This is a genomic window from Pseudomonas sp. AM8 (assembly GCF_036346475.1).
In the GTDB taxonomy this organism is placed as follows: domain Bacteria; phylum Pseudomonadota; class Gammaproteobacteria; order Pseudomonadales; family Pseudomonadaceae; genus Aquipseudomonas; species Aquipseudomonas marginalis.
Genome location: NZ_JAOTNX010000008.1, coordinates 115,343 through 173,013, shown reverse-complemented (window position 1 = coordinate 173,013; position 57,671 = coordinate 115,343). Strand labels below are relative to the sequence as shown.

Below are 57,671 nucleotides of genomic sequence, written 5' to 3'. Positions count from 1 at the left end.
AGTCTGGACCGTTATCGTGGTCTGATGAACGTACGGCGGGGCGTAGCGTTAGCTCAATATGCGATTTTTAGATACGCCGCGAATGCCAATGCGGAAAACCGACAAGGCGCGTTGACTCAGTTGGGTAACGCAATCGCGAGTGCCAAAACGCTGGAGCCATTACTAGGGGACGCCCAGGCCACATTGTTGAAAAGGCTGGAAGCAATCATGCTGGAGTACGAGCTACAGCTCGACGCATTCATTGCTGCCAACAAAAGTATCGAGTCGATTACTCAAGATCTACGTGAGCTTGGAGTTACGTTTTTTGCTGTGAATGAGGAAATGTACAAACTCCAAACTTCTGTACGAGATCGTGAAAGCACTCATTCGAGGATCGTTCAGATATCGGTCGCATTGCTTGCATTGATCCTGGGTGCCTTGGCGGCAATTCTGATCACCCGCCAGATCACTCGCCCCCTTAAGGAAACCGTCGCGGTGATCAACCGAATTTCGTCGGGCGACCTGACCTATTTCGATCCTTCAGTGCGAGGTGACGAGTTGGGCCAATTGCAGGATGGGATCCAACAGATGGGGACGACCCTGCGCGACCTGATACGAGGAATATCCCAGGGCGTAACCCATATTGCTGGCGCTGCAGACGCGCTTTCGGCCGTCACCCAACAGAGCAGGGCAGTGGTAAGTGGTCAGAAGATTGAGACTGATCAAGTTGCAACCGCAATGCATGAGATGTCGGCCACCGTTCAAGAAGTCGCCCGCAACGCTGAGCATGCATCCACGTCAGCCCTTAGGGCCGATGGTCAAGCCCGGGAGGGGGATCGTTTAGTCGCAGAGGTCATTCTTCAGATCGAGCGCTTGGCCATAGGTGTTGTTAGCTCAAGCGAAGCCATGATTGGTCTTGAGCTGGAGAGCGACAAAATTGGCAAGGTAACGGATGTGATCAAGACAGTCGCTGAGCAAACGAACCTGCTGGCACTCAATGCCGCTATTGAAGCTGCGCGCGCTGGCGAAGCAGGCAGGGGATTTGCGGTGGTGGCTGATGAGGTTCGAGGGCTTGCCCAGCGCACTCAACAATCAACCGAGGAGATTGAAGCTCTGGTTTCCGGATTGCGAGATAAAACGCAACGGGTATCCAGTTTGATGCTTGCAAGCAGAAACCTGACCGACAGTAGCGTAGCGCTGACACGTAGAGCAGGGGAGTCATTGGGGAGTATTACGCGAAGCGTTTCGGGTATCCAGGCAATGAACCAGCAAATAGCAGCCGCAGCGGAAGAGCAGAGCGTGGTAGCTGATGAAATCAGTCGAAGCATTGTGAAGGTGCGTGATGCATCAGAACAAACAGCGGCCGCCAGTGATGAGACAGCGATTTCCAGTATGCAACTTGCTCAGTTGGGGAATCAGTTGCAGATTTTGGTCAGCCGATTCCAAATCTAGAATATGACCGACAATCGAACTGCACCACCTGTTTAACAGGCTAAAGCCGCCCAACTATCACAGCAACAGATATCTAAGCGCTCCAGGATAGATACTCATAGCAATGGCTCCCAGCCGCCGCTCTGATAATATACGTACCTGAGCGCGTTCACATCGGCTGCGCGCGATTTTGGATCAGATGCATTCAGGTGCGATATACATGCGTATGCAACTACTAGACTGGTGTTTGATGATAGTAATAGCATGCTGATATCGTTTCTTAGGCTCCTAATGACTATGTGACCTCTTCACCACGACGGAGGCTGCTGGAATCCTACGACCGGATATTGGAGAGCGGACCCATAGCTGACGCCGTTCGTACCACAGACAGCAAGGGGGCCCAAACGTCTTTCCCCATTTACTATTCCTTCCCTTAGGCAACTTGACGCCGGCTACGTGTCGATCCAGCACGGCCTGCGATGCAATATCGTAGCACCCGTTACGGCGTGCGCTGCAAGTGTTCAGGCGGTTGGTGACGCCGCTCGGCTAATCCGTGATGGCGAGGCAGAAATCGCGATGTGTGGTGGTGCAGAGGTTGTAATCGATCGGGTCAGCATTGGTGGGTTTGCCGCTGGGCGGGCGATGTCGGGAGGATCAACGATACCCCCAAACTAGCATGGCTTCCCTTTGACCGGGAGCGTGATGGGCTTGTGATGGGTGAGAGGGGGCTGCAATGTTGGTTATCGAGTCCCTGGATCACGCTGTGGCGCGGGGTGCCGACATCCTAGGAGGTCTAGTGGAATACGGCACCAGCGCTGACGCTTACCACCTCATTGCTAGCCCAGAAGATGGAAAGACGGTCGGCGTGCGATACAAAAAGCGATTGCGCATGCAGGCATCAAACCCTGAGCAGACACAACATCTCAATGCTCACGCTGCTTCACACCGATGGGTGACAAAAGGGGATCTGGCGGCGGTCAAGGCTGTGTTCGGAGAAAATTCGACGATCGCTGTGGCCTCGACAAAATCTGCAACTGGTCATTTGCTAGGGGGCTGCTGGTAGGTTGGAGGCAATATTTATCATTCTTGCGCTACGCGAGCAGATCGTGCCAGCCACGTTGAACTTTGCTAATCCGAACGAAGCAGTAGGAGACTTGCGCATCGTCACGTGGAACCGCAGGCGATGAACATTGAATACGCGCTCTCAAATGGCTTTGGTTTTGATGGAGTACATGCCGGCGTCTTGTTCAAGCGTTGGGGAAATTAAGCATGGGGATTGCGACGATACGGCCCATGACGTAGCGAGCGGTTCGTTGCTGAGGGTGTCGAACGGGTAGCACCATTCCCCGATAAGGCCCAAGTGGCAGGATGCCGGATCTTCCCGTTCTCAGCCCTTCGCAATCAGCGTATCTTCTTAAATCAGCCGTTATTCACGCTCCCTCTTTGCACCTTTAACCTGCTATCTGCACGTCAAATACCTCTCCGCCCGGCCAAGCGCCGGACAGCGCGCAGCACCGAGTGTTGCGGATCATTGCCCTCAGCAGCGTCCCAATCAGACTCTAAGGCAAATTTCCATACTCCGATGCGAAACTGCATGCGGACAGGCAATGCGCATTCAATCCACTGCTCTCACACTCAATTCCAAAGCACAGCGCCAATCAACCGGACGCGCCGCATAAAACAAGAGTCGTGGAAATGAACAGTCAAAGTCCTTCTGCCGACGGAATCCACGTCGGCGCACGCCAGTCGCGTATTGAAGACGCTGCACTTCTCAGAGGCCTTGGGCGTTATGCAGATGACAGCGCCATCCCTCCCGGAACATTGCATGCCGCGATCATTCGCTCTCCCCACGCCCATGCTCGCATAACAGGAATAGACTTCACCAAAGCGTTGTCGATGAAAGGTGTTCACGGCGTTCTCGTAGGTGATGACGTCAAGCGCTGGGCTCAGCCTTTTGCCGTTGGTGTGAGACAGCCAATGGAGCACTGGTGCCTCGCCGTCGATAAAGTGCGTTATGTGGGAGAGCCGGTTGCAGTGGTCGTCGCAGACAACCGGTATTTGGCTGAGGATGCGATAGAAGGTGTCATTGTCAAGTACGAGCAGCTCGCTGCGGTTGTCGATCCTGAAGCTGCGATCGAAGAGGGCGCGCCGATTCTTCACGAGGCGGTCGGAAGTAACTTAGTCAATGAGCGTCACTTTCGCTACGGCGAGCCAGAGCAGGCATTTGAAAATGCGGCTCACAAGATCTCTTTGAAAATTCAGTTCCCTCGTAGCTCATGTACGCCAATCGAATGTTATGTGGTTCTGGCGCAGTTCGAACGCACGTCCGGCGTTTACGATGTGATGGCCAACTTCCAAGGCCCGTATGCATTGCACACGGTAATGGCTCGGGCGTTAAACGTTTCAAGCAACCAACTGAGACTGCGTACACCCAAAGATTCAGGTGGCAGCTTTGGGATCAAGCAAGGCGTATTCCCTTACGTCGTCATGATGGGGTTGGCAGCTCGAAAAGTCGGCGCACCTGTGAAGTGGGTCGAAGATCGACTGGAGCATCTGCAAGGAGCTTCATCAGCCACCAACCGCGTTAGCGAAATTGAAGCCGCTGTCGATGGCAACGGTGTAGTTACAGCGCTTCGCTACGATCAGATAGACGATTGCGGAGGCTATCTACGCGCGCCGGAACCTGCAACCTTCTACCGTATGCACGGCAATCTTACCGGTGCCTATGCTATTCGTAACCTGCAGGTACGTAACCGTGTAGTGCTGACGAACAAGACGCCCAGCGGCCTGAACCGCGGATTTGGCGGCCCTCAAGTCTATTTCGCCCTTGAGCGGCTGATGCAGCATATCGCTGCACAGTTGAACCTCGATCCTCTGGACGTTATCCGTCGCAACCTGGTTCCAGTAGACGCATTCCCCTACCGCGCAGCCGCTGGTGCGTTGCTGGACTCCGGTAATTATCAAGGTGGAGTGCAGCTGGCGATCACAGATGGTGGCCTTTCGGAGCTCCTTGATCGGCGAGCGAAAGCCCGGTCTGAGGGCAGGCTGTATGGTATCGGCTACGCGGCCGTGGTCGAGCCATCTATTTCCAACATGGGCTACATCACTGCTGCGATGACTCCGGAAGAGCGTCGCAAAGCCGGCCCAAAAAACGGGGCCGTAAGCACCGCCACCGTCTCTGTCGGGCCGTTGGGTGATGTCACCGTACACATCTCTTCCACTCCCGCTGGTCAAGGGCATCAAACCGCAGCAGCTCAGGTAGTGGCTGACGTACTGGGTGTGCCTTTTGATTCCATCATCGTTAATGTCGAGCTGGATACACAGAAGGATTCTTGGTCGATCGCTTCGGGTAACTATTCAAGCCGCTTTGCCGGTGCGGTCGCAGGGGTTGTACATCAAGCTGCCGTGAAAATACGTGACCGGTTAGCTCGCATTGCCGCCAAGCAACTGAGCGCAGAGGTGAAAGATATCCGCTTCGCTGACAGCAAGGTCTTTGTAGTAGACGGGTCGGCAGCGCCTTTCCACCGTATTGCGGGCACGGCTCACTGGTCGCCTGCGCTGCTACCTGAGGGTGAACCTGGAGGAATGCGTGAAACTGCATTCTGGACACCGCCCCAGCTGACCGCTCCGGATGATTCAGATCTGGTAAACACCTCACTGTGTTACGGCTTTGTTTTTGACATCTGTGCGGTTGAAATCGACAGAGTCACTGGACAGATCCATATCGATCGTTACGTCACCAGCCATGACGCAGGCCGCATGCTCAATCCAGCCCTTGTAGACGGGCAGATACGGGGTGGTTTCACCCAAGGGCTCGGTGCAGCACTCATGGAGGAATTCGCTTACGGAAATGATGGGAGTTTCCTGTCGGGTACGTTTGCCGATTATCTCGTTCCCACTGCTCCGGAAGTGATCGAACCACTCATTTTGCATATGGAAACTCCTTCCCCCTTTACGCCACTGGGCGCTAAAGGGGTCGGGGAGGGCAATAACATGAGCACGCCGGTATGCATCGCCAATGCGGTAGCGGACGCGTTGGGCCGGTCTGATATCCGGCTGCCATTGACGCCCTCCAAGGTACGTACCCTCATTGGCATTCAAGAGCCAGCGCGTCCTGTGGGGATGGAAGAAGACGAGGAGCCTGCTGGAAAAGCAGGAGGATCTGCGCTAAGAGCCAACGACTCTGTGGAAATTCCTGCATCGCCGCAGGTGGTGTTTGACACGCTTCTGGATCCAGAGACGTTAAAAGTCATCATCCCAGGTTGTCATGATTTGGAGCTGGAAGGGGAGAATCGATATGTCGCTGATGTCACGGTTGGCGTCGGGATGATTCGTGCGCGATTTGCCGCTAAGGTCGCTCTGAGCGACCTCAAAGCACCTCATTCTCTCAAACTGTCCGGTTCTGGAAGCAGCTCCATGGGCTCGGCGTCCGGTCACGCCAACATCACCTTCGTCGCATTGGAAAATGGTCACACCCGGATGGAATATCGCTATCAGGTATCCATCAGCGGCAAAGTCGCGGCGGTCGGAGGGCGCATGCTTCAAAGCGCCTCCAAGGTCATCATCGGCCAGATTTTCACGAGGCTATCTCAACGCGTGAGCGGCCAGAAAGTCAGCGTCGGCGCGTGGTCACGGTTGAAATCGATAATTGCCAAAGCGTTTGGCAAAGGGGGCGAGCAATGAAACCGCCGGTCTTTGATTATGTTCGCGCCACCACCCGCAAGGAAGTTCTGGCACTCCTCGCTGAATACGGCAACGACGCCCGGATTCTGGCAGGCGGTCAATCGCTGATGTCGGTATTGAACATGCGCCTGGCCCAGCCCAAGTTGCTGATCGATATCAATGAAGTCGCGGATCTCAATTACATCGATGTTCGTAAAGGTAGCCTAACTGTAGGAGCAGCAGTGCGCCAGGCGCAGTTGTTGTCAAGGCCGACCCTTTCTGAAGAAGTTCCTCTTCTGGCGCTGGCGATGCCTTGGATCGGTCATTTTCAGACACGCAACCGTGGCACGGTTTGCGGGTCTGTTGCCCATGCAGATCCAAGTGCAGAGTTGCCGCTGTGCCTTGTCACGTTGGGTGGAGAAGTCGTTCTTGAGTCCAAAAAGGGCTCAAGGATAGTTAAAGCTTCGGATTTTTTCCAAGGCATCCTCAGTACCGCCAAACAGCCCGCTGAATTGGTTGCCGAAGTCCGATTTCCATTGAAACGCGATGGTGTCACTTACCGCTTCCAGGAGATCGCGATGCGTCATGGCGATTTCGCCATCGTGGCGCTTGCTGCTGCGATTCACCGCGAGCATGCGGATCTGGGAATCGGTGGTGTCAGTGATCGACCTCAGCGCCGTCGACTCACCCTGGGCCAAACGTTGAACGACGAATTGAACGTGGTCGCCTGGTCTCTTGGCGCCCAGGACGATACACATGCGAGTGCCGCCTATCGACGTCAGTTGGTACGCGAGCTTGGGCAGCGTCTGGTGGAAGGAGTATGACCATGCGGGTCAATGCGGATCAGCGTCAAATCGTCACCTTGCAGCTCAACGGCCGGACGCGTGAGGCCTCGACAGAAGCCCGTACCCAGCTCAGCGATTTTCTGCGACATGATTTGGGCATGACAGGTGTACATGTCGGATGCGAACACGGTGTCTGCGGCGCGTGCACTATCTTGGTAGACGGTGTGGCGACACGCTCTTGTCTCATGCTAGCGGTTCAAAGTCATGAGCATCGTATCGATACCGTAGAGTCGCTGGCTCAGGACGATGTGCTCAATGATCTTCAGCAGGCATTTAAGCGCCACCATGCGCTCCAGTGCGGTTTTTGCACACCGGGCATTTTGATGTCGAGCGTCCATTTTCTAGAACAAGTTCCAAACCCTGATGAAGCACAGGTTCGCGACATGCTTTCCGGGCACTTGTGCCGGTGCACAGGTTACACCGGTATTGTCCAGGCGGTACTTGAAGTCGCTTTACAACGCCAAACGAACATGGAGGCAAAACAATAATGTTCGATCTAGGACGCACCTTCCTCGCAGCTGTAGAGCGCCGTCCACATGCGGTTGCAATCAGCGAAGGCTCTCTCAGCAAAACCTACGAAAGCTGGTACGACGATATTCAGCGTGTGGCCCACGGACTTGAAAATCTGGGCATCAAACGGGGCGATCGAGTATTGGTCCCCATGCAGAACCGCTGGCAAATGGCAACAATCCATTGGGCTTGCCAGTTCTCAGGAATCGTAACAGTTCCGTTGAACTGGCGTTCTACCTGCCAGGAGCTGAGCCACTTCATCACGGACGCTGATGTCAAAGCAATCGCCTACGATGACTCTATGGCTCTGGCGGTTGCCGGTTGCCCAGAAGCGAAAGATATCCCTCGAATCGGGTGCGACCTGTTGGCGACGCCATTCGATATAACTTTCGACTCCCTGATGGCGCAGTCTCCACGCGCTCCTATTTTGCGAGCGACAGCGGAAGATTTTTCCCTCCTGCTCTACACGTCCGGAACCACGAGCAAGCCTAAGGGGGTGCCCCGCAGGCACCGTGCCGAGCGCGCTGCTGCGATAGCGCACGTTGCACAAAATCTGTACCAGCATGATGAGTGTACGTTGGGCGTAATGCCTCTATACCACACTATGGGCGTACGCTCGCTGTTGGCAATGGCTCTGGTCGACGGTCATTTCGCCTGCGTGCCGCGTTTCGATGTTGAAGCCACACTGCAGGCTATTGAACAGCAGAAGGTAACCAATCTCTATCTGGTTCCAACGCTATACCACATGCTCATTGAGCACCCGGCGTTCATCAAAGAAAGAGTGCGCAGCGTCAAGAAGATAGGCTTCGCAGGTGCGCCGATGAGTGATGGACTGATGAAGCGCGTGGAGGCTTCATTTGAGCCGGAGCTATTCGTTAATCACTACGGTTGCTCTGAGATTTACACCTTGGCTATCCATCAGCATGCGTATCACAAACCAGGCTCTTCTGGCCGGGGGGCGCTGAACCAACGCATTCGTATTGTCCCTATTGATGCCCCTGATGCCAGCGTCCAAGTGCGGCAGGGTGAGGAGGGGCAGATCGTTGCCGATTTGCAAGGCGAAGAGGCGTTTGAGGGATACCTAAATCGTCCCGATGCGGATGCGAAAGCCTTGCGTGACGGCTGGTATTTCACTGGCGACACTGGATACCTGGACGCTGATGGCGACCTGTTTGTCACCGGAAGAGTTGACGATCTGATCATTACCGGTGGTGAGAACGTAAGTCCGGTTGAAATTGAGAGTTTGCTCTCGTTGCACCCGGCTGTAGAGGAGGTGGTCGTCGTAGGCCTGCCCGATGAGCAATGGGGCAATACCATTGCAGCGTTTATCAAATTACGCGCTCAGATTTCCGAGGCCGAGCTCGATGCTCACTGTGTGGCATCAGGCCTTGCCAAATTCAAGCGTCCACGCCAGTACCAATTCATTGATCTGATCCCCAAGTCGCCAGTTGGCAAGGTGTTGCGCCGCACGCTCATTGAAGAGCATCTGGCTAAAGCCTTGAAAACCGCGTGTTAATAACAAGAGGACATCCCATGCAACTGCAATCGATTGAACAATTTCTGAATACAAAATTCGACGGCTTTCAGGTTGTCGTGGATACCGCTCGCGAGCGTGCAGACATCATTCTCAATCGCCCTCCTTTTAATGTCATCGCCATGAGTCAACGCGATGTAATGCGCGAAGTGTTTGAGGCACTTGATGCACATCCGGGCGTCAGGGTAATTGTGCTGCGCTCGGAGGGTGAGCATTTCTCAAGCGGCGGCGATATCAAGGGATTTCTTGAAGCCTCTCCAGAGCATGTGTCCAAGCTTGCGTGGAACGTTGCTGCGCCAACTCGTTGTGAAAAACCGGTCATCGCTGCCAATCGCGGCTACACATTCGGCGTCGGTTTCGAGTTCTCGCTGGCTTGTGACTTTCGTATTGCGTCGGAAACCACACGTTACGCGCTGCCTGAACAGAATTTGGGGCAAATCCCAGGATCTGGCGGTTCAGCCCGCCTGCAGAAAATGATCGGTATCACGCGTACCAAACACATCGTTATGCGAGCCAAACGTGTCAGTGGGGAGCAGGCCTACGATTGGGGAATCGCGACTGAAATGGTTCCGGATGCAGAGCTTGAAGCAGCAGTGGATGCGTTGGTAGACGAACTACGTTGCTTCTCTCCAATCGCGCAGCGCACAGCGAAGCGATTGATCAATGACAATGAAAACTCACCATTATCAGTCGCTATCGAGATGGAAGGCCACTGCTACAGCCGCCTGCGCAGTTCTCACGACTTTAAAGAAGGTGTGGAAGCTTTCCACGGTAAACGCAAGGCGGTTTTCAAAGGAGAGTGATCTCCTAAGGCAACTTACCCCTGCATGTGATGTTAAGAGCTGCAGGGGACACCCTAGAAGTACTGGCCAATGATTCATTCTACATCTGTAGAACTGGCCGAAGAGATGAATGCAGACCTCACCGGCGTGTTAGATAGCGCTGGTGATGGGTCACGCCTCCGTTATAACTATAAAAATCTGAGGTCACTTTCATGGCGACTACACACACTGGCACTACAACTGCTTCAGATGCTCCGATAATTCAAGCCACCCCAGCAGAATACCTACCGGCCCGAAAAGCTCTTCTGGCGGCTTTTGCATCAACCTTTGGGTGGGCACTGGATCTGTTTGATCTGTTTATCCTTCTGTACGTTGCCCCAATTATCGGACGGCTATTTTTTCCTTCCAGTACGCCTACGCTTTCTTTGGCTGCGGTGTATGCGTCATTTGCAGTGGCATTGCTGGTCAGGCCGTTGGGTTCTGCCATCTTCGGTGCTTATGCCGACAAGCACGGTCGCAAAAAAGCATTGATGTTGTCGATGGTGGGTGTTGGCATCTCGACCGCCCTATTCGGTGTGCTCCCTACGCTGGCGCAGGCAGGGATACTCGCACCCATCTTGTTCCTCACTCTGCGAGTAATCCAGGGTATCTTCGTCGGCGGTATTGTTGCGTCCACTCATACCATCGGAACCGAGTCAATTTCTCCGAAATACCGCGGCTTGATGTCCGGGCTGGTCGGCGGCGCTGGTGCCGGTATGGGGTCACTTCTGGCGTCCTTTGCATATCTGATTCTTGTGAAGGTATTTCCAAATGAAGCCTTCGATGTCTGGGGATGGCGCTGCATGTTTTTCTGCGGGCTGATCAGCACGGCTTTCGGTTTGCTGATGTTCCGCTACCTCGAAGAAACCCCTGCCTGGAAACAGCTTCAGAAAACCCGCAAAAACCCTGATGCCGCAGTTGTGGAAAAGCCACTGAAGCGCCTGTTCGGTGCGGAATATCGTAAGGTGATGTTGGTCAACTTGCTCCTGACCTTTGGCGGTGGTGCAACCTATTATCTCGCCTGTGGCTATCTACCTACCTTGCTCAATACTGTCGCCAAGGTGCCATATGGTGAAACATCCCAGCTATTGATGTATGGAGCGCTGGCCACGATTGTTGGCGCACTTCTTTTTGGGTACTTGAGCGACCTTCTGGGGAGAAAAAAGACATTTATCGTGCTCGGAGTACTGAATCTCGTAGCGCTGCCTTATCTATTCATGCACATAGCTGACTCTACCTCGTTGCTGCGTACCGCCCTTTACAGTTCAGGTATTTCATTTATGGGCGGAGCAATAATCGCGCCACTGCTGATTTTCCTGAACGAGCGCTTCACAACCGAGTTGCGCGCAAGTGGCACTGGACTGTCGTGGAACATCGGTTTTGCATTGGGCGGTACGATGCCAACCTTTGTGTCACTGCTCAGCGGAAGCGCAGAGCACATCCCTCAGGTACTGGCGGTCTTTGCTCTTGTGTTGTCAGTGATTTATTTACTCGGAAGCTTCCTGGCCCCAGAAACCAAGGGCACTTTCAAGTGAATGAGCGTCGGCCAAGCGCGGTGCGTCAAGCGCTCATGTCCGTGATGAAATTGCTGATCAGATGCAGCGTCTGCTCGGTGGCCTCCCTATGCGGGAAGTGCTGACAATGATCCAGTGCTACGCATTGACAGGACGCCACTACCAATTGCTGGATAACATTCAGTTGCTCAAGGGGCGCGTATTGATCCTCGCGGCCCTGAAGGACAAGCAACGGGGTCTTGATGTTTGCAAGGCAGCAGGTGATCTTGGCAAGCGTGAATTGCGGGTGGAGCCAGGAGTTGCTCCATCCATAAAAAGCGCCGTCCACATTCGCTCCATGATGCTGTATCAGGCGATCGCGGAACGTGCCGCGCTGCCAATGCAGTGTCGAGGCGCGGATACCCTCAAGCGTTCGTTTCTCAACCAGCACATGTGGGGCGAGAGCAATTGTTCCCAATACCCTGGGATCATTGATAGCGGCGTACGCCAGGGCGATAGATCCTCCATCGCTGTGACCCAGAAGTACAACACTGCTGAGGCTCAAAGTGTCGATAACGCGCCCAAGCTCTTGAACGCCATGCTGACTCAGGAAGTCAAGTGGCCGAGGCAGTTCGACGGAGCTCGACTTTCCATATCCCTGGCGGCTGTAAACGACGACCGAACAGCCCGTTCGGTCGCGGAGCTGTTCTGGAAAGTCGCGCCACTGGCTGGCGCTGCCCAAGCCTTCATGGAGCAGCACAAAGGTTGGAAACCCATCACGTGCACCTCGCAGATAGCAATATTCGATATGAACATCATCGAGCGCCAGGAACTGCGTAATTTCAGGTGTTTCAGATCTCATGGTTATCTCACTTGGGATTGTCCGTTGAGGTTAAACCATCGATTACCTGGAATGCAGCCTCAAAGCACGCCAAGTCTTAACCACCACCGCAGCGCGAGGTAAATATATGCGCTATCTGGACACGCAAGTCATTGAGCAGGCGTTGCAATGGGCACGCACAGGTGAGCGCATCTGGTTGTGCACTGTTATGTCTACTTATGGTTCGGCACCTCGAGCGCCTGGATCGATGTTGGTGGCGAACTCAAAAGGGGGCTTTGTCGGATCTCTATCTGGGGGCTGCATCGAAGAGGAATTTATCGAGAGTATCAAACAAGGCGAACTCCACCAGCCTACTCACGTGGTGCGCTACGGGGATAGCCCTGAGCAAACTCGACGCCTCCAGCTCCCTTGTGGTGGGGTGCTCATTGTTCTGGTGGAATGCAGGGAGCCGACTGAGCCTTGGATCGAACATTTGATGTCGCTCCATGCAGCACTGATGGGGCAGAAGCAGGTGTTGCGCCATGTTGATTTGAACACCGCGAAGACCTGGCAAGAACCTGTTGGCGTGCAAGGCGCTGAAGCCATTAAGATTACCAATGAAAACGTCCAAATCCGCGTTGGGCCAGCATTGAGGTTGATTCTCGCGGGATTATCGCCAGTCGCTGAGTTCTGTGCATCATTCGCTTTGGCGATAGGCTGCGAAGTCATTGCCTGCGATCCGCGGGATGAAATGCGAGATGTCCGGCTTGAAGGGGTTAACATGCAGCGCGTACTGCCGTCCGTCTTCATTGCCCAGGGGGGGGGGGCACGCCGCTACCGCAGTGGTAGCACTGACTCACGATCCCAAGATCGATGATTTGGCGTTGATGGAGGCAATCCACACCGAGGCTTTTTACATCGGAGCAATGGGATCGCGCGCAACGTCAATCAAACGCGCCGAGCGACTGAGACGAATAGGGCAGTTCAGCGACGAACAGATCGCTCGTCTACACATGCCCATAGGTCTCGATCTAGGGAGTAAATCTCCTCCTGAGATCGCGCTTGCGGTGATGGCTGACGTCCTAAGGGTATATCGCGGCAGGGAAAGGGATGCGCTGTAGAGGTCATTGATCACCAGGAGGAGAATTCCTCAAAGGTCTGACTGGACGCAGCTACAATCGTGGTAGATATTGGGGCCATCATGAAAAAACAAGCGCCTGTAAAAGGCGATGAGCGGGGTAGGCGCTTTCACCCTGCGCAAGGTTTCTCGGGGCAGACCAAAAACAAAAGCCGTGTGAAGGAAACGAGGGGAGTTAGATGTCAATCGCACAGCGGGTGTTTCACGGTAAGTTTGGAAGGGTGGCCCTGTTAAACATGGACAGGCCACTGGTGACGCACACGCATTCCGAGTGCCACGTTTTGGTCAAGGTTTCAGGGGAGGATACCTTTTTCAATGTTAACGGCAGCAGAGTGCCATTGACCGATCGAACGGCTGTCTTGGTCAATGCTTGGGAACCGCACTGTTACGACCCCAATCCCGCTGCTGGTGATACCTTGATTCTAGCCCTTTATATTGAGCCATCATGGCTGGCCAGCACACAAGGATCGCTTGCACTGAGTGCTCGCCCTGACTTTTTCACCTGTCCCAGTATCCAGCTATCCAGTCAGAATAGGGGCCATGCAGACTTCTTGATTGCGGAGGCGCTAGGGCATTCTCTGGTACCCAAAGAAAAAATTGAGTTTTTACTGTTCGATTTCCTCATACAACTAATCGAGGACTTCTCCCAGTGGCGGCAACTTTGGCGCTTGGGTGCGCCTGTGACGGGAGCGTTCCGGGATGCGCGAATAAGGGTAGGCACCGACTATTTGCTTAAGCACCTGGATGAGCCCGATCTCCTCGACAACGCTGCGAAGTTTGCAGGTCTGTCCCGGGCGCATTTCTTTACGCTCTTTAAACGGGATACTGGGATGACCCCCACGCTCCTGGTGAATGATGCGCGGATGCGTCAAGCTTTCTCATGGCTTGAAAGTGAGCGTAGCGGTACGCTTGGGCTACTGTCAGAGAAGCTTGGCTTCTCAGAGCAGGGGCATTTCACTCGGTTTTTCAGACAGCATATCGGAGCGTCACCCAATCAGTACCGACGCGTCGTGGATTGCTACGGCACGAAATGAGAATTCCCTGACTGCGCAGAGGCTAATGTGCATCGCACCTTAGCTAACCATCGCAGGCGCGAAACATTGTTGACATCCCTCAAGCAAAAGTAGATATCTGTAGTGATTAACTAATCCCGTATACGACGTTAAGTTTTTCCTCGGCCCGCGCTGGCGCCAGCCCACCGTTGAATTGGTGAGCCAAACCAGTTGTAGCGATGCATCAAAAAATGACTGAGGTCACGCTGTGCTTCCTATTCAGTTCGATAGCCCACGGTCGGTATCCACTCAGTTTTCAGGCTCCGAAAAACACGTTCCATCGGCGAGTTGTCGTAGCAATTACCTCCGCGACTCATGCTCTGATTGATGCGGTATCGCCAGAGTCGCTGGCAAAAGTGGCGACTGCCGTATTGCGAGCCCTGGTCGGAGTGAAACAGCAGGCCTTGAGGCTTGCCCCGTTGCTCATAGACCATGTCGAGCGCCTTGATCACCAAGTCCGAATCCGGTTTGTTCGACAACGCCCAGCCCACCACCCGGCACGCGAAGAGATTCATGACCACGGCCAGGTAATGCCATTTCCCTTGTGCCCAGATGAAGTGATGTTGCCACACCAGACTTGATTGGGCGCGGGCACATCGAACGTTTGATTCAGAATATTCTGAATATAAGGTCGCTCCACCGTTGCCTTTTTTGATTATGAGGTGGACGAGTTCATCGACGGCGACATGTTCCAGTGCGACTCGTTTGTGGTTGACGGTCAAATCCGTTACTGCGGTGTGCTGGAACTGGGCTGCACCAACTTCGACTTCGTCTAGGGCAAGCCCTTGAGCGTGATTCCCGTGGCTGACCCCACGCTCAAGGCAACCCTGGAAGCCTTCAACCGGGACGTGATTTCGCAACGGTTCGACGCACACGAGGTCTTCGTGGACCGCAAGCGCGGTTATTCAACGGACAACCCGCCGCGTATCCCTCGGCCCACCCAAGTTCCGCTACATCGACATACTGTGGCGCTGAACAGCCGCGTGCTCTCTGAGTAGCATTTCTGCACGCATTACTTCTCTGCGGCTGATCGCTTCGAAAATCGAGTGATGTTGTCGATGAGCGTAGGCCATGTCGTCGCGGATGATCTTCACTTGGGTTTCCTTGAACGTCATCAGCTGCGGTGACACGAAGGGCACTGCCGAGCAGCGGGCAATCAATTCTTCTAGGATCCGCTGGCCAGATGCTTCGATCAGCAAGTCATGAAAGCGCTGGTTCATCTCTCCATAGGCCTGTTCAAGCTCGTCTTCAGGATAGCCGCTGGCCAACAACGCATCGCCCTCATCTAGGCAAGCTTGGAAAGCAGTTGTGTGCTCTGCGCTCAACCCTTTCTCAGCGCATGTGGCCGCGGCGAGGCCTTCAAGCGCTGCGCGAGCAGTAAGGGCGTAAGCGCTTTCTTCAATGGTGAATGTCTTCACCGCATAGCCGCGGCTGCCGACGCTGATGAGGTAACCCTCCTGGGCAAGAGTGGGCAACGCCTGCCGCACGGGGGTCCGTGACACGCCTAAGAGTTCCGCCAGCCCCGCCTCAGTAACCCGCTGCCCCGGAGCCAACTGGCCTCTGAGAATGAGTTCGCGAATTTCCAGTGCGGCCAGCAGATGCTGTTTTTGCGGTGATGTCAAGGTACGTGCTCCAGGTCTTCCCAACAGGTCTTGCAGAGTCTACCCGCGGTCATTGGGATCCCGTAAGGAAATATTGATGGCAGCGGTGTTGACCAAATGCAGGTTTCCCACCTACCATTGGATCCCAATAGGTAGATATACGTCGTCAGGTGAGTATTTTTAATGCTCCTTGGGATCCCAATAAGAATAAATAGGATCGTACCCGTGCCTAGCCCGCTCCTTGATGTGCGTGTCACTGCCGTCCGTGCGATGACGCCCCGAATCAACGAATACCTCCTGACCTCACGCTCGGGCGATCCATTGCCTCGTTACGAACCTGGGGCGCACATAGAGCTACATCTGCAGTCCCCTGCGTTAGGGCAGTTTGTCCGTCACTATTCCCTTGTGGGTGGCGTTGACGACCAGAATGATCCCTCGGCCTACTTCCGCATAGCGGTCCAGCGTGAGAGTGATCGCAGGGGCTCTGCACACATTCACCAGACGCTTCGGGTTGGATCTGAGTTGCAGGTTTCGTGGCCCAAAAACAACTTTGTGCTTGGCCGCAACGACGCTCACGTATTGCTCATCGCCGGTGGCATTGGAATCACGCCTATTTTCTCGATGTTGCGTAGCGTCGCTTATCGTCAACAACCATTCCATTTTGTCTACAGCGGTCGGACCGTCGAGAGCATGGCCTATCTGGATACGGCCATGGCGCTTGCTGGTGAGCGCGGCACTTTGCACCTAAGCGGAGAGCCTCCGATTGATCACTTGGATCTGGTGCAATTGCTGGCTGCCCAGCCGAAGGGCGGGTCGGTGTATGTCTGCGGCCCGCCCGGCTTAGTCAATGCCACCTATGCGGCTGCGCAAAAGGTAGGGCTCGGCTCCGATCAGGTAAGCAGTGAGCATTTCGGCGCACTGCGCGGTGACGGCGATTGCGCCTTCGAGGTGATGTTTGCGCGCAGCGGCAAGGTGGTAACAGTCGCGCCTGATGCCAGCCTGCTGGACGCCGCGCAGGCCGCAGGTATTTCTCTACTTTCAGACTGCCGGCGCGGCGAGTGTGGGCTTTGCCCGTTGCCCGTACTCAGCGCCGACGGTCCGATCGAACATCGTGATCGCTACTTGAGCGAAGAAGAAAAAGCGGCGAGCAAAACGCTGTGTCTCTGCGTGTCTCGCCTAAAGGGCGGGAAACTGGTTCTAGATGCATGAGGACGACAAAAATGAATACAACAACAAATGTCGCGATGAGCGGCTACGAGCTGGCCGGGGATCAGTTGATCGCCAGCGACGGCTACGCAGATCAGAATACTCCGCTGGTCACCAGTTGTTGGTACGTTGCGGCAAGAGCGCAAGAGGTGAGTCGCGAGCTGCTCAGCCGACGCATTCTCGGAACTGAGGTCGCGATCTACCGCACCCTTGCAGGACACCCAGTCGCGGTGCGTAACCGCTGTCCTCACCGGTCTTTTCCATTGGCCAAGGGCAAGCTGAACGGCGATGTATTGGTGTGTGGCTACCACGGTATGCAGTTCGATACCTCGGGGCGGTGTGTAAATATGCCGTCGATGCCACTTGTGCCCAGTAATGCCAACGTTCGTTCATACCCCGTGGCCGAGCGTGGCCCGCTGATCTGGATTTGGATGGGGGAGCCAGATCTGGCTGACGAAGCCGCAATCCCCGATACCTCGTGGCTGGTCGACCCGAACTTCAAAAGCGTCACTGGTGGTTTCAGCATGAAATCCGACTACGTGGCCATGCATGAGAATCTGCTCGACCAGACCCATTTCCCGTTCCTGCACCCAGGCACAGTCGGTACGCCAGAGTATGCCCGCTCCAAGCTCGACGCGCGGGAGGAAGGCACTCAAGTCGTGATCGATCGAGTGCTCAAGAACTCGCCACCTCCGGGGATCTACGGCGTACCCGCTGAGCTCATGGGTAAAAGCGTCGACCGTCACTCGGAGGCTCGTTTCATAAGCCCAGCGATGCACGTGGCTTTCGCTCGAATTGTTGATCCGGCTCCGGATGAGGGTCGCCCCGGCCAGTACCGTTTCAACATTACGCATCTGATCACCCCGGAAACGAATCACAGCATTCACTACTGGTGGTTCAACTCGCGCGACTTCAAGCAAACGGACGTGGACGCGGACGCGTTTCTCTACAGCGCTTCTGAGCAGGCTTATGTGGAAGACGTGGATGCCCTGGAGTGGATATCGCAAGTGGTACAGACCGATCCGGTGCCGCAGTTCGATCTGAATTTCGCGCCAGACAAGCCTGGGCTTTTCATGCGCAGGATTATCCACCGACTGGCTTCGTCAGAGGCCAGTAACCGTTATTCAAACCTTTTAAGAGTCAAGTGACATGGCCAAGATCATAGGTGCGATCGGCACCTCTCACGTCCCGACCATCGGCCTCGCATACGACCGCAAGAGGCAGGACGACCCAGCGTGGGCACCACTGTTCAAGGGCTACGAGCCCATCGCAGAGTGGCTGAAAGAAAAGCAGGTCGACGCCTTGGTATTCTTTTACAACGACCATTGCACGACCTTCTTCTTCGACATGTACCCGACCTTTGCACTCGGCGTGGGCGACAATTTTCCCATTGCTGATGAGGGCGGGGGACCCAGACCACTGCCGAACATCCGCGGGAATGTGGCGCTACAGTCGTACATCCTTGAAGCACTGGTCAACGACGAGTTCGACATCACCGTTTTTCAAGACAAGCCCATTGACCATGGCTGCGCTTCACCCCTTCCTCTGCTCTGGCCTCACGAGCCTGACTGGCCGGGCGTCGTGGTGCCGATCGCGATCAATGTCTTGCAATACCCACTGCCGACTGCGCGTCGCTGCTACAAGCTCGGGCAAGCAGTGAAACGGGCCATCGAGGCATATCCCGAAGACTTGAAAGTGGTGGTGGTGGGTACGGGCGGCTTGTCCCACCAGATTCATGGAGAACGTACCGGGTTCAACAACACCGAATGGGATATGAAGTTCCTTGAACTGCTGGAGCACGATCCGCAGACGCTCGTCCAGATGCGGCATGCCGACTACGTTCGACTGGGCGGTGCGGAGAGCGTTGAGCAGATCATGTGGTTGGCCATGCGTGGCGCGGTTGAAGGCGAGCTGAAGAAAGTCCATCTGAACTACTACCTCGCCACCACCACAGCGATGACTGCAGTGCTGTACGAGGTTGTCGACGACGGCAGCTCTCAGGCGGAGGGGCAATGAGAATGAATGTGCAAATCATTGGCATTGAAGAGTTGGGCGGCACCTATGTATTCGATGTGCGCGTAAGTAATCGTACGCTCAAAATCAACCGTTTTTTCTGGAACATGATCGGTGTTGCTTGGCGTGAAGCCTATCTGCAAGACCCAGAAAAGGTCATGGAAAGTGCTGAGCTGACCGATTTTGAAAAGGATCTGGTGCGGCGTCAGCACTGGCTAGGGTTAGTGCAGCATGGGGCCAACTTTTTCGTTGTTGAGAAATTCGCCCGGGTTGCCAAGCTGAGCAACATGGAAGTTTACGCAATCATGCGCGGTGAATCCTACGAGGATTTTCTAAAGACGCGCCGAGTGCCATCGCTTCGCTGATGAGGATGTAGTCATGAATAACAAGAATGAGCAGACTTTTCCAATTAACGCTTGGTACGTTGCTGCTTGGGACGCTGAGGTTTCGCGAACCCTACTCGCACGCACCATCTGCGACCACGATGTTGTGCTTTACCGCAAGCTCGACGGGACTGCCACAGCGCTCGCCGACGCTTGTTGGCATCGGCTGGTTCCTCTTTCAGTCGGCCGATTGGACGGCGACGAACTGGTGTGCGGTTATCACGGGTTGCGTTTCAACGCGAGCGGCCGCTGCACGCACATGCCATCTCAGGAAACCATCAACCCGTCGGCCTGCGTAAAATCGTATCCCGTCGTGGAGCGGCATCGCTTCATCTGGCTCTGGCCGGGAGACCCTGCGCTGGCTGATCCTGCGCTGATACCGGATCTGGGTTGGTTCGAAGACCCGCAGTGGGTTGGCGATGGACGCATGACCGAGGTTCAGGCGGACTACCGGCTCGTCATCGATAACCTTATGGACCTGACTCACGAAACCTACGTGCATGCCTCGACCATCGGCAATGAGGCATTGGCTGAAGCACCCTTCAAGCCAAGCTACGGTGCGAAGACAGCGACCATTACCCGCTGGGTGCTGGACGAAGAAGCCCCTCCGTTCTGGGCAGCGCAATTAGGCAAATCTGGCACGGTCGATCGCTGGCAGTACATCCATTTTCTAGCACCATCGATCGTCGTGCTCGATGTGGGCGTGGCGCCCGCTGGCACCGGTGCTCCGGAAGGTGATCGCAGCCAAGGGGTCAGCATGTGGGTTATTCATGTACCGACCCCGTCGCGCCAAGGCACGTGTTACTACTTCTGGTGCCACCTGCGTAATTATCGCTTGCACGATCAGGGGCTGACCCGCCGCATCATGGATGTTGCGGGGGGCATTCTGCGAGAGGATGAGGATGTGATTGAAGCCCAGCAGCGAGCGATGGCGCGCAATCCGGGGCGGGACTTCAACAACCTCAATATCGATGCTGGCTCGCTCTGGGCACGCAACCGCATTCAATCGATGATTGATGCAGAGCATGTTTCGCTCGTAAAAGTCGTCGGACTCTGAGGCCTATTTCATGCGCAATTTGGATCAATGGTATGAAGCCACTCTGACCGGCTTTCAACAGGTAACGCCGACGGTGCGAGAGTTCACTATCGACTGTCCGAACATTTCCGCATCGCCTCCCGGCGCGCACATAAACGTGCGGGTGTACATCGACGGCCGACCCGATCATCGCTCTTATTCGGTGGTTGGTCATCCTGCCGGCGGTGGGGTGGTTATCGCGGTCAAGTACTTGCCGGACAGCCGGGGAGGCTCAGCCTATATGTGGACTCTTCAAGCGGGAGCGCGCATCTGGGTGACCCCGCCCGCCAATGATTTCGGCCTGTCGTTCAACAGTGGCGAGTACTTGTTGCTCGCAGGCGGAATCGGCATCACGCCAATCGTGCGCATGGCCGAAACGCTCATGGAGCAGGGTCGGCCGATGCGCTTGCTTTACGCTGCCCGCACCCGGGACGAGCTGGCCTATTTCACGCGTCTGGAAGAGCAGCTCAAACATCGTCTCGAAATATTCGTTGCAGAAGAACAAAGATTCGTTGACCTGTCGGCGACCATCGGCGAACTGTCGGCGGCCTGCGAATTGTACATGTGCGGCCCTTTGGGCCTGATGGAAGCAGTGCGCAGCACGTGGCTCGAAGCTGGCCGCGATCCGACGAAGCTTCACTATGAAACTTTTGGTTCCAGTGGTCGCCATCCCGCCAAGGCCTTCAGCGTCCTGATCGCCAACCTGGGCATCGAGGTGCAGGTTCCCAAAGACAAATCGCTACTCGACGCCCTCACCGACGCAGGGGTAGAAGTGCTTTCTGATTGTCGACGCGGAGAATGTGGCCTGTGCGCGCTGAAGGTGGTGTCTATCGAAGGCGAAGCGGACCATCGCGATGTGTTCTTCAGTCCGAAACAGCATCGGGAAGGCGAGTTCATGTGTGCCTGCGTATCGCGAATCGCTGAAGGTCGCGTCGTGCTAGAGACGGCCTTGGAAGGAGATCCGGTCCTGCGTAAATCGGCCTAGCCATACAGGTTTGAGTTTCAATCAACTCCATAATTTTTTCAGGCAGAACAATAATGAACAATACTGCTGACGTAACGCTGCGCTCGATCAAAGAAGGGGAAATGAGCCGCTACCAGATATGGGTTGTGGTGCTGTGTACCTTGATTGCCGCGCTTGATGGATTCGATGTGCTAGTAGTCGCTTATACCGGACCTGCGATCAGCGCCGACTGGTCACTGGCTCCCACCAACCTCGGCGTTCTATTCGGTGCCGGGTTGGCTGGCATGGGTGTAGGGGCCGTCACCGTGGCACCCATTGGCGATCTGCTAGGCAGACGTCCGACCATCCTCGTCAGCCTTTGGATCCTGCTGATCGGAATGTTCGCCTCGGCGTTTGCCGGAGGACTTACGAGTCTTGCCTGGTTGCGGTTTTTCACCGGACTTGGCATTGGCGCGGTCTTGGCCAACGTCAATATCATGGTGTCCGAGTACGCCTCCGTCCGGCGCAAGGCGATGTGCGTGTCGATGATGTCTGTGGGCTACCCCATCGGAGCCACCCTCGGAGGGTTGGTCGCGGTGTATCTGATCGGAGCTTACGGCTGGCGCTCGGTCTATCTGTTAGGCGCGGCGGCAGCTGCCGTGCTACTCCCATTAGTGTGGCGGATAATGCCAGAATCGCTGGACTACCTGCTGACTAAGCAACCTGCCAACGCCATGCAAGAGTGCAATCATATCCTCCTTCGGATGGGCCGAGAGCCGCTGACTGCGCTGCCTGCCAAACCTTTGGCGCGGGTTGCTCGTGAGCTTGGTCTTGGCGGTCTGCCTTCACGGAACATGTTGCGGGCATGTGGTGCTTACTTCGCAGTAATGATGACCTGCTACTTCCTGTTGAGCTGGACGCCGCAGATTCTGACCCGAAGTGGCATGACCCAGAACATCGGAATCTCCGGATCACTGTTGATGAACCTCGGCGGTATCGCAGGTTGCCTATTGTACGGCCTGCTGTCGCCGAAGCTGGGCGCTCGAACTCTCGCAGCGATCATCATGGTCGGGCTGTTCGTCGGCGCCGTCGTGTTCGCTGCCATGCCACAGTCTCTGCTGCCGCTGTTATTGGCTGCCGTTTGGGTGGGGGTATGCTTGTTCTCCTCAATCAACACGCTGTATGTGCTGGTGCCGCAATCGTTCCCAGCTCGCGTTCGAAGCACCGGCACGGGCATTGCGATGGGCGCTGGCCGGCTTGGAGCTGTGGTCGGGCCTGTCTCGGCTGGCTACCTGATCACGATGGGATTGGATAAGACGACCTATATCGCAATTCTGGCTCTGCCTATGCTCGTTGCGGCAGTGCTCGTACTCGGTTTGCGCCCTTACGAGGAACCAACGGTATCGACTGCGGAGCGCGCTCCCGACAGCGCTGGGCTTGCTGGTGCACCATCCATTGCCACCGATCCCCGCTAAAACCAGCCAGCATCGAACAAGGAGCAAGGGTATGAAACAGAACGTTTATCTTCTGTCCGGTTTGCTGTGTGACGCGACGGTGTGGGTTCCCTTGATTCCAGGTCTTGAGAAAGTGGCGAAGGTCTGCCCGGTCGACTTTCGCGGTTTCGACGACATTGGCGCAATGGCTGAGCATGTCCTGGAGAACGCCAGCAATCACTTTGCTCTGGTGGGTCACTCGATGGGGGCACGGGTCGCTCTGGAAGTCTGTCGCAGAGCGCCAGAGCGCGTCGAACGACTAGCGCTGCTGAGCACCGGTATTCATCCGGCACAACCCGGGGAGCAAGAAGCCCGTCAAAGGCTGGTTGATCTTGCGCACAGTGAAGGCATGGAGGCGTTGGCTGATCACTGGCTGCCACCGATGATGCTGGAGGCGAGCCGTGAGAACCCTGCATTGATGCAACCGCTGTTGGACATGGTGCACCGCATGACACCCACCATTTACGAGCAGCAGGTAAATGCACTGCTTAATAGACCCGATGCCGGGCGGCAGCTTGAAAACATTCGCTGCCCTGTGTTGGTTGGGGTGGGGCGCCAGGATCAATGGAGCCCATTGTCGCAACACGAATTGATCGCCAGTCGGATCACCAATTCCAGACTGGTCGTTTTTGACAAAAGCGGTCACATGGCACCGTTCGAGGCCGCAGAGCAAGTGCTCAAAGAGTTAATTAACTGGCTTAAATAGCTTCATTCGGCTCAATACAAAAACAAAAAGAGGGGCTTCACCGTGCATACAATCAATCATGTTGGTTGGAAGAAGAATTGTGCCCGTTCGCTGGGTGTCTCGTTGGCGCTTGCCGGCGGTGCACTTTATATGACTTCTGTTCATGCGATCGATGTATCGCCGGGTGCTTATATTCCGGCGCCGGCGGGAAAGTCGATCGGAATGCTTTATTTGGGGGCCGGCAGCGCAGACAGCTACAACCCAAGAAAAGGTGCCAGTTTGGACAATGACACCCGATTGAAGACCCGGTCTGCGTTACTGCGTTTGTTCTATATGGATGACATTGCAAACACCCGAGTGCAGTATCAATTAGCTGTTCCGTATGGCCGACAGGACCTAAAACTAAACGGCCGAGATATTGGAGATACGGCCGGTTATGCGGATCCCTTTGTCGCGGTAACCGCGTGGCCAATAAATGATCCGGCTAATAAAGAGTACCTGGGTATATCCAGCTACCTTTATATGCCCCTAGGCAAATTTGATCACGACTCGTCATTAAACATGGGCAGCAATCGATATGTGGTGGCGTTCCAGGCCGGCCACTCCAAAGCGTGGGGCTCTTGGCGTCTGGACACCAACGTTGATGTCAGTTTTTACACTGACAACGATGAATCCGGCGTTGCGAAAGGGCGACTTGAGCAAGACCCTACGTTTGTTCTGCAACCCTGGCTGAGTTACACCTTCCCGAATCGTTTGACTACTTCGGTGGGGTTCACCAAAGCGTGGGGCGGTCGTTCCGAGCTCGAAGGTATCGATACCAACCGTGCGACCGACTCGCTTCGTGGGCGAGTCGGCGTGGGCTACTGGGTAACACCCAAAGCACAGGTGTATGCCGAAATGGCCCGTGATCTTGAAGTCGATGGTGGTTACAAGTTCGACTACACAGGCTTTCTACGCCTGACTTATGTCTATTAAAGGTACTGCTCATGACTGTCGATCCATTACAGACTCTGTTGATCAACCACGCTTGCACCCGCGCCATTATCAGTTTCGCGGCGCTGAACGACGCTGGAGAGTACGAACAACTCTCCAAGCTGTTTAGCGAAGATGGAAAATTCGCGCGGCCTAGCGAGCCGGATAACTTCATTACTGGGCGCAGTGCAATTCAGGCATTGATGGAAGCTCGCGCGCCCCGCAAGACTCGGCACCTAGTGGGGAATATAGAAGTAATTGTGACCGGTCCTGATACTGCACGCGCCAGCAGTTCCATTTCGCTGTATGCGGCCCCGTTGGGCAGCGATGTTGTGGCATCGCCCATCCTGATTGGGCGCTATGAAGATGAGTTAATACGCCAGGGTGATCATTGGCTGTTCAGTTGCAGAAAAGGATCAGTCGATTTTCGAATCGAGTTACCTGCTCACTAATTCCATCCATCCATCCATCAAACAAAAGAGGTGCGCATGAGTGCTGTAAACAGAGGTGTGGTTTATCGTGGCGCAGGGGAGGTCGATGTCCAGTCCATTGACTATCCAAAGATGCAAGATCCACGCGGACGCAAAATTGAGCACGCCGTAATTCTTAAAGTGCTGTCGACCAACATCTGTGGCTCGGACCAACACATGGTGCGTGGGCGCACCACGGCCAATGTTGGCCTGGTGCTGGGCCATGAGATCACCGGCGAGGTTATTGAGAAGGGCAGCGGTGTTGAGTTTCTGCAGATCGGTGATGTGGTCTCGGTGCCGTTCAACGTCGCCTGCGGGCGCTGCCGCTCCTGCAAAGAGCAACATACCGGTGTCTGCTTGACCGTCAACCCTGCACGGCCTGGGGGTGCCTATGGCTATGTCGATATGGGGGACTGGACGGGTGGCCAGGCCGAATACGCAATGGTGCCTTACGCCGATTTCAATCTGCTTAAACTTCCTGACCGCGACAGGGCCATGGAGAAGATTCGCGATCTGACTTGCCTCTCTGACATTCTCCCCACCGGCTTCCATGGTGCGGTGACGGCGGGCGTCGGGCCTGGCAGCACGGTCTATATCGCGGGGGCTGGCCCAGTTGGTCTGGCTGCTGCGGCGTCAGCACGCCTGCTTGGGGCTGCAGTGGTAATCATTGGGGACCTGAACTCGCTGCGACTCGCACATGCTAAAGCGCAAGGCTTTGAAGTCGTCGACTTGACGCTCGACACCCCGCTGCATGAGCAGATTGCAGCGTTGCTGGGTGAGCCGGAAGTGGATTGCGGTATCGACGCAGTGGGGTTCGAAGCCCGCGGCCACGGTCATGCGGTCTCCAAGGAAGAAGCACCGGCCATCGTGCTTAACTCGCTGATGCAGATCACGCGGGTGGCTGGCAAGATCGGGATCCCGGGGCTGTACGTAACCGAAGACCCGGGTGCCAAGGATACGGCTGCAAAAATGGGCAGCCTCAGCGTTCGCTTCGGCCTGGGTTGGGCAAAGTCACACAGCTTGCACACAGGTCAGACGCCCGTCATGAAGTACAACCGTCAGCTGATGCAGGCGATCATGTGGGACCGGATCAATATTGCCAACATTGTTGGTGTCGAGGTCATCTCTCTGGATGATGCGCCGCGTGGCTACAGTGAGTTCGACGCAGGTGTGCCGAAGAAATTCGTCATCGACCCGCACCGCTCATTTTCCTGAAGGACAGTCAACAAAAAAAGGCCGCGCGGCAATAACCGCGCAGCTTTTTTTTCTTCGAGGGCTATCCGTGCCCAGCCGATCAAACGTTCAGCAGAGACCCTTGTGTGAACCCGCCCAGACATCCGCCGGAATGCACACGTGACCATCGAAGATCGGTCTCGTCGTCCTTAACAACCCACAACCGGCAACGCCGCCGTTATCGAGCTTGATCTCTACAGTGAACTCGCCAGTAGGGTGCTCTACTGATACTTGCATTTGCTCGCCCGCGGGAAGGCGGGCGAGCCCCGCTGCCACCGATCCAGGTGCCAAACACGCGGTCGCCACGCTCACCGCGCCAAATACGCCAATGGAAGTGTGGCATGTGTGAGGGATAAAACTCCGGCTACTAATCGCGCCTTTCGCAGCAGGCACTGCCACCAGGCACATCTTGGGAACCGTCCGGCTAGTGACATCCCCTAGCCGCATCAGCGGCCCCGCCTGCAGCCTGATTGACTCCAGGCGAGCCTTGAGCTCGGCGTCTTGATTCAACTGCGCAGGGCTTTCATAACCGCTGATACCCAAGTCCATGGCACGGAGCAGCACCACTGGCATGCCATTGTCGATACAACTCACCTGAACCCCATCGATCACGTCCTGCTGCTGGCCTGTTGGCCAAAGCTCGCCACAACTGGACCCGGCGATGTCATCGAAGAGAACAATTAGCGGTGCGCCTGGCTTAGGTACGCCGTCGATCCGGGTGTCTCCCCGATAGTTCACCTTGCCACCCGGGGTCTGCACCACAGCTGTCGCCGTCTTGCCCGTGTTTTCCATGAAGATGCGGACCTGCGAAACATCGCCCTGCGCTGCCACCAGGCCGCGCTCGAGTGCGAACGGGCCTACACCTGCCAGGATGTTTCCGCAGTTTTGGCCGAAGTCGACCCGTGGGGCGTCGACCACGACTTGCGCGAACAGATAGTCGACATCGATCCCGGGCCTTTCGGAGCGCCGGATAATGGCCACCTTGCTGGTCAGCGAGTTGGCACCGCCGGCACCGTCTATCTGTGTCGGATCAGGCGAACCCAATGCTGCAAGCAGCACCTGATCGCGTAGGGGAGGGCTGGTCGGCAAATCGTCTGCCAGAAAATAAAGGGCCTTCGACGTTCCGCCTCGCATCATCATGCACGGCACACGGGTCTGGCTCATTGCGCCTGCTCCAGATCTTCAGGACCGTCGTAGTAACGCAGACCTTTCTCCTCTAGGAGCGGGCGCATGTTGTAAATGTCCAGGCCAAGCTCGCCGTCGGCCAGGCGCACGCGTTTCTGCTCTTCCCGTTCAGCGCGTTTGCGCGCTGCGTCGATGACCAGGCACAGCTCTTCACGTCGCACGATGACCACCCCATCGTCATCCGCCAGCACGACATCTCCCGGATTCACCACCTGGTTGGCACAGATCAAAGGAATGTTCACTGAGCCCAGGGTCTCCTTGATGGTCCCTTGGGCATGGACTGCCCGGGACCAGACGCAAAAACCCATTTCCCGAAGCGTTTTGGTGTCCCGCACCCCTGCATCCAAAATCAAGCCACGAACGCCGCGTGCTTGCAGCGAGGTCGCCAGCAAGTCACCGAAGAATCCGTCGCTGCAGGGCGAACTGGGGGCGACCACCAGGATGTCTCCCGGTTTGCACTGCTCGACCGCTACATGAAACATCCAGTTGTCACCGGGTGCCACTAACACGGTAACGGCCGATCCGCTGATCGTCTGGTCATGTTGTATAGGCCGAATATTCGATGCCAATAATCCCTTGCGACCTTGCGATTCATGTACGGTTGCTACGCCATACCGGGTCAATTCGTCGATCAGCGCGGCATCGGCACGAGGAACGTTACGCACGACTACACCGGTTTTTCCGAAAGGGCTCATGCCAGGTTCTCCGTCACACGCGGGAAGATGCTCTGGTAGCCCTCGCCGTAGATGATGTCTTTCTGAGAGGTGATGCCGATGTTGCGCTTGGCTTGTACGCCACGTTGCAGTGCGACGCGGGTGTAGTACTCCCAAAGGTGTTCCTGGCCGGCCATGCACTGAATCGCTGCGTACTTCTTGTCCCAGACGTCGGTGATGTCCAGGAGCACATCGGGCTTCCATTCACACTGTTCAGGCTGATGTGGCTCGAAGCTGTAGACCGGTGGTGCGCCGACAATCTTTTCGCCGGGCTTATAACCCTCAGCCTGGGCGATGATCCGGGCTTCCTGGGTGAGATGAAGGGCGAGGGGATGATCGTAGTTGTAAGGGTCTCTCGCTGAGTGGCTCAGGACGAACGACGGCTGAACGCTTCGAAAAACGTCGGCAAGGCGAAACAGGATGTCGGTGTCGGCGCGCATCGGATAGTCACCGATATCGAAAAATTCAATTGAGGCCCCGAGTACGTCCGCAGCCGCTTGCGCTTCTTGCCGACGCGCCGCTTTGACAATTGACTCAGTCATGTCAGAGCCCTTGCGCCACAACTTCGCCGACTCGCCACGCTCGCCAAATGACAGGCAAACAATGTGTACGGCATAGCCCTGCTTGGCGTGCAGCGCGATTGAGCCGCCAGCGCGCCATACAAAATCGGCTGAGTGGGCACTGACCACCAGCGCAGTTTTGTTTGAGGCAGTGTTCCCGGATTGAGTATTCATAGTGAGTCGCTCCTTAATTATTGATCTGGAGCCTGACAGAGCGGGTATCTTCTGTAGAATGCCTTCGAGTTGGATCGCTATGCTTTTTGCTTATGATGTCGCTCATTAACAGCTATGGACTGCAGGAAATGAACATCGAATTGCCCAACATGATGCAACTACGGACGTTTACCAAAGTGGTTGATCATGGCAGCGTGTCTGGCGCATCTAAAGCTATGTTGCGTACCCAATCGGTGGTGACGAGGTCGATTCAAGCGCTTGAAGGACGTCTCGGGGTGTCACTGTTCGAGCGTCACCCTGGCGGTATGCTTCTGACTTCTTACGGAAAATGTATTCTGCCAAGAGTGCAGCGGGTCATGGCTGAACTCGGGACCGTTGCCACCGTCGTACGTCACGCCCGCGACGCACGTTCTGAACATCCGTATTTACTGAACACGCGAAGGCTTGAAATTTTTATCAAGCTCTGCGAAACGCAGCACATGCAGACAGTCGCTAACTTTTTCCGCATATCCCAACCTGCTATTAGCAGTGTGGTGAAGGTGTTGGAGACTGGCACTGGGAGCGTACTGTTCGACCGCACGGCGAAGGGACTCAAGCCCACACGGATGGCACTGGATATCCTCATGCCGATTCGACGGGCGCTCAACGATGTCCGGCGTATAGATAGCGACGTTTCAGCCCACGATGGATCTTTGCAAGGCACGGTGTGCATTGGCGCATTACCCCTGGGACGAACTCGGATACTGCCAAGGGCGATTGCCGAGTTGCTCTCCAAACACCCAGGTATACGAGTAGTCACTAATGAAAGCCCCTTCGACATGCTGGCAGTCGAATTGAGGGCGGGTGACCTCGATTTTATATTTGGCGCACTACGGCCCGCCAGCTATGCCAGTGATCTTACGGGTGAGAAGCTGCTGACCGAGGAGATTGTCGTGCTTGCAGGCCCCGACCATCCGCTTCTAGGGAAGACGCTTGAAATCGAAGATCTCAAACATGCGCAGTGGATATTGCCACGCGCGCTTTCGCCCGCCAGACAGCTCTTTGAAGGGAATTTTAATCGAGCAAGATGTGAACTGCCGGTAGCGGTGGTCGAGACAGGAGATCTAGCAATCATTCGTGGTTTGCTGATGCGCAGTCATATGCTGGCGGTTGTATCAGAACACCAGTTGGAGCACGAAATTTCATCTTCTCACCTTGTCGGGCTTTCGGTAAAGCTGACCGACACTTCCCGCCCTATTGGCCTGATCTGTCGGGTCAATGGGCTGCACTCACCCGCCGCCGATGCATTGATGGCTATGATTCGCACAACCGTGGGGGAATTCTAAATTTGCTGGTAGAGGAGGGGCGATAGTGCCTGATACCTTATACAGTTTGCAGATAATGGGTCCGGAAGCCCGCTTTTGACGTCCTATGCCATTTGATTTCATTGCCGAAAGGGAACGAAGTCCAGTGACAGAGCTCATGACGGCGCTAGCGCGCCGCCTTTCCATTGTTCAAGGCGAAAAGTTGGCTAATGGGAACATTGGCGCTACGAAGCCAGGATAGCGGGCCCTGAGCTTCGAACCCTAACGGCTATAAAAAGTGACTCTACGGTTGGCGAAACAATTTCGTGAATTTGATGTTCGCATTGCGACAACTTCGGTCGTTGGTTCGACCTGAGATAATGGGTGAAGTTTTCTTTACCGACGTTCGAGAATCAAGGCACACGAAACTTCTCTCGGCGAACTGCCTTTTATCAAGCAGCTGATGAACTGTCCTTTTGCAAAGGTAGCTCTCCTGATTGGCCTGAGGCAAAATCTGCCCATCGGCCAGCGGGAGAGTACGTAGCATGATGGGACAGTTATCGAGTGGGAAGGATCGGCTGTTTTATTCGTTCAATTTTGAAGACCACATCCCAAAAAAATCATCTCCTGCGTAGCATTGATCGGTGTCTCGATCTGAGCGACCTACGCCACTACCTCGCCGATTTCTATAGCCCGATTGGGCGTCCTTCGATTGATCCTTAGCTGATGATCCGCATGCTAGTCGTGGGCTATTGCTATGGCATGCGCTCCGAACGGCGCTTTGGTGAAGAGGCCCATTTGAACCTGACGTATCGCTGGTTCTGCCAGTTGAGCCTTGAGGATGAAATACCTAATCACTCGACGTTTTCCAAGAATGGGCACGGCCGTTTCCGGGACATCGGTCTGTTTCGCTGGCCGTTTAATAAAGTGCTGCCTCGCTGCATGGACGCAGGTCTGGTCAAGGGGGAAGCTTTGCCGTAGACGCCAGCATCATCAAGGCAGATGCGAGTCGGCAGCGCGGCGAACTTGGTGATGAGGAGGTCAATTGGAGCGACCCATCGCTCAGTACGCTTGCCGTACGTGAGTACCTCGAAGCACTCGATGAAGAGGCGCTGGCTGAAGCACTTTCCAAGCGCTTATCGCTGACTGATCCTCTATCCCGTTGGACGGCCGCGCCGGGCGGCCCAGCGTTTTTCGCCTCTCCGCGAACTGCCTGATTGATGTCGAGCATGGCGTGATTATGGAGGTAGAACCGACACCGGCTCATAGAACTGCCGAGTTCGAGAGCACCAAAACCATGATTGATCGAGTTGAAGAGTTGTTCGACATCAAACCGGATCGTTTAATCGGCGACACCGCTTCCGGCACAGCACCGATGTTGGCCTGGATGGTGGAAGAGAAAGATATCGAGCCGCATGTTCCGGTGTGGGATAAAACCGAGCGCAAGAAAGACAGATTCTCCAGCAACGATTTTCACTGGAATGAAGAGGCGCAAGAGTATCGCTGCCCTGCCGGCAACGTACTGCGCAGCGAATGGCGGGCCTTCAAGAACGAACGCTCGCATCTCGCTAAAAGCCAACACCATCGTCTTCCGATCCAAAACCGAGTACGCGACCTGTCAGGTGAAAGCCAAGTGCTGATCTAGATATCCAAAAACTGGCATGGATCAGCCGCTGTTCTGACGTCAGACCAAGAAGCGGGCAACCAGGGTATTCAGGCTGATGGCCAATTTCGACAGTTCTTGGCTGGCTGCACTGGTCTGGTTTGCACCCGTCGACGTCTGCACGGCCAGGTCGCGAATGTTTACTAGATTGCGATCAACCTCACGAGCGACCTGCACTTGTTCTTCAGATGCGCTAGCGATAACCAGATTTCGTTCGCTGATTTGGTTAATGGCATCGGTAATGCGCTCCAGCGCTCCGCCGGCATCCTGGGCAATTTCCAGCGTCTGGCGAGCCCGCTCCGTGCTGGCCTGCATGGCATTCATGGCCCCGGTAGAGCCTGTCTGAATCGTGTCTACCATCTGCTCGATTTCCTGCGTTGAGGTTTGCGTGCGATGTGCCAGCGCACGGACTTCATCGGCCACCACCGCGAAGCCTCTGCCGGCATCACCCGCTCGCGCCGCTTCGATTGCCGCGTTTAACGCCAGCAGGTTGGTTTGCTCGGCAATGGCGCGAATCACGTCGAGCACCTTGCTGATGTTGGTCACACCATCGCCGAGGGTTTTGACTTCCTTAGACGTGCGGGCGACGTCATCCGAAAGAAGGCGAATCGACTCCACGGTTTTGGAGACTTGTTGCTGGCCATACTTGGCGGTCTGAGTCGATTCCTTGGACGCTTCAAAGGTGGCGACGGCGTTGCGCGCCACTTCATCGACCGCAGCCGTCATTTCGTTGACCGCCGTGGCGGCCTGGACAATTTCATGGCTCTGCTGGTGCAGTCCACGGGTTGCGTCTTCCGTAACGGCATTAAGCTTCTCGGCCGCGGAGGCCAGCTGATTCGAGGAGTCAGCAATGGTAAGAATGGTGCTCTTCAAGTTTTGTTGCATGGTTTGCAGGGCTTTGAGCAACTGGGCCGGTTCATCGACACCCGCCACGTCGACCGACTCGGTCAGGTCGCCTTTAGCGATGGCTTGCGTCACCAGAACCGCCTGTTTCAGTGGCTGCGTAATGCTTCTAGTAAATAGCATTGCCATAACCCCGGTTAACAAAGCGGCCACGATAATGAACGCTACTATGCCGGTTAATGCGTCCGCATAGGCTTGATCGGCCACGTGATCCGAATCATCTGCGCCGGTTTGATTGGTTTTGGTGAGTGCAGCCAACTGTACTTTGCACTCATCAGACACCTTTTCATATCTGCCTCCCAGCAGCGCGATCATCTCGTTGATTTTGCCCGCGCTGGAAAGCTGGAACAGTTCTCGATTGACTGCTTCATAGTCGCTCACCACCGGAAGGAGAAACTGGTACTGCGCACGTTCGACATCATCGTCGATGAGTTTTTCATAACGCGCCATGGCTTCATGGAGCTGGCCGTTCAGTTGCTCTGTGCGTGCCATTGTGACGCGCATCTGATCGTCCTCACGTTGACTTAAAAGGCGATAAGCATTGGTCTGCAGACGCAGAATGGTCTCGCTAACGGCATTCAGTGCCCTAATGCTTGGAATGCCCTTGTCGAATAGATCGTCACCTTGCACACGCACGAGCTTGAGCTGATAGATGGCGAACAAACCCAGCAAAATTACCAGCGCCCCGATAATGGCGAAGCTGATTACGGCTCTTGGAGCGATTTAAGCTGGCGCATGGGGTGTTTCCGGGGGTTAGGAATGTACTCAATGTATCGCCCGATATAGGGTGAGCATGAGCAGCAAACGGGGACAGATTTATTCCTCCTACTTAGCGGTCTGCTTTTCGCCGTTTTTCTGCCTGTCGCGGGAGGCAGAAAGTAGAGGCTTCAAAACCTGAGGCGCTGCAGCGACCTCGTATTTGAGCACTTCAGAGGCGTGGGCGGCTTACATCGGCAGGTTGGAAGCCTTGCGCGGGCAGGTGAACAGCCTGGTTCCGGTGAATAAGAATTCAATCGGGCATTTACCCGGGAATAACCCTTTTTTCCCCTGATGATGCGGGTTTCGCTGCGGATACCTTCACCGCTTACGCCGCCTTATTGTAGTTGTCCAGGGACCTGAAAGTCGGTATCGACACTTCTCTTGGGGCGTTCGCGCAATCAGCGGGTTACGCCAAGGCCTACACCGGTGTGGCGGGAGGGACGGTGGCTGTCGACAAAGGCTATAACTTGATTCTAGCGGGCAGCGGCGCGCAACGCTTCGTGCTCAATAACAGTCTCGACAACCTGCTGGTCAACCAGGCTTCCGGGCAGGTGACTCTGCAAGGATTTCAGGCGGGCAGCGCTGGCGATCAGATTCATTTGCTGGACTTGGCGACAGCGCCTCTCTCATTCGCATCCAAGAGGGTCTGCGTGTAATCGCCGCCGACGGCCAACGCTATGTTGGTCTATTGGACACCAATGCCTCGGACTTGAGCCTGTTTGCCAATTTCAGCGGTGTACGCACACTGTCGTTTGCCGGCTATGACCAGGCCGAAGTACGCAGTCTGCGAGATAACGGGCTCAACTACGGCCAAGTGCATATCAATGAGATCATTGCCTCACGCTACGGCGATACGCTGATAAGTGGCGATTGGAGTTCTGTGCTCAGGGGCGGCATTGGCAACGATACTTTTCTGATAACCGGGCGAGGCGCCTGGATCGATGGTGGGGCGGGCACCGATGTCGTTAGCTATACAGAGATATTCGGGGGTGAACGTCAATTTGTCTTCAGGGCGCGACAGCCTTGAAAGTACCTTATTCAATATCGATAACGTTACGGCTCCGCGTGGAGCGACACATTGACAGGCACCACCGCCAATAATGTGTTGGCAGCTAGTCGAGGCAATGATCGGCTTGAAGGCGGTGGTGGCAACGATGTGTACGTCTTCGAGCGGGGAGACAGCCAGGATAAAGTGATCAATGGTGTCTCGGGCAATACCGGGCCGAGTTCGATACCTCGACTGAGTTGTGGAGCAAGTTTTCGAAGACATTCTTCGATATTGATACCTTGACGTTCGACTCCGCTATTACCAGTCACCCATCTTATCTCGCAGGCAGCCAGTTTGCCCCGGGTCTACATGCGGGGGCAGGTGCACTGGATGCTACCCCAGGCTCCAAAAGCGCTTTGGACGTTTCAACGTTCGCGACCAGTTCCGACGTGGCCAAGGCGATGGATAGTCAACTGGGCATCAAGGCATCGACCCCGTCAATATTGCTTTCCAATCAACTCAATGGCTCAACGAACCACAACGGCAGCATTCTGGATGTGGCCACCGACCCTTCGACGCTCAATCCGTCCAACCTCAATCTGGGCGGTACCGGCGGCGGGCAAGGTTTGCTGCAGTCTAAAGCAGGTTATGCAGCGACCATGCTTGAGCGCTATGTGAACCGTGACGGTCTTGAATTCGTCTCGCCCAGTAACATGGTGACCGGTGAGGCCCGTCACGGCCCGGGCAGTGTCAACGATCTATCTGCACAGATTTAAACGCCTTATTGCGTCCGATATTTGACCTTGGGGCTATGCTGCGTTCGATGTAAGCGTGGCACGTACTAGGTCTCCATTAGCGCTGCATGCATTGTGAATTTTTTGTGACGGGATTCGAGGAGCGGCTCGCAAACCGTCTAAATATAACTGTACCGATACTGGGTGGTTGGGGGCAAGACGATATTGATTCGGGGCGATCGAATGCAAAGTCTGGTTTCGTGCGGTTGAGTAACCTGAGCTTCATCTGTGAAGGCGATGATGCGGGCACGCGGAGTCTAGAACTCAACCGCTGTGCTCTATCGAAGGCCTCCATTGAATGAGGCAGGAGGGTCAGTCACACTGCAAAGTTGTCGGTATTGCTGCGTAAGGCTTTGGCACCATGAGATTTGGACTATCCCAAGTGTGGGTATCGATAAGGAAAGAGCATGCCGTATTTAATTGGAATAACTTCAAACCCTGAAATATCTATTGGTCAAGTATTCGATCCGGAAATTGATGGACGCTTGTTTGCGCTGATCGGTCTGGGACTACCGCTAACGCCCGAGTTGAGGGCTGCTATCCCAAGTATATTGAGAGTTACTCAGCTCAAGGGCGGAGGAATACCAGGAATTCTTGGGTGGAATATTGGCCCCTTTTTTTTCTGTCAGCGCTTGCGCGATATATTAGAGGAACTTGAGCCCGGCAGGCATGATTTTTTTCCTGTTGAGGTTCGTAGTTTCAGGCCGGGCGCTGATGAGAAAATATTTGGAACGTATTACGTGATACTCGGCCTTGTTAGTGTGGATGCGGTTGTTGTTGAGCAAACAACCTTTACTAAAGGGTTTGGAAGAGAAGGTTATGAACGCAGTGCTCGCTTCGATCACGAGAAATCAGCGGTATGTACACTGGAAGCTCGGGTTATTGAGGGACATCATTTTTGGCGGTTGCCTAGTGATTTTGGACAAACACCAGACCATCCCGATCGGTCTATAACGGGGTACTTTTGTTCGGATGAGTTGTGGCGTCGTATTGAGCAAGAGCATATAGAGGGGTGGGAGGTTCGCAGAAAGTGCGCTGTGATTAACGGTTAATTCGGATCTCTAAATTTCGAGATTGGCTTCATATATTTAATTATAGGGATATTAAAATGGCCGCCAATCTTGATCTCGAAAAACTTGATTTCGTTGATATTAAATCTCTACCTTCAGTGATTGTACACGGCACCGACGGTGATCACACTGTTACCTATGAGCGCCATCACGTCATTGCAAACAAAACGTTCAAGGAATCGGCCATTTCTTCAAGCGCTGCAGAACGTAGGTCTATGGGACCAAGTCAGATTTAAAACCAATGGCGTTGCCTTGGTCGGGACAATTGATCAAGCAACTGCCACCACGGCAACCAATCGCGATGTTGTTGGTGGCGCCGCTCATACTGGCGGCCATGGTGCTTACAACGCAGATCAAGAACGTATTTTTAATGTGTTTGACGATAAGTACCGTGTGCTACGAGCAACTGGAAATTGGGCGCGTACGGGTCAGAAGTCGGTTGGTTGACGGCGCAAGCGAAAGTGGTTCATGGTTATACCGCGTTTTTGAAAACAGAGCTGGTAAATCCAAACTCAGGGCTCAAACTTCATACGAAGGATGGTAGTCGCCTGGACGCGTCTTCAACTGAACTGTGGGAAAAGTTCTCAAAGACGTTCTTCGATGTAGATACCTTGGCTTTTGACCCGGCCATTACCAGTCATCCCTCCTATGTGGCTGGTAGTCAATTTTCCTCCGGTGTACACGCCGGCGCCCTGGACGCTACCCCTGGCTCCAAAAGCGCTTTAGACGTTTCAACCTTCGCCTCCAGCGCTGATGTCGCCAAGGCCATGGACACTCAACTCGGCATCAAAGCTTCAACGCCTTCGGTCTTCGCCAAGGCTCAAATACACCAGTCCGTCGGAATAGTAAAAAAAGGCCACAGCACCGCCATTGTCGCACGCACCGCGGCCGGGCTGGTCACCATGGTCTTCCATCAGCAAGAGGCCATGGCCGCCGAGCTCAATCGTCCTGTTTCGTTCGATGACGCGCGCAAGGCCGTGGGTCTTGAACTCGATGAAAAGGCGCTGCGTGAAGTGGCTGGCGAGGCGGCGTTCGATATTGGCGTGAGCCTGGCATTGCCGTTTGATTGGGCCAAGCACGCGTAGGATTTGCTGCTGTCCGGCGAAGACATTATCGGCGTGATCCGCCTGTACGGTCAGCTCTATCCGAAGAACATTTTGACTGGGCTCTAGGACGGTATTTACAGGCTGAAAAAATTCAAATGTGCCCCCAATTTTGCCCCCAGTGCATCAGGCCACGCGAGTGGCGATTTCCGGCAGAGCCAGATGGATTCAGATGGCTTTGAGTGTACGCCTAAACTGGGTGTCATCTCTGTGGCGGCGCACTCTAGCACCTCCCGCCGATCCATGGCGGTAGTACGAAGGTATTAGCAGTTCTAGCGGATTCAGTGGTCGTGGTCTTCCGGCCCGTCATGCAGTAGATGGAAGATGTTGCGCTTCATGCGGATGAATTGCGGGTCCATCACCATGTCCAGGTTGCGCGGGCGGCCGATGGGCACGTCCAGCACTTCCTTGATCCGACCGGGACGGGCGCCCATGACGAAAATACGGTCGCCGAGCAGGATCGCCTCGTCGATATCGTGGGTGACGAACAGCACGGTTTTCTTGCTGTGTTCCCAGACCTTGAGCAGCAGTTGCTGCATCTGCAGGCGAGTCTGGCTATCAAGCGCGCCGAACGGCTCGTCCATCAGCAGGATTTGCGGGTCGTTCGCCAGAGCTCGCGCAATGGCCACACGTTGCATCATCCCGCCGGACAACTGCTTGGAGTAGTTGTCGGCGAAGCGCAGCAGGCCGACTTCGTTGAGGTAGAACTCGACGATTTCCTTGCGCTCGGCGGCGGGCACTCCACGGCGCTTGAGGCCGAACTCAATGTTCTTGCGCACGGTCAGCCACGGAAACAGCGTGTAGCCCTGGAACACCATGCCGCGATCGGCGCCGGGGCCGTCGACTTGCTGGCCACCGACGTAGATATCGCCAGAAGTTGGTTCGGCCAGGCCGGCGGTCAGATACAGCAGGCTCGACTTGCCGCAACCGGACGGGCCAACCAGCACGGCGAACTGCTGATCGGGAACATCGAACGAGACGCTGTCGAGCGCCGTGAAGGTGCTGCCCGATGGCGTCTGGTATTGCAAGGTGACGTTATCGACCCGCAAGCGTGGAGTGGCCGAAGCTGCCACGGGAGTCGGGCGAAGCTGAATCGGTGAAGTTGCAGTTACTGAGCCCATGCGGCCACCTTCAAGCGAAGAAGTCTGAAAAGTTGATCGGTGATCAGGCCCAACAGGCCGATGACCGCGATTGCCAGGAAAATCACGTCGACCTGAAACCCGCGCATGGCCTTGAGGCTCAGGTAACCCAGGCCGCTGGAGGCGGCGACCAGTTCGGCGACAACCAGATACGTCCAGGCCCAGCCCATGGTCACGCGCAGGGTGTCCAGCACGCCTGGCAGTGAGGCCGGGGCTATGACGTGCAGCACCGCGTCCGTGCGGCTCGAGCCCAGGGTGTACGACGCGTTGATCAGGTCTTTGGAAATCCCTTTGGAGACGTCGGCAATCATCACCAGTTGCTGGAAGAACACCCCGAAGATGATGATCGACACGCGCTGTTCCAGACCGATGCCGATCCACAGGATGAACAGCGGCACGAACGAGGTCACTGGCAGGTAGCGGATGAAGTTGACCAGCGGTTCGAGGAACGCTTGCACGACCCGGAAGCTGCCCATCAACAGCCCGATGGGCACGGCGACCACCGACGAGATGATGAAGCCGACCATCACCACTTCCACGCTGGCCCACACATGTGGGCCGAGGGTGCCATCACGGGCCAGGCGCATCGCGGCATCGAAGACCGCGCCCGGTGTCGGCAGGAACATCGCCGGCACCACGCCGCCATAGGAAAGAAAGGCCCAGAGGCCAATCAACAAGGCCCAGGCCAGACCGCTGGCGCTCCAGATCACCTGCACCGGCAGGCTGGTCTTGGGCGTCAGGCAACGGTTCAGCCACGAATTGCGCTTGGACATGAGGTGCTCCTGGTTATTTCGGGCTGATGAAACGGTTGTCGATCAGGTCGCTGTAGCTCACGTTGTACGGCTTGCCCTGCAACTCGCTGGCGGTTTCGTTGGCCAGTTTGATGACCGTGGCGGCGTCGCCGGTGCTGCCGTTGCTGCCCAGCAGTTTTTCGCTCATGGCCTGGTCGTAGAAACGCACACCCTTGGCTGCGGCTTCCAGTTCAGCCGGGTCGGCGAGGTAGCCACCCACGCCCTTGGCCATGATCGCGTAGGCTTCTTTCGGGTGGTCCTTGGTGTACTGCACGGCTTTGTACAGGCCCGCAACCAGCGCCTTGACGTCAGCCTGTTGCTTGTCGATCACATCGCAGCTCAGGGCCACGACATCGACGATCACACCCGGCGTGGTGCTGCTGTCCACCAAAACCTTGCCCTGCTGCTTGTTGCGCACGGTAGTCAGGTGCGGCTCCCAGGTCACGGCGGCCGGTACGCGACCGGCGATGAAGGCGGTGGCGGCGTCGTCGGCGGTCATGTTCTGGATGGTCAGGTCGCTCATCTTCATGCCGGCATTTTTCAGCAGGTAGTTGAGCCAGAACTGCGACACCGAACCTTCGTTGACCGCAACTGCCTTGCCCTTGAGGTCCTGCAGGCTGTTGATGTCTTTGCCGACCAGCACACCGTCGCCGCCATGGCTTTCATCCAGCGCGGCCACGGCCTTGAAGCAGAACTGTGGACGGTACTTGAGGATTTCATCGAGGGTCGACGCCGAACCGGACAACTTGCCGGAGGCTTGAGCGGCCATGTACATCGAGGCTTCTTCGATGGTCGGCAGCTCGACGGTCAGGCCGCCTTCCTTGAAGTAGCCCAGATCCTTGGCCAGGTACAGGGTGCCGTAACCCACCCAGGTGGTGTGTCCGATGGACAGGGTGCCGGCCTGGGCGCCGCTGGCGATGCCGGCAGCCATTGCAGTCAGGGCCAGCGGACGCACGCAGCGCGATACGAAAGACTTGATCATTGAACACTCCCGGATGGTGATTTTTTAATTCGAATATGTCTCGGGGCAGTGGGGCTAGACGCCAAAAACTTGAAACGCTCGTGGCCTCTGACGGACCTTTTGCCTCTGTGGGGCAGGGTTGATGTTGGCCGATGTCGAGGGATACGAAAATTAGTAAATATGTGGTCCCTGATGAGGAAAAAACTGGGGTGGGAAAAGGTGTTCGAAGCTGGGGCAGGCGCAACAAAAACGCCGCTTCCCGGTGCAGGAATGCGGCGTTTACTGGCTTTGGAGCCCGTCTCGAAAATGGCCCGCGCCAGCGATCTGTCTGCCACAAGTACTGCGGCGCACCTGGGCTGGGCGGGTAGCGCACGGTCCGTGGGAGGGAGCTTGCTCGCGAAGCTTTTCAGCTGATTGCGGCGGACATGGTGGTTTCTTTGATAGCGCTCTGAGTACTCCCACGCAAAATCATCTCCGCCGCCTTCTCCCCGATCATGATGCACGGGGCATTAGTATTGCCGCTGATCAAGGTCGGCATGATCGAGGCGTCGACCACTCGAAGGCCTTCGATACCGTGCACCTTCAGGTCCGGCCCGACCACGCTCATCGGGTCGACCCCCATCTTGCAGGTGCCCACAGGATGGAACACCGTCGCCGCGTACTCACGCACGTAGGTCATCAGTTGCTCGTCGGTCTGCACGTCTTTGCCGGGGAGCATCTCTGCGCCGCGAATGCCGTCGAATTGCTGATCGGCAAGGATCTTGCGCGCCAGCTTCAGCCCTTCGATCAGCACTTTTGCGTCTTCAGGGTCGGACAGAAAGTTGAAGTCAATGACCGGCTTGCCGCTCCGATCCAGGCGCAACTCGCCAATGCTTTTAGGTCGCAACACACAGGTGTGTACCGCATAACCGTGGCCCCATTCGAACAACCGCCCGCGATGGCTGCGATAACCCGGCACGAAGTGAAACTGCACGTCGGGCAGAGCCTCTGCCAGAGGCGTGCGCGCGAAGCCACCGGCTTCGACGTAGTTGGTGGTCAGCCATCCTTTCTTGCCGAGCACATAGCGCAGCGGCGCCAGCAGAATGCCCGGCAACGAACCGAGGGAAAACCCCAGTGTCAGCGGGCTTTTCGAGCGTACGGTGATCAAGCCGTCGAGGTGATCCTGCAGATTTTTGCCGACCCCGGGCAGGTCATGCTCGACCTTGATCCCGGCGTTTTTAAGTTCGCCGGCCGGACCGATACCCGAGGCCAGAAGCAGGCTCGGGCTGGCGAGAGAACCTGCCGACAGAATTACCTCGCGACGCGCAGTCAGGCGGGTTTGCTGCCCCTCCGACACTACCCGTACGCCCTTGGCCACACGCTGTTCGAGGATCAGCGATTGCACTGCGCAATCGGTGATGACCGTGAGGTTGGGTCGGTCGAGCACCGGCGCAACGAAGGCGCGATAACTGGACAGGCGTCTGGCGTCTTTCTGGGTCAGGTTGTAGATGCCACAACCCTCAAGCTGCTCGCCGTTGAAGTCATCGTTGCGGCGAATGCCGACCTTCTGCGCGGCTTTGACGAACAACTGCGACACCGGGTTCGGGTCGCGTGCGGCTTCAACGTTCAACTCGCCATGAAGGCCATGCAGGCGCGGGTCCTGACCGAGGCGGTTGTTCTCGGACTTCTTGAAAAACGGCAGCACGCTGTTCCAGTCCCAACCCGCGCAACTGGCGTCGGCCCAGCGGTCGTAATCGCTGGCATGGCCGCGAATGTAGATCATGCTGTTCATCGAACTCGAGCCACCCAACGCCTTCCCGCGTGGGGTGTGCAGGCTGCGGCCGTTGAGGTTTTTCTGCGGCGCGGAGAAGAAATTCCAGCTGTACTTCTTGCTCTTGTACAGCGTGATGGTTCCGGCGGGTGTCTGGATACGCAGGTTGTTGTCATGGCTGCCGGCCTCGATCAGGCAGACGCTGACGGCCGGGTCCGCACTCAAGCGGTTCGCCAGCACGCAACCGGACGAACCGGCGCCGACAATGATGTAGTCGAAGTCGGTTTTCATGCGTTCCTCCCGACGGCGCTCAGCGCCTGCTTGCGGCCGCGGCGCTGACTCGCCAGGTAGTAAATCGGCGAGATCACCAGCAGCCCGACGATCCACGACACATCGGCGCCGCCCATGGCCTTGGCGATCACCCCGGTGTACAACTCGGTGGCCATGAACGGGATCTGCACCAGAATGCCGAGCACGTAGCAGCCCACCGCCGTCCAGTTGAAATAGCCATAGATGCCGCCGTCGCGACGGAAGAACGAGGCCACGTCGTAGCTGCCGTGAGCGACCAGGTAGTAGTCCACCAGATTGATCGCGGTCCACGGCACCAGCACGTAAAGCAGCAGAAGAATGAAGTTGGTGTAGTTGGCCATGAAGTCGTCCTGCCCCAGCAATGCCAGGGTCAGCGAGATCGAGAACAGCACCAGCGCGGTGATCGCGCGGGAGAGGGCGCCGGCCGACCATTTAGGCACCAGCGTCTGACCGACCGTGATCGCCGAGAGCGTGCCGCAATACAGGTTCATCGCGTTGGTTGCGGCGATGCCGATGGAGAACACAGCGACCACCAGCGTCGCGATGCTGCCGGTCATTTCGATCAGCCCGGCAATAATGTCGCCTTCGACGCACAAACCGACGACCACCCCCAATGCCATCGGCAGGATCGAACCCAGGCAGCAGCCCCAGTAGCTGGACCAGAACGCGGCCTTGCCACCGGTATCGGCGGGCATGTAGCGCGAGTAGTCCGAGACGTAGGGCGCGTACGCCAGTTGCCACAGCGCCGCGATCGACAGGGTGCCGAGGAAGCCCGCCAGGTTCATTTCGTTGCGTTGCAGGAAGTCTGCTGGCAGGCCGTGCACGGCGATGATCCAGACGAAGCACAGCAGCAGAATCGCGCCGGACAGATAGGACATGATGCGCGTGTAGGCGTGTATCAGGCGATAGCCGAACACCGTCGCCACGACGCTGATCAGGCCCACCAGCACGATAGCCTGATTGGTGCTGAACATCGCGTAGCGGCTGTGCAGCGACTGCCCGCCAAGCACCAGATTGGAGGCGAAGAAGCCCAGATACATGATCACCACGAGGGCGACCACCAGCAGCGAGCCGTAGGAGCCGAACTGGCCGCGGGTCTGGACCATCTGCGGCACGCCCAGTTGCGGGCCTTGCGCCGAGTGCAGGGCCATGAAGATCCCGCCGATCAGGTTGCCGAGAATCAGTGCGGTCATTGCCGCCATGAACGGCAGCTTGAAGACGGTCACCGCCAACGCGCCGGTGACCACGGTCAGCAACATGATGTTGGAGCCGAACCAGATGGTGAAGAGATCGCGGGCGCGGCCGTGACGCTGATCGGCGGCGATGGGCTGGATGGTGCTCAGTTCGAGGGTTGCTGCGCTTGGTTCGTTGTTAGTCATGCGGATTCACTCAAGTTGTTCCAGGGCGACGACTTAGCGCAGCTGAAACCAGGTGGTTTTCAGCTGGGTGTATTTGTCGAAGGAATGCAGCGACAGGTCGCGGCCGAAGCCCGATTGCTTGCCGCCACCGAAGGGCACCGTCACGTCCAGAGCGTCCACGGTGTTCACCGACACGGTCCCGGCATTCAAGCGGCTGGCCACGCGATGGGCGCGGTTGAGGTCATCGCTCCACACCGATGCGGCAAGGCCGTAGATGTGATCGTTGGCCATCTGCACGGCCTGGTCTTCGTCGTCGAACGCAGTGATTGCAAGCACCGGGCCGAACACCTCTTCGCGGGATAGACGCATGTCCGGCGTAACGTGTGTGAAGAGGGTCGGCTGAATGAAATTGTTCGAGCCGTTGATCATCACCCGTTCGCCGCCCGCCACCAGACGCGCGCCGCTGGCACCGGCGTCGGCGATGTACTCCATCACCCGCGCCGCTTGAGTGGAATCGACGATGGCGCCCATTTTGCTCGAAGGATCGAGCGGATCGCCGGGCTGCCAGTGCTGCGCCTTTTCGATCATGCGCTCGACGAACTCGTCATGAATCGAACGCTGCACCAACAGCCGCGAGTTGGCCGAGCACACTTCGCCCTGATTGAAGAATATCCCGAAAGCGGCTTTCTCGGCCGCCAGATCCAGATCCTGACAGTCGGCGAACACCAGATTCGGGCTCTTGCCGCCGCACTCCAGCCACACTTGTTTGAGGTTCGACTGCGCGGCGTATTGCATGAAGTATTTGCCAACCTGCGTCGAGCCAGTGAACGCCAGCGCATCCACATCCGGATGCAGACCCAGCGCGCGACCGGCGTGTTCACCCAAACCGGTGATCACGTTGAACACGCCTTCCGGAACGCCCGCTTCAAGGGCCAATTGCGCCAGACGCAGTGCCGAAAACGGCGATTGCTCGGCGGGCTTGAGAATCACGCTGTTACCCGCCGCCAGCGCTGGGGCCAGCTTCCAGGCGGCCATGTCCAGAGGGAAGTTCCACGGCACCACCGCAGCGATCATGCCCAGCGGTACGCGGGTGATGGTCGCCAGGGTGCCGGGCCCGGTGGGCGCGACCTGATCGTAGAGTTTGTCGAGGCTTTCGGCGTACCAGGCGAAGACGTGGGCGGCGCCGGGCACATCGATGCTGTAGGCGTCCATCACCGGCTTGCCCATGCTCAGCGAGTCCAGCAGTGCCAGCTCTTCGCGATGCGCCAGAATCAACTCCGACAGGCGCAGCAGTATCGCCTTGCGCTCCTTGGGCTGCATGCGCGCCCACGGCCCGCTTTCAAAACTCTTGCGCGCGACGCGAACAGCCAGGTCGACATCCGCATCCGAACAGGCCGCCACGTTTGCCAGCAAGGCATTGGTGGCGGGGTTGATGACGGCGAACGTCTCACCGCTCTGCGCCTGATGAATGTTCCCCGCGATCAGAGAAGCGTCGATGAAACGCTGGTGTTCGGCTAGGCGTTGCCAGCTTTTGAAATCCGTCACTGCACACACTCCTTCAATGGCCTCTGCGGACCATGTTCACGATCAGTGGTGCCGATAGTGGGCGATGTGGCAGGGGCAGGAAATTATTAAAAATGTCTTCGCTATCGATAAAAAAACTCGCCAATAACGCACCTTTACGGTGCGTTGCGCACCGTTTCAGGGTCAGTTTTTTTAGCTTCAGTGGGCAGGAATTTGCTTGTTTCTCATAGGCTTTGAACATCGCAGAATAGCGCGCAAGATCCGAGGTCACGGTTCAGCGAATTCGAGGTAGCAATGGCAGCCTACAACCTGCGACAACTCAAGTATTTCGTCACCACGGTGGAGTGCGGCAGCGTCGCCGAGGCGTCCCGCAAGCTGTACATCGCGCAGCCCTCGGTCTCCACCGCGATCAAGCACCTTGAAGAAAGCTTTGCCGTGCAGCTGTTCATTCGGCACCACGCTCAGGGCGTGTCGCTGACGCCCAGTGGCGCACGCTTCTACCGCAAGGCCCAGGAGCTGTTGCGGGTGGCCCACGAGTTTGAGCAGAACGCCCTGGCGGACAACGATGTGGTGGCCGGGCAAATCGATATCGGCTGCTTCGAAACCGTTGCGCCGCTGTACCTGCCTCGCTTGATTGCAGGGTTCCGTGATCGTTGGCCGGGAGTGGAAATCCGCATTCGCGATGGCGAGCAACAGGAACTGGTGCAGGCGCTGACCTCGGGCAGCATCGACCTGGCAATCCTCTACGAACACGATCTGGACAGCACCATCGACACCGCGCCTCTGATGGCGCCGCAGCAGCCGTACGCGCTATTGCCAGAAGGTCATCGCTTCGCCAATCAGGCCAAGGTTTCGCTCAATGATCTGGTGCTTGAGCCGATGGTGCTGCTGGACGTACAGCCGAGCCGGACCTATTTCGTCAGTATCTTCGAAGAGCGCGGACTGACTCCGCACATTCAGTTTAGCTCGCCGTCGATCGAGATGGTGCGTGGCATGGTCGGGCGCGGGTTTGGTTTCTCTATTCTGGTGACCCGGCCGAAATCCGATCTCACCTACGACGGACAGAAAGTGGTGTGCGTGCCGCTGGCCGAAGAAGTCACCGGCTCAGGATTGTCAGCCGCCTGGCTGCGTCGTTCGCAATTGACCAAACCGGCGCAGTTGTTTGTGGATCATTGTCGGGAAGAGTTGGCGCCGAAGTAGCGCCTGGAATCCGACATTCCACCTCTGTAGCCGCACGGCTGGCCGGCGGCGGCATATTCAAAGCCGCTACCGCCGGCAAACGGAGCGCCGCCCGGTCGTACGGCTACAGAGATTGTGTTGACTGGAGAATATCGACTATCCGCCGCAACATCGCATCACACCCATCCAGCTGCTCGACGCTGACAAACTCATCCGGCTTGTGCCCCTGGTCCATGCTGCCCGGGCCGCACACCACGGTGGGAATGCCGATAGCATCGAACAACCCGCCTTCGGTGCCGAAGGCCACGGTCGTGAACTCATCCGAACCACAGAACTGCGCAATCAACTGCGCCGCCTGGCTTTTCGCGTCGTTGACCAGGCCGGGGTACGCGGACAGCTCGGAGAAGCGGATGTCACTGCCCGCATTTACAGCGCGCATTTTCGGCAACACATGGGTCTCGGCGTATTGCTGAAGCTGCTCGGCAACGTCACGCGGATTCTGCGCGGGCAGCGCACGGACCTCGAAATCGAAGCGGCAGTCGGCCGGCACGATATTCAGCGCCTTGCCGCCGCTAATGACACCGGCCTGCACCGTGGTAAAAGGCGGATCGAAGCGCGGGTCGTGCAGATCCATAGCGCGCAGAGTCGTGCCGATGCGGCCCAGTTCGCCGATCAGCTCGGCTGCGTACTCGATGGCATTCACGCCCTGAGGCGCATACGCCGAATGGCAGGGTGCTCCATGCACATCGCAACGCATCGCCAGCTTGCCTTTATGGCCGAGCACCGGCTTGAGCTCGGTGGGCTCGCCGATGATACACAGGAGCGGCTTGACCGGCCGTTGCTCAAGCTCGGCGAGCAATGAGCGCACGCCCAGGCAACCGACTTCTTCGTCATAGGACAACGCGATGTGCACTGGCCTGTTCAACGGTGCAGCGAGCAGATCGGGGACCGCCGCCAGCACGCAAGCGATATAGCCTTTCATGTCCGCCGTACCGCGCCCGAACAGCCTGCCGTGGTGCTCACTGAGTTCAAACGGAGCGACCGTCCAGGGCTGATCGTCCACCGGAACCACATCGGTATGCCCGGACAGCACGATGCCCGGACGATCTGCCGGGCCGAGGGTCGCGAAGAGGTTGGCCTTGCTGCGCGGCTCGTTATAGATCAGCTCGCAGGGCACATCGAATTGCGCCAGATAATCGCGCACGAATTCGATCAGTTGCACATTCGACTCGCGACTGGTGGTGTCGAAAGCCACCAGCGCCGCCAACAGATCCCGGCTTTTGCTCATGTGTCGATCCTTGCCTGGTTCACCGGGGCCTTATTCGTCACCGGGCACGCCATAGCTCGGCGCCTTGGTCGGGTCGAGGGCGCGGGTGATGTAGTCCTGCATCTGCGGACTGTAGTCGCTCCACAGTTGCGCCAGTTTGCCGATAGGGTCTTCGTCGGCCCAATCCACGCGCAGGTCGACGATGGGCCAGGTCAGTTCGCCCACCACCACCAGTGCTGCGGAATGTACCGGGCCTGCTTCGCCACCGGCCGCGACGGCTGCCTGCATCGCCGCGATCAAACGGTCGGCCAGCTGACCGCCGCCGTTTTCGAACGTCTGCACCAGTGCTTCGATGACAGCGCGATCAGCGAGCATGTTGCCCGCGCCGACGCATTGCTCACCGGCCAGTGCGTTGTGCGTGCCGAGGGTTTCGCTGCCGCTGAAGTGCGCGGTCTGGCCCAGGTGATCAATGGCGGTCAACTGACGAAACTGGCTGTAGCCGTTGCTGGTCAGCGCTTTGTCCAGCGCCTCGGCCGGAGACAGGCCGTTTTCTATCTGGTCGAGCACTTGCGGGCCGAGGGCGGGGAGGGTGATGTTCTGCGTGGCCACCGCACCCACTCCCGGACGCAGCCAGGGGCAGCGGGCACCCACGGCTATGCTGGAAGAGCTGATGGCGATGCCCAATTGTCCTGTTTCGGCGCAACGGCCGACGATTGAAAACGTCATGGTGTGTTCGTCCTGTTCCGTCCTGACCTGCCATCCGCCGACCGGAGCGCGGGATACGCCGCCCGGTCGGGGATGGGACATGACTGCATTCTGTCGATGCGCAGCTGTTGGCGAAACGAGGTTTTTTGTGGAGCCTGGTTACGGAAAAACTTCTCAGCCAGTCGTGCCTGCTTACAGGCGTCCGTACTCGCGGGCGGTGCGGTCCACCGCGATGCGAGTCTTGTCCACCAATTCGTCCAGTTCAGCACGGGTGGCGACCAACGCCGGCGCCATGATCATGCGTCCCAGGGTGGAGCGGATGATGATGCCTTCCTCAAACCCGATGGTCCGGCAGCGCCAGGCCATGTCGTTTTCGTTGACGAAGCGTTTGCGCGTGGCCTTGTCTTCAGCGAACTGCAACGCAGCCACCAGGCCGATACCTTGGACTTCACCCACCAACGGGTGATTGCCGAACACCTCGCGCAGGCAGTTCTGCAGGTACGGCCCAGTGTCGTTTTTCACCTGCGTCACCACGCCTTCATCCCGCAGCGCCTTGAGGTTGGCGATCGCCACCGCTGCCGCCACCGGGTGCCCGGAATAGGTCAGGCCGTGGGCGAATACACCGCCTTTTTCAACCAGCGCTTCGGCCATGCGCCGCGACAGAATCAGCCCGCCCATGGGGATATAGCCCGAGGTCAAACCCTTGGCGATAGACAACGTATCGGGCTCGAAACCGAGTGTCTGGTGGGCAAACCATTCGCCGGTACGACCAAAGCCGCCGATCACCTCATCAGCGCACAGCAGCACATCGTACTTGCGGCAGATGCGCTGGATTTCCGGCCAGTAGGTCTGCGGCGGGATGATCATTCCGCCAGCGCCCTGGAACGGCTCGGCAACGAACGCTGCGACCTTGTCCGCACCCAGTTCGAGGATTTTGTCTTCCAGCTGGCGCGCTGCGCGCAGACCAAACTCTTCAGGGCTCAGGTCGCCGTCGTGGGCGAACCAGTAGGGCTCGTCGATGTGTGCCACATCCGGAATCGTGCCGCCCATTTCGTGCATGAATTTCATGCCGCCCAGCGCAGTCGCCGCCAGTGTCGAGCCGTGGTAACCGTTCCAGCGACCGATCATGACCTTCTTCTCGGGCTTGCCCATCACCTGCCAGAACTTGCGCACGGTGCGGATCAGCACCTCGTTGGCCTCGGAGCCGGAGTTGGTGTAGATCGCGTGGCTGTAGTGCGCAGGCAGCAGGCTGAACAGCAGTTCAGAGAGCTCGATCACCGCCGGGTGAGTGGTGTGGAAGAACATGTTGTAGTAAGGCAACTGCTCCAGCTGAGCGCTGGCGGCAGCGGCGAGGTCCTTGCGCCCGTAACCGAGGTTGGTACACCACAACCCCGACATGCCATCCAGGTAGCGATTGCCGTCGTTGTCCCACAACGCCAGCCGATCCCCTCTGACCATCACCCGTGGGCCTTCTTCGTTGAGGGCTTTCTGGTCGACGAACGCATGGATGTGATGGGCGGCATCGGACGCCTGATAATCGCTCGTGGTGCGGCTGCTGTTGAGTTCAGTATCGAGTTCGATGGACATTGCGGGTCTCCAGAGAAGGCGCCCGATGCTCGCCATTACGAGGCGGCGAAGGGCTGGCCGGGGCGTGTTGTGACATAAGTTTTGGCAGCTAAAAATATTTTTGTAAAGAAAATATTTGTGGAGAAAAATACAAATCCGTACCCTGAGCGCCATCGTAAAGCCAGCGCAAGGGCGTCATGAGCGGATTAAGAGAGCGGCAGAAAGAACAGCGCCGGCAGGTCATCGCCGAGGCGGCCCTTACGCTGTTCAAGGCCAACGGATTCGGCCCGACCACGCTGGAACAGATCGCCAACGAGGCGGGCGTTTCGGCGCCAACCGTGGTGAATTATTTCGGCGGCAAGCAGGAGATCCTGCTTGCGTTGCTCAAGGCGCCCGACGAACTGGCGATGCGCGAGGCGAGGGCGAATCTGGACGACAATTCCGACCCCCTCGACGCGCTATGTGAACTCGAAGGCCTGATGACTCGCTATCAGTTACGTGCGATGCCCGCTTCGCTGTGGCGCGAGCTGGCGCCGTTCCTGTTTACTGGAGACCTGTCCCACGCCTTTCATCCGTGGAACGCGGCCGTGGTCGAGGAAGCCAAGGCGCTGCTCATGCATTTTCAGGATCTGGGCAAGGTGCGTGAATCAGTGGATATCGAGGTTGCCGCCACCCTGTTCAATCAGTACGCCAACCTTGCGTTCATTCGCCTGGCGACCGAAGCGGTGCCTGATCGCCAAGCTCATGCGGCCCATATGCGCAGCGTGCTGGGGCTGATGTGTCATGGGATGTTGAGCGACCCAGGCGAATCATAGCCCTAGGTTTTTCCTGCTCTGCGACGACAAAAATCATAATTTCGCTATCCCCCGATCCTGCACAGAATGCGTCCACACCCGCCTTCGTGAAGGACACAGGTATGACAGCTGGAAAAACTGAAATCGATACGCTTGTGGTCGGCGCTGGCCAGGCTGGCGTGGCCATGAGCGAACACCTGAGCAGACTGGGGATCGCGCACCTGGTCCTGGAGCGCAGCCGGATTGCCGAAGCCTGGCGCACCGGGCGCTGGGATTCGCTGGTTGCCAATGGCCCGGCCTGGCACGACCGTTTTCCCGGCCTTGAGTTTGCCGGTTTGAGCCCCGACGGTTTCGCCCCGAAAGAGCAAGTGGCCGATTACTTCGAAGCTTACGCCCGCAAGTTCAACGCGCCGATTCGCACCGGTGTTGAAGTGCGCAAGGTTGATCGCAACGTGGGGCGTCCCGGTTTCACGGTCGAGACCTCGGAAGGTGTGATCCAGGCCAATCGCGTGGTCGTGGCAACCGGTCCATTTCAGAAACCGGTCATTCCAGCCATCGCACCGAGCGACGAACGCCTGACTCAGATCCATTCCGCGCAGTACCGCAACCCGCAGCAACTGGCCGAAGGCGCGGTGCTGGTGGTGGGCGCAGGATCATCCGGCACTCAGATCGCCGATGAATTGCAGCGTTCAGGCAAGCAGGTCTACCTGTCGGTGGGCCAGCATGATCGGCCACCGCGCGCGTATCGCAATCGCGATTTCTGCTGGTGGCTGGGGGTGCTCGGCGAGTGGGATCAGGCGGCGATGAAGCCTGGCCGTGAGCACGTGACGATTGCCGTCAGTGGCGCCCATGGCGGGCGTACGGTGGACTTCCGTGAACTGGCGCAGCGGGGCATGAAACTGGTCGGCGTCACCCGTTCTTTCAAGGACGGCGTGGCGACGTTCCAGCCAGACCTGGCAGAGAACCTGGCGCGTGGCGACGAGAATTATCTGGCAGTGCTCGATGCAGCCGATGCCTACATCGAACGCAACGGGCTGAGCCTGCCGCTGGAGCCTGAAGCCCGTCGCGTATTCCCCGATCCGGAATGCGTGAGCAAACCGATTCTGGAACTGAAGCTGGCTGAGGCCGGCATCGCCACCATCATCTGGGCCACCGGTTTTGCCACCGACTACAGCTGGATGAACGTCGATGCCTTCGATGAAAAAGGCAAACCCCGGCATCAGCGTGGGGTGTCCAACGAGTCCGGCATCTATTTCCTCGGTTTACCGTGGCAGTCGCGTCGCGGGTCGTCGTTCATCTGGGGCGTGTGGCACGACGCCAAATACGTTGCCGACCACATCGCCACCCAGCGCAAATACCTCGAATACAGGGACGCTGCCGAACGTCAGGCCGAGCACGCTGTTTCAACGGCGCCGGCATCAGTCGTGACGGCCTGAATTCGATTCCGCGCTGAACCCAGGCGGGTGGCGCGGCCAACTTTCTGCTTCCAGGGAGCCTCACATGGCACAACCTACTCATACCCGCATTCGCATGTTCAACACCAAGGAAACCTATCCGAACCAGTCGCTGGACAACGATCTGTGCCAGGCGGTTCGAGCGGGCAACACCATCTATGTACGTGGCCAGATCGGCACCGATTTCGAAGGCAATCTGGTGGGGCTTGGAGATCCGCGTGCGCAGACCGAACAGGCGATGAAAAACGTCAAACAGTTGCTAGAAGAGGCGGGGTCGGACCTGTCGCACATCGTCAAGACCACAACCTACATCATCGACCCGCGCTATCGCGAGCCGGTCTACCAGGAGGTTGGCAAGTGGCTCAAGGGGGTGTTCCCGATTTCCACCGGGCTGGTGATTTCCGGACTAGGGCAGCCGCAATGGCTGATGGAAATCGACGTAATCGCTGTGGTGCCGGACAACTGGCAACCGAGTCAGGCGTGAGCGAAGCTGCGATGCGCATCGCCTGGAGCGTCGGCATCGCGCCGCTGCTGCTGGGTCAGTAGCGCTGGTATTGGGAACTGAACTCGGAGCGTGCTTCGGTGAGTTATTCGGGCAGGCCGTTGAGGTCGTCGAATCGGCTTGAACTCGCCGGGGCGCTGCGCTCCATCATGCGTTAGCCCCTGGACGTTATCATGATCGGTTAGGTGCGCGACCTGGATACCTGCCGCATCGCCATCTAATCGTTACTCACTGGTCACTTCGCGCACTCGCCCCCGTACGCCAACAGCGCCGCAGCTACTATATCAGTAGTAGCTGTTACTTGTTGTCAGAGCTTCCGAATGAGCTCTATCCAGCAGTTGAATACCTTTGCCGACAGTATCGAGCAAGCACCGGCCTATGACGCCTACAAAGAAAACAAGGAACAGCTCAAGACCTGGCTCTCCAATCAACTCAATGGTTCGACTAACCACAACGGCAGTATTCTGGATGTGGCTACTGACCCCTCGACGCTCAATCCGTCCAACCTGAACCTTGGCGGTACAGGCGGCGGACAGGGTTTGCTGCAGTCTGGCGCAGGTTACGCGGCGACCATGCTTGAACGCTATGTGAACCGTGACGGTATCGAATTCGTCTCGCCCAGCAACGTGGTGACCGGTGGCACCCGTCCCGGTAATGGCAGTGTCAACGATCTGGCTGCACAGATGGCCGCGCTGCGGGCCCAGACCCAAAGCGCGGGCTCGATGGGTGAAGAGGGAATGGGCTGGGAGATGCCGACCCCGGCCAGCGGTAATCATGGGGTAGTGACTCAGAATGGGAAGAGCTACAACGCCACGCTGTACTTTGATGCTCAAGGTAACTGGATTGGTTTTACCCCGGATGCAGGCCAGGTGGGCACAGTCAAGTTTGCGGATGGGCGAGAATTCGAATTAAACAGCTCCCAAACGATATTGGTGGGTGAAAATGCCTCCAATGCCAACGGTGGGGTGAGTGCCGATGGCTGGTGGGTTGTCGAGAGTGACTACGTCGCGGCGTTATTGGACGCCAAGCAGGCTGCCGATACGGTGGCGGATACCGACCCGATTGTGCTCGATGGCGGCGGTGATGGCGTGCGCATCGGCGTGGGGCAGATAGACTTCGACCTTGATGCGGACGATGTCGCAGAGCGCTTACCTTGGACCGCTTCCACAGATCCGATTCTGGTCCTGGACCGCAATGGCGATGGCCGTATCGGCAATGGTTCAGAACTTTTTACCCTGACCGCACAAAGCGCCGGAGCTCGTCCAGCCCTGGCAACGCTTGACTCCAACGGTGACGGCAAGCTGGATGCTACGGACAAAAAATGGTCCGCGCTGCGACTGTGGGCCGATCGCAATCAGGACGCTTACGCCAGCGCTGGTGAGCTGTCCAGTCTGGCAGATCTCGGAATCCAGTCCATCAACCTGGCGCCAATCTCAGGCTCGGTGGCCGGACAAACAAACGTCAAAGGCGTAGTCGCCACCTACACCAATGGGACGACCCGTACCCTTTGGGATGTTGACCTCGCGTCGCAAGCACCTTCGGGCAAACCGTTGACTACCTCATATGCATCGGGTGTCGACAAATCCGTACTCGGCGAGCAAACCGCATTGGTGGCCAAGAGTGCGCTGGGCGTGCGCCTGGACCTCAATGGTAGCGGTGCGACCCAGGCGATCGGCCACGTGGGCGACGACACGCTGATCGGCACCTCAGGGAATGATTGGCTGATCGGCGGCCAAGGAGCCGACAAGTTTCAAGGTGGTGCAGGCAGCGATCTGTTGGTCATTGACCATTGGGATCGCCAAGTGGACATCGATGGTGGTGCCGGCATCGATACAGTGTTGATCGCGGACGACAGAGGCGTGTCCCAGGCCAATATCGAGGTGGTCTACGGCGGCTACGGCGCGGATGTGCTGATTGGTGGCGGTGCGGATAACTACTTTATCGAAGGTGCTGCCGGTGATGACTACATCCGCGGCGGCGGCGCTGACGATGCGCTGTCGGGCCAGGATGGCAATGACGTTGTCTATGGTGGTTCCGGCGATGACCTGATCCGTGGAGGCCGTGGCAATGACCAACTGTTGGTGAGGCCGGCGGCGATGTGCTTGACGGTGGCGCTGGGGATGACCTTATTGATGGAGGCGCCGGTGACGACATCATCATTGGCTCAGGCGGTAACGATGTCATCGACGGTGGGGCCGGCATCGACCTGATCCAATTGTCGGGCAGTTTGTCGCAATACCGTTTTGTTCGCACCGCCAGCGGAGCCTATCAGATCACCGACCTGGTCGCTGACCGTGACGGCACGATGCTGTTGAACAACGTCGAAAGCTTTGCGTTCAAATCGGGAACAGCAATGACCGCCCTGGGGCTCGGGCTGGATGCTCCGCTGCCCGTTGACGACCGAATTTCCGTAGCGGCCGGCGGCCCGGTGACTATCGCCGTGGCGAACCTGTTGGCCAATGATCTGGACTTCCAGCACCTGGATGCAGCTCAGTTGAATATCAATTGGGTTGGCGACGCTATCGGAGGAACGGTCCGACTCAGCTCGGATCGTTTGAGCGTGACGTTCACCCCGACGGCTGGTTACAACGGACCGATTGAGTTCAGCTACCGCGTCAACGATGCACAGGGCAACGCAGCACCGATCATCGCGAACACGGGCGACAGTACCCTGCAAGGCGAGATGAAAGCCCGAGTGCTCTTGGTGCCCGCGGGTGCTCCCAGCGATCCGGATTACGTCAAGCAATGGTACCTGGGCGCTGTGGGTGTCGGAGCCGCTTGGGAGCGCGGATACACAGGCAAGGGCGTCAAGGTGCTGGTGCTTGAACCCAGTGGTGAGTTTGCGTCGGATCGCCAGGTGGCCGATCTCAATCATCCCGACCTGGTTGCTAACAAGAGTGGCAGCTTCAACGACACCCGGGTACATGCGACGCACGCGACCATGGTTGCCGGTGTGATCGGCGCGGCTCGTAATGGCATTGGCGGCGTGGGCGTTGCCTACGATGCGACGCTGGATGCCAAAGGGTTTATTCCGTTCTCCAACCCGACGGCGACGGTGGCGCGTTTTCGCGAAGACCTGATGTCGATGCAGTACTACGACGTCGTCAACAACAGTTGGGGGCAAAGCAACCCTGATCAGTTTGGTTGGTACGCCGGCCTGACCGCAGGTGACCCCGCGCTATTGATGCAAACCCAGGCGGAGTTTACCGCCCAGCGAATCGCGGCCACACAGGGCCGTCAGGGTCTTGGCACTGTCATGGTGTACAGCGCCGGGAATGACCGTGCCAAGGGCTATGACGCCGGGCTCAGCACGCTGACCAGCAACGAATACAGCATTACCGTTGGCGGGGTGAACTTGATTGGCAATGTGGGTGGCAGTACCCAGCCATCCCGGCCATTCAGCAATCGCGGTGCCAATATTCTGGTGTCTGCACCAGCCTCCAACATCATGACATCCGGTGTCCAGGTTGAGACCGCAGATGGCAACAAGATCGGCAGCACCAGCGCAGAGACGCAGGGAACATCATTTGCAGCGCCCATTGTCTCGGGTATCGCCGCGCTGATGTTGCAGGCCAATGCAAAGCTGACCTACCGAGACGTGCAGACGATCCTGGCCTTGACGGCCCGCAAGGATATGGGCACTGGCACCGTCTCGGGCACCACTTGGTCGAATAACCGAGACCTCGGCTGGAACGGTGTCGGCATGCATTTCAGTGACGACTTCGGCTTCGGCATGGTCGATGCGTCCGCTGCCGTGCGCATGGCAGAAACCTGGACGCCAGGTTCCTCCACCGCCGAATACACGAACTCGGTGGCGGCGCAGGCGGATGCATTGCCGGACATGGGACAAAGAACTCTGTCGTTCTTTGTCGACAAGCACGTGGGGGCCGAGCAAGCGCTATTGCACCTGAGTGTGGGCCATACGCGCTGGAGCGATCTGGTGGTGACCCTGATTTCCCCGTCCGGCACCCGCAGCGTGCTATTGGATCGGCCTGGCCTGGCCGGGCACATTGCCAATCCCTCGGGGGCGACGCTGCTGGACGTGGACCTGATGAGTGTGCAGTTCCGAGGTGAGGACACCTACGGTAACTGGCAGTTGGTGATAGAGGACAAGGCCGTCGGCGCTGCGGGGTTGGGTGGAGTGAGTGCCAGCCTGCAGGTGGCGGGTACTGCTCAGGACGGCGTAAAGCACTATGTCTTGACCGATGAGTATGCCGGCAACTGGCGGATCGATCCGGTGTCCGGCCCTTCTGAATTGAACGCCGCCGCCGTCAGCAGTGCGGTACGCATTGACCTCTCCGGTGCCACAACAAGTCTGGTGAATGGACAGACTTTGACGGTCATGCCCGGAGTAGATCGGGTGGTGGGCACCGATGGCAACGACACGTTGCTGGGGGCGGATGGGGACGAAACCTTGATCGGTGCGCGTGGCAACGACACCTTGACTGGAGGCGATGGCAAGGACCGATTGGAAGGTGGACAGGGCAGCGATGTCCTAGACGGCGGTGCGGGTAAGGATTTGCTGGTGGGCGGTATGGGCGACCGCTTAACCGGGGGCACCGAAGCAGACATTTTCCTGATTGAAGACGACGGTCCTGGCACCGTGACGATTGTTGATTTTAATATTGCCAGCGGCGACTCATTGGTATTGCGTGAGAAGGATCGCCTAAGCACCAGCAACGTCAGCCAGGCTGTGCAGGCAGACGGCCTGCACTTGAGCTACCAGGGCCAGGGTGGCACACGTAATGTTGTGTTGCAGGGTGTCAAGCAGGCCTTGACCGACACGCAACTGAATTGGATGTCGGCCAGCGGTGAGGT

At 57.1% G+C, this 57,671-nt stretch carries 48 protein-coding genes and 5 pseudogenes (2 of these 53 running past the window's edge); 37 read left to right on the top strand and 16 right to left on the bottom strand.

Annotation, left to right across the window (positions count from 1 at the left end; genetic code table 11):
• The 9 genes and pseudogenes from V3W40_RS34820 to V3W40_RS19815 form a co-directional block, all read left to right on the top strand.
• Positions 1 to 576 (top strand): annotated as a pseudogene (locus V3W40_RS34820) (methyl-accepting chemotaxis protein) (its annotated part extends 492 nt beyond the left edge of the window); the annotation flags it as partial.
• A complete protein-coding gene (locus V3W40_RS34815; protein WP_442962859.1) occupies positions 568 to 1,431 on the top strand; it encodes a methyl-accepting chemotaxis protein in 864 nt (287 codons plus the stop codon). The pseudogene V3W40_RS34820 and the gene V3W40_RS34815, both read left to right, overlap by 9 nt.
• Positions 1,432 to 1,772: 341 nt before the next feature.
• A pseudogene (locus V3W40_RS19845) lies at positions 1,773 to 2,677 on the top strand (beta-ketoacyl synthase N-terminal-like domain-containing protein); the annotation flags it as partial.
• Between the two features lie 428 nt (positions 2,678 to 3,105).
• Positions 3,106 to 6,093, top strand: a complete 2,988-nt coding sequence (locus V3W40_RS19840; RefSeq protein WP_330215537.1) for a xanthine dehydrogenase family protein molybdopterin-binding subunit — start codon at positions 3,106 to 3,108, stop codon at positions 6,091 to 6,093.
• The gene (locus V3W40_RS19835; RefSeq protein WP_330208363.1) at positions 6,090 to 6,896 is read left to right on the top strand and encodes an FAD binding domain-containing protein; all 807 of its coding nucleotides are present in this window, start codon (positions 6,090 to 6,092) and stop codon (positions 6,894 to 6,896) included. Before V3W40_RS19840 ends, V3W40_RS19835 begins: the two co-directional genes overlap by 4 nt.
• A 2-nt stretch (positions 6,897 to 6,898) precedes the next feature.
• Entirely contained in the window at positions 6,899 to 7,405 is a 507-nt protein-coding gene (locus V3W40_RS19830; protein ID WP_330208362.1) for a (2Fe-2S)-binding protein, read from the top strand.
• Positions 7,405 to 8,943 (top strand): AMP-binding protein, encoded by a 1,539-nt coding sequence (locus V3W40_RS19825; RefSeq protein ID WP_330208361.1) that lies wholly within the window; start codon positions 7,405 to 7,407, stop codon positions 8,941 to 8,943. The genes V3W40_RS19830 and V3W40_RS19825 overlap by 1 nt, the downstream gene beginning before the upstream one ends.
• Positions 8,944 to 8,960: 17 nt before the next feature.
• On the top strand, positions 8,961 to 9,764 hold the full coding sequence (locus V3W40_RS19820; protein WP_330208360.1) for an enoyl-CoA hydratase/isomerase family protein: 804 nt from the start codon (positions 8,961 to 8,963) through the stop codon (positions 9,762 to 9,764).
• A 191-nt stretch (positions 9,765 to 9,955) separates the two neighbouring features.
• Positions 9,956 to 11,317: an MFS transporter gene (locus V3W40_RS19815; protein WP_330208359.1), complete on the top strand. Its 1,362-nt coding sequence runs from the start codon at positions 9,956 to 9,958 to the stop codon at positions 11,315 to 11,317.
• A 25-nt stretch (positions 11,318 to 11,342) separates the two neighbouring features.
• On the opposite strand, the gene V3W40_RS19810 is transcribed toward V3W40_RS19815, so the two are convergent.
• Positions 11,343 to 12,137 (bottom strand): alpha/beta fold hydrolase, encoded by a 795-nt coding sequence (locus V3W40_RS19810; protein ID WP_330215536.1) that lies wholly within the window; start codon positions 12,135 to 12,137, stop codon positions 11,343 to 11,345.
• A 106-nt stretch (positions 12,138 to 12,243) separates the two neighbouring features.
• Here V3W40_RS19810 and V3W40_RS19805 point away from each other — a divergent pair.
• A pseudogene (locus V3W40_RS19805) lies at positions 12,244 to 13,216 on the top strand (XdhC family protein).
• A 196-nt stretch (positions 13,217 to 13,412) separates the two neighbouring features.
• Entirely contained in the window at positions 13,413 to 14,267 is an 855-nt protein-coding gene (locus V3W40_RS19800; RefSeq protein ID WP_330215535.1) for a helix-turn-helix transcriptional regulator, read from the top strand.
• 106 nt (positions 14,268 to 14,373) lie between these two features.
• Here the strand turns inward: V3W40_RS19800 and V3W40_RS19795 are convergent.
• Both V3W40_RS19795 and V3W40_RS19790 read right to left on the bottom strand, forming a co-directional pair.
• A pseudogene (locus tag V3W40_RS19795) lies at positions 14,374 to 14,937 on the bottom strand (IS3 family transposase); the annotation flags it as partial.
• 298 nt (positions 14,938 to 15,235) lie between these two features.
• Complete coding sequence (locus V3W40_RS19790; RefSeq protein WP_330208356.1) at positions 15,236 to 15,907, bottom strand: GntR family transcriptional regulator; 672 nt, start codon at positions 15,905 to 15,907, stop codon at positions 15,236 to 15,238.
• 501 nt (positions 15,908 to 16,408) lie between these two features.
• Here V3W40_RS19790 and V3W40_RS19785 point away from each other — a divergent pair.
• The 11 genes from V3W40_RS19785 to fdhA are packed head-to-tail and all read left to right on the top strand — an operon-like array spanning position 16,409 to position 26,341.
• Positions 16,409 to 17,095: a flavin reductase family protein gene (locus V3W40_RS19785; protein WP_330215534.1), complete on the top strand. Its 687-nt coding sequence runs from the start codon at positions 16,409 to 16,411 to the stop codon at positions 17,093 to 17,095.
• An 11-nt stretch (positions 17,096 to 17,106) separates the two neighbouring features.
• On the top strand, positions 17,107 to 18,240 hold the full coding sequence (locus tag V3W40_RS19780; protein WP_330208354.1) for an aromatic ring-hydroxylating dioxygenase subunit alpha: 1,134 nt from the start codon (positions 17,107 to 17,109) through the stop codon (positions 18,238 to 18,240).
• Between the two features lies 1 nt (position 18,241).
• On the top strand, positions 18,242 to 19,108 hold the full coding sequence (locus V3W40_RS19775) for a gallate dioxygenase (protein WP_330208353.1): 867 nt from the start codon (positions 18,242 to 18,244) through the stop codon (positions 19,106 to 19,108).
• 2 nt (positions 19,109 to 19,110) lie between these two features.
• A complete protein-coding gene (locus tag V3W40_RS19770) occupies positions 19,111 to 19,470 on the top strand; it encodes a protocatechuate 3,4-dioxygenase (RefSeq protein WP_330208352.1) in 360 nt (119 codons plus the stop codon).
• 13 nt (positions 19,471 to 19,483) lie between these two features.
• Positions 19,484 to 20,545, top strand: coding sequence for an aromatic ring-hydroxylating dioxygenase subunit alpha (locus V3W40_RS19765; RefSeq protein ID WP_330208351.1), 1,062 nt, complete (start codon positions 19,484 to 19,486; stop codon positions 20,543 to 20,545).
• A 10-nt stretch (positions 20,546 to 20,555) separates the two neighbouring features.
• Positions 20,556 to 21,548 carry a PDR/VanB family oxidoreductase gene (locus V3W40_RS19760; protein WP_330208350.1) on the top strand — a complete coding sequence of 331 codons (993 nt, stop codon included), beginning with the start codon at positions 20,556 to 20,558 and terminating at the stop codon, positions 21,546 to 21,548.
• Between the two features lie 53 nt (positions 21,549 to 21,601).
• Complete coding sequence (locus V3W40_RS19755) at positions 21,602 to 22,981, top strand: MFS transporter (protein ID WP_330208349.1); 1,380 nt, start codon at positions 21,602 to 21,604, stop codon at positions 22,979 to 22,981.
• Positions 22,982 to 23,012: 31 nt separating this feature from the next.
• Positions 23,013 to 23,705, top strand: coding sequence for an alpha/beta fold hydrolase (locus V3W40_RS19750; protein ID WP_330208348.1), 693 nt, complete (start codon positions 23,013 to 23,015; stop codon positions 23,703 to 23,705).
• Between the two features lie 42 nt (positions 23,706 to 23,747).
• The gene (locus tag V3W40_RS19745) at positions 23,748 to 24,659 is read left to right on the top strand and encodes a transporter (RefSeq protein ID WP_330208347.1); all 912 of its coding nucleotides are present in this window, start codon (positions 23,748 to 23,750) and stop codon (positions 24,657 to 24,659) included.
• 11 nt (positions 24,660 to 24,670) lie between these two features.
• Positions 24,671 to 25,108 (top strand): nuclear transport factor 2 family protein, encoded by a 438-nt coding sequence (locus tag V3W40_RS19740; protein WP_330208346.1) that lies wholly within the window; start codon positions 24,671 to 24,673, stop codon positions 25,106 to 25,108.
• A 36-nt stretch (positions 25,109 to 25,144) separates the two neighbouring features.
• A complete protein-coding gene (gene fdhA, locus V3W40_RS19735) occupies positions 25,145 to 26,341 on the top strand; it encodes a formaldehyde dehydrogenase, glutathione-independent (protein WP_330208345.1) in 1,197 nt (398 codons plus the stop codon).
• Between the two features lie 87 nt (positions 26,342 to 26,428).
• Here the strand turns inward: fdhA and V3W40_RS19730 are convergent, their stop codons facing one another.
• The 3 genes from V3W40_RS19730 to galB are packed head-to-tail and all read right to left on the bottom strand — an operon-like array spanning position 26,429 to position 28,991.
• Complete coding sequence (locus V3W40_RS19730) at positions 26,429 to 27,523, bottom strand: 4-oxalomesaconate tautomerase (protein ID WP_330215533.1); 1,095 nt, start codon at positions 27,521 to 27,523, stop codon at positions 26,429 to 26,431.
• Positions 27,520 to 28,239, bottom strand: a complete 720-nt coding sequence (locus V3W40_RS19725; RefSeq protein WP_330208343.1) for a 4-carboxy-4-hydroxy-2-oxoadipate aldolase/oxaloacetate decarboxylase — start codon at positions 28,237 to 28,239, stop codon at positions 27,520 to 27,522. The genes V3W40_RS19730 and V3W40_RS19725 overlap by 4 nt, the downstream gene beginning before the upstream one ends.
• Positions 28,236 to 28,991: a 4-oxalmesaconate hydratase gene (gene galB, locus V3W40_RS19720; protein WP_330208342.1), complete on the bottom strand. Its 756-nt coding sequence runs from the start codon at positions 28,989 to 28,991 to the stop codon at positions 28,236 to 28,238. Before galB ends, V3W40_RS19725 begins: the two co-directional genes overlap by 4 nt.
• A gap of 128 nt (positions 28,992 to 29,119) precedes the next feature.
• Between galB and V3W40_RS19715 the strand changes: the two genes are divergently transcribed.
• Complete coding sequence (locus V3W40_RS19715) at positions 29,120 to 30,316, top strand: LysR family transcriptional regulator (protein WP_330208341.1); 1,197 nt, start codon at positions 29,120 to 29,122, stop codon at positions 30,314 to 30,316.
• Between the two features lie 503 nt (positions 30,317 to 30,819).
• Positions 30,820 to 31,911, top strand: a pseudogene (locus V3W40_RS19710) (transposase); the annotation flags it as partial.
• A gap of 47 nt (positions 31,912 to 31,958) precedes the next feature.
• Here V3W40_RS19710 and V3W40_RS19705 read toward each other — a convergent pair.
• Positions 31,959 to 33,563, bottom strand: coding sequence for a methyl-accepting chemotaxis protein (locus V3W40_RS19705; RefSeq protein WP_330208391.1), 1,605 nt, complete (start codon positions 33,561 to 33,563; stop codon positions 31,959 to 31,961).
• A gap of 479 nt (positions 33,564 to 34,042) precedes the next feature.
• On the opposite strand from V3W40_RS19705, the gene V3W40_RS19700 reads away from it, so the two are divergent.
• The 7 genes from V3W40_RS19700 (at position 34,043) to V3W40_RS19675 (ending at position 37,536) form a co-directional block, all read left to right on the top strand.
• Positions 34,043 to 34,255, top strand: coding sequence for a hypothetical protein (locus V3W40_RS19700; RefSeq protein ID WP_330208340.1), 213 nt, complete (start codon positions 34,043 to 34,045; stop codon positions 34,253 to 34,255).
• Positions 34,256 to 34,287: 32 nt separating this feature from the next.
• Positions 34,288 to 34,626, top strand: coding sequence for a hypothetical protein (locus V3W40_RS19695; RefSeq protein WP_330215532.1), 339 nt, complete (start codon positions 34,288 to 34,290; stop codon positions 34,624 to 34,626).
• Positions 34,627 to 34,677: 51 nt separating this feature from the next.
• A complete protein-coding gene (locus V3W40_RS34810) occupies positions 34,678 to 34,890 on the top strand; it encodes a hypothetical protein (RefSeq protein WP_442962855.1) in 213 nt (70 codons plus the stop codon).
• Complete coding sequence (locus V3W40_RS19690) at positions 34,887 to 35,363, top strand: hypothetical protein (protein WP_330208338.1); 477 nt, start codon at positions 34,887 to 34,889, stop codon at positions 35,361 to 35,363. The genes V3W40_RS34810 and V3W40_RS19690 overlap by 4 nt, the downstream gene beginning before the upstream one ends.
• Positions 35,364 to 35,788: 425 nt before the next feature.
• A complete protein-coding gene (locus V3W40_RS19685; RefSeq protein ID WP_330208337.1) occupies positions 35,789 to 36,433 on the top strand; it encodes an imm11 family protein in 645 nt (214 codons plus the stop codon).
• A 56-nt stretch (positions 36,434 to 36,489) separates the two neighbouring features.
• Positions 36,490 to 36,687: a hypothetical protein gene (locus V3W40_RS19680; RefSeq protein WP_330208336.1), complete on the top strand. Its 198-nt coding sequence runs from the start codon at positions 36,490 to 36,492 to the stop codon at positions 36,685 to 36,687.
• Between the two features lie 207 nt (positions 36,688 to 36,894).
• Positions 36,895 to 37,536, top strand: coding sequence for a hypothetical protein (locus tag V3W40_RS19675; RefSeq protein ID WP_330215531.1), 642 nt, complete (start codon positions 36,895 to 36,897; stop codon positions 37,534 to 37,536).
• A 299-nt stretch (positions 37,537 to 37,835) separates the two neighbouring features.
• Here the strand turns inward: V3W40_RS19675 and V3W40_RS19670 are convergent, their stop codons facing one another.
• The 6 genes from V3W40_RS19670 to V3W40_RS19645 form a co-directional block, all read right to left on the bottom strand.
• A complete protein-coding gene (locus V3W40_RS19670; protein WP_159933958.1) occupies positions 37,836 to 38,675 on the bottom strand; it encodes an ABC transporter ATP-binding protein in 840 nt (279 codons plus the stop codon).
• A complete protein-coding gene (locus V3W40_RS19665; RefSeq protein WP_159933960.1) occupies positions 38,663 to 39,466 on the bottom strand; it encodes an ABC transporter permease in 804 nt (267 codons plus the stop codon). The genes V3W40_RS19670 and V3W40_RS19665 overlap by 13 nt, the downstream gene beginning before the upstream one ends.
• Before the next feature lie 13 nt (positions 39,467 to 39,479).
• Positions 39,480 to 40,466, bottom strand: coding sequence for an ABC transporter substrate-binding protein (locus tag V3W40_RS19660; RefSeq protein ID WP_081569067.1), 987 nt, complete (start codon positions 40,464 to 40,466; stop codon positions 39,480 to 39,482).
• A 385-nt stretch (positions 40,467 to 40,851) separates the two neighbouring features.
• On the bottom strand, positions 40,852 to 42,486 hold the full coding sequence (locus V3W40_RS19655) for a GMC family oxidoreductase (protein ID WP_330215530.1): 1,635 nt from the start codon (positions 42,484 to 42,486) through the stop codon (positions 40,852 to 40,854).
• Positions 42,483 to 43,883 (bottom strand): purine-cytosine permease family protein, encoded by a 1,401-nt coding sequence (locus V3W40_RS19650; RefSeq protein WP_330208333.1) that lies wholly within the window; start codon positions 43,881 to 43,883, stop codon positions 42,483 to 42,485. The genes V3W40_RS19655 and V3W40_RS19650 overlap by 4 nt, the downstream gene beginning before the upstream one ends.
• 33 nt (positions 43,884 to 43,916) lie before the next feature.
• Positions 43,917 to 45,407 (bottom strand): aldehyde dehydrogenase, encoded by a 1,491-nt coding sequence (locus V3W40_RS19645; protein ID WP_330208332.1) that lies wholly within the window; start codon positions 45,405 to 45,407, stop codon positions 43,917 to 43,919.
• A 273-nt stretch (positions 45,408 to 45,680) separates the two neighbouring features.
• Here V3W40_RS19645 and V3W40_RS19640 point away from each other — a divergent pair, with 273 nt between their 5' ends.
• On the top strand, positions 45,681 to 46,586 hold the full coding sequence (locus V3W40_RS19640) for a LysR family transcriptional regulator (protein ID WP_081569071.1): 906 nt from the start codon (positions 45,681 to 45,683) through the stop codon (positions 46,584 to 46,586).
• A gap of 103 nt (positions 46,587 to 46,689) precedes the next feature.
• Here the strand turns inward: V3W40_RS19640 and argE are convergent, their stop codons facing one another.
• From argE to V3W40_RS19625, 3 genes are all read right to left on the bottom strand, one after another.
• The gene (gene argE, locus V3W40_RS19635) at positions 46,690 to 47,853 is read right to left on the bottom strand and encodes an acetylornithine deacetylase (RefSeq protein ID WP_330208331.1); all 1,164 of its coding nucleotides are present in this window, start codon (positions 47,851 to 47,853) and stop codon (positions 46,690 to 46,692) included.
• A 30-nt stretch (positions 47,854 to 47,883) separates the two neighbouring features.
• Positions 47,884 to 48,558, bottom strand: a complete 675-nt coding sequence (locus V3W40_RS19630; protein ID WP_330208330.1) for a DUF1028 domain-containing protein — start codon at positions 48,556 to 48,558, stop codon at positions 47,884 to 47,886.
• A 171-nt stretch (positions 48,559 to 48,729) separates the two neighbouring features.
• On the bottom strand, positions 48,730 to 50,124 hold the full coding sequence (locus tag V3W40_RS19625) for an aspartate aminotransferase family protein (RefSeq protein WP_330208329.1): 1,395 nt from the start codon (positions 50,122 to 50,124) through the stop codon (positions 48,730 to 48,732).
• 176 nt (positions 50,125 to 50,300) lie between these two features.
• On the opposite strand from V3W40_RS19625, the gene V3W40_RS19620 reads away from it, so the two are divergent.
• From V3W40_RS19620 to V3W40_RS19600, 5 genes are all read left to right on the top strand, one after another.
• The gene (locus V3W40_RS19620; protein ID WP_330208328.1) at positions 50,301 to 50,918 is read left to right on the top strand and encodes a TetR/AcrR family transcriptional regulator; all 618 of its coding nucleotides are present in this window, start codon (positions 50,301 to 50,303) and stop codon (positions 50,916 to 50,918) included.
• Positions 50,919 to 51,019: 101 nt separating this feature from the next.
• The gene (locus V3W40_RS19615) at positions 51,020 to 52,333 is read left to right on the top strand and encodes a flavin-containing monooxygenase (protein ID WP_330208327.1); all 1,314 of its coding nucleotides are present in this window, start codon (positions 51,020 to 51,022) and stop codon (positions 52,331 to 52,333) included.
• 64 nt (positions 52,334 to 52,397) lie between these two features.
• Positions 52,398 to 52,835 (top strand): RidA family protein, encoded by a 438-nt coding sequence (locus V3W40_RS19610; RefSeq protein WP_099587661.1) that lies wholly within the window; start codon positions 52,398 to 52,400, stop codon positions 52,833 to 52,835.
• 338 nt (positions 52,836 to 53,173) lie between these two features.
• Positions 53,174 to 55,063 (top strand): calcium-binding protein, encoded by a 1,890-nt coding sequence (locus V3W40_RS19605; protein WP_330215529.1) that lies wholly within the window; start codon positions 53,174 to 53,176, stop codon positions 55,061 to 55,063.
• Positions 54,952 to 57,671 carry the start of a S8 family serine peptidase gene (locus tag V3W40_RS19600; protein WP_330215528.1) on the top strand. It continues 3,418 nt past the right edge of the window, so only the first 2,720 of its 6,138 coding nucleotides appear in the window; it begins with the start codon at positions 54,952 to 54,954; its stop codon lies off the right edge, out of view. The genes V3W40_RS19605 and V3W40_RS19600 overlap by 112 nt, the downstream gene beginning before the upstream one ends.

Coding starts and splice junctions, on each gene's coding strand:
- V3W40_RS34815 (WP_442962859.1), top strand. CDS start 568: ATGGGGACGACCCTGCGCGACCTGATACGAGGAATATCCCAGGGCGTA.
- V3W40_RS19840 (WP_330215537.1), top strand. CDS start 3,106: ATGAACAGTCAAAGTCCTTCTGCCGACGGAATCCACGTCGGCGCACGC.
- V3W40_RS19835 (WP_330208363.1), top strand. CDS start 6,090: ATGAAACCGCCGGTCTTTGATTATGTTCGCGCCACCACCCGCAAGGAA.
- V3W40_RS19830 (WP_330208362.1), top strand. CDS start 6,899: ATGCGGGTCAATGCGGATCAGCGTCAAATCGTCACCTTGCAGCTCAAC.
- V3W40_RS19825 (WP_330208361.1), top strand. CDS start 7,405: ATGTTCGATCTAGGACGCACCTTCCTCGCAGCTGTAGAGCGCCGTCCA.
- V3W40_RS19820 (WP_330208360.1), top strand. CDS start 8,961: ATGCAACTGCAATCGATTGAACAATTTCTGAATACAAAATTCGACGGC.
- V3W40_RS19815 (WP_330208359.1), top strand. CDS start 9,956: ATGGCGACTACACACACTGGCACTACAACTGCTTCAGATGCTCCGATA.
- V3W40_RS19810 (WP_330215536.1), bottom strand. CDS start 12,137: ATGAGATCTGAAACACCTGAAATTACGCAGTTCCTGGCGCTCGATGAT.
- V3W40_RS19800 (WP_330215535.1), top strand. CDS start 13,413: ATGTCAATCGCACAGCGGGTGTTTCACGGTAAGTTTGGAAGGGTGGCC.
- V3W40_RS19780 (WP_330208354.1), top strand. CDS start 17,107: ATGAATACAACAACAAATGTCGCGATGAGCGGCTACGAGCTGGCCGGG.
- V3W40_RS19775 (WP_330208353.1), top strand. CDS start 18,242: ATGGCCAAGATCATAGGTGCGATCGGCACCTCTCACGTCCCGACCATC.
- V3W40_RS19770 (WP_330208352.1), top strand. CDS start 19,111: ATGAATGTGCAAATCATTGGCATTGAAGAGTTGGGCGGCACCTATGTA.
- V3W40_RS19765 (WP_330208351.1), top strand. CDS start 19,484: ATGAATAACAAGAATGAGCAGACTTTTCCAATTAACGCTTGGTACGTT.
- V3W40_RS19760 (WP_330208350.1), top strand. CDS start 20,556: ATGCGCAATTTGGATCAATGGTATGAAGCCACTCTGACCGGCTTTCAA.
- V3W40_RS19755 (WP_330208349.1), top strand. CDS start 21,602: ATGAACAATACTGCTGACGTAACGCTGCGCTCGATCAAAGAAGGGGAA.
- V3W40_RS19750 (WP_330208348.1), top strand. CDS start 23,013: ATGAAACAGAACGTTTATCTTCTGTCCGGTTTGCTGTGTGACGCGACG.
- V3W40_RS19740 (WP_330208346.1), top strand. CDS start 24,671: ATGACTGTCGATCCATTACAGACTCTGTTGATCAACCACGCTTGCACC.
- fdhA (WP_330208345.1), top strand. CDS start 25,145: ATGAGTGCTGTAAACAGAGGTGTGGTTTATCGTGGCGCAGGGGAGGTC.
- V3W40_RS19730 (WP_330215533.1), bottom strand. CDS start 27,523: ATGAGCCAGACCCGTGTGCCGTGCATGATGATGCGAGGCGGAACGTCG.
- V3W40_RS19725 (WP_330208343.1), bottom strand. CDS start 28,239: ATGAGCCCTTTCGGAAAAACCGGTGTAGTCGTGCGTAACGTTCCTCGT.
- galB (WP_330208342.1), bottom strand. CDS start 28,991: ATGAATACTCAATCCGGGAACACTGCCTCAAACAAAACTGCGCTGGTG.
- V3W40_RS19715 (WP_330208341.1), top strand. CDS start 29,120: ATGAACATCGAATTGCCCAACATGATGCAACTACGGACGTTTACCAAA.
- V3W40_RS19685 (WP_330208337.1), top strand. CDS start 35,789: ATGCCGTATTTAATTGGAATAACTTCAAACCCTGAAATATCTATTGGT.
- V3W40_RS19680 (WP_330208336.1), top strand. CDS start 36,490: ATGGCCGCCAATCTTGATCTCGAAAAACTTGATTTCGTTGATATTAAA.
- V3W40_RS19670 (WP_159933958.1), bottom strand. CDS start 38,675: ATGGGCTCAGTAACTGCAACTTCACCGATTCAGCTTCGCCCGACTCCC.
- V3W40_RS19665 (WP_159933960.1), bottom strand. CDS start 39,466: ATGTCCAAGCGCAATTCGTGGCTGAACCGTTGCCTGACGCCCAAGACC.
- V3W40_RS19660 (WP_081569067.1), bottom strand. CDS start 40,466: ATGATCAAGTCTTTCGTATCGCGCTGCGTGCGTCCGCTGGCCCTGACT.
- V3W40_RS19655 (WP_330215530.1), bottom strand. CDS start 42,486: ATGAAAACCGACTTCGACTACATCATTGTCGGCGCCGGTTCGTCCGGT.
- V3W40_RS19650 (WP_330208333.1), bottom strand. CDS start 43,883: ATGACTAACAACGAACCAAGCGCAGCAACCCTCGAACTGAGCACCATC.
- V3W40_RS19640 (WP_081569071.1), top strand. CDS start 45,681: ATGGCAGCCTACAACCTGCGACAACTCAAGTATTTCGTCACCACGGTG.
- argE (WP_330208331.1), bottom strand. CDS start 47,853: ATGAGCAAAAGCCGGGATCTGTTGGCGGCGCTGGTGGCTTTCGACACC.
- V3W40_RS19630 (WP_330208330.1), bottom strand. CDS start 48,558: ATGACGTTTTCAATCGTCGGCCGTTGCGCCGAAACAGGACAATTGGGC.
- V3W40_RS19625 (WP_330208329.1), bottom strand. CDS start 50,124: ATGTCCATCGAACTCGATACTGAACTCAACAGCAGCCGCACCACGAGC.
- V3W40_RS19620 (WP_330208328.1), top strand. CDS start 50,301: ATGAGCGGATTAAGAGAGCGGCAGAAAGAACAGCGCCGGCAGGTCATC.
- V3W40_RS19615 (WP_330208327.1), top strand. CDS start 51,020: ATGACAGCTGGAAAAACTGAAATCGATACGCTTGTGGTCGGCGCTGGC.
- V3W40_RS19610 (WP_099587661.1), top strand. CDS start 52,398: ATGGCACAACCTACTCATACCCGCATTCGCATGTTCAACACCAAGGAA.
- V3W40_RS19605 (WP_330215529.1), top strand. CDS start 53,174: ATGAGCTCTATCCAGCAGTTGAATACCTTTGCCGACAGTATCGAGCAA.